The sequence below is a fragment of the Streptomyces sp. SAI-127 genome (assembly GCF_029894425.1).
Classification (GTDB): Bacteria; Actinomycetota; Actinomycetes; order Streptomycetales; family Streptomycetaceae; genus Streptomyces.
In genome coordinates this window covers 795335-851351 of the sequence record NZ_JARXYJ010000001.1, presented here as the reverse complement: position 1 = coordinate 851351, position 56017 = coordinate 795335, and the positions used below count along the sequence as shown (strand labels likewise).

At 70.9% G+C, this 56017-nt stretch carries 55 protein-coding genes and 2 pseudogenes (2 of these 57 cut by a window edge); 35 read left to right on the top strand and 22 right to left on the bottom strand.

Annotated elements, in window-relative coordinates; genetic code table 11:
* Window positions 1–701, top strand: partial view of an acyl-CoA dehydrogenase family protein gene (locus M2157_RS04135; RefSeq protein ID WP_280860423.1) — the 3' portion only. 451 nt of this gene lie to the left of the window's left edge; only the last 701 of its 1152 coding nucleotides appear in the window; the start codon falls outside the window, past its left edge; the stop codon is at window positions 699–701.
* Here M2157_RS04135 and M2157_RS04130 read toward each other — a convergent pair.
* The 6 genes from M2157_RS04130 to M2157_RS04105 all read right to left on the bottom strand — a co-directional run bounded on the left by M2157_RS04130 (window position 695) and on the right by M2157_RS04105 (window position 7612).
* Complete coding sequence (locus tag M2157_RS04130; RefSeq protein ID WP_280860422.1) at window positions 695–1216, bottom strand: PaaI family thioesterase; 522 nt, start codon at window positions 1214–1216, stop codon at window positions 695–697. The genes M2157_RS04135 and M2157_RS04130 overlap by 7 nt on opposite strands.
* Before the next feature lie 16 nt (window positions 1217–1232).
* A complete protein-coding gene (locus tag M2157_RS04125) occupies window positions 1233–2207 on the bottom strand; it encodes an LLM class flavin-dependent oxidoreductase (protein WP_280864454.1) in 975 nt (324 codons plus the stop codon).
* Entirely contained in the window at window positions 2204–4633 is a 2430-nt protein-coding gene (locus tag M2157_RS04120) for a GNAT family N-acetyltransferase (RefSeq protein ID WP_280864453.1), read from the bottom strand. Before M2157_RS04120 ends, M2157_RS04125 begins: the two co-directional genes overlap by 4 nt.
* Window positions 4634–4671: 38 nt before the next feature.
* The gene (locus M2157_RS04115; RefSeq protein WP_280860419.1) at window positions 4672–5751 is read right to left on the bottom strand and encodes an amidohydrolase family protein; all 1080 of its coding nucleotides are present in this window, start codon (window positions 5749–5751) and stop codon (window positions 4672–4674) included.
* 97 nt (window positions 5752–5848) lie between these two features.
* The gene (locus M2157_RS04110; protein ID WP_280864452.1) at window positions 5849–6811 is read right to left on the bottom strand and encodes an electron transfer flavoprotein subunit alpha/FixB family protein; all 963 of its coding nucleotides are present in this window, start codon (window positions 6809–6811) and stop codon (window positions 5849–5851) included.
* A 39-nt stretch (window positions 6812–6850) separates the two neighbouring features.
* Complete coding sequence (locus M2157_RS04105; protein WP_280868162.1) at window positions 6851–7612, bottom strand: electron transfer flavoprotein subunit beta/FixA family protein; 762 nt, start codon at window positions 7610–7612, stop codon at window positions 6851–6853.
* Window positions 7613–7773: 161 nt separating this feature from the next.
* Here M2157_RS04105 and M2157_RS04100 point away from each other — a divergent pair, with 161 nt between their 5' ends.
* The 9 genes and pseudogenes from M2157_RS04100 to M2157_RS04060 form a co-directional block, all read left to right on the top strand.
* The gene (locus M2157_RS04100; RefSeq protein WP_280860417.1) at window positions 7774–9096 is read left to right on the top strand and encodes a phenylacetate--CoA ligase family protein; all 1323 of its coding nucleotides are present in this window, start codon (window positions 7774–7776) and stop codon (window positions 9094–9096) included.
* Window positions 9096–9806, top strand: coding sequence for a hypothetical protein (locus M2157_RS04095; RefSeq protein ID WP_280864451.1), 711 nt, complete (start codon window positions 9096–9098; stop codon window positions 9804–9806). Before M2157_RS04100 ends, M2157_RS04095 begins: the two co-directional genes overlap by 1 nt.
* 23 nt (window positions 9807–9829) lie before the next feature.
* Window positions 9830–10741: an SDR family oxidoreductase gene (locus tag M2157_RS04090; protein WP_280864450.1), complete on the top strand. Its 912-nt coding sequence runs from the start codon at window positions 9830–9832 to the stop codon at window positions 10739–10741.
* 1 nt (window position 10742) lies between these two features.
* Entirely contained in the window at window positions 10743–11216 is a 474-nt protein-coding gene (locus M2157_RS04085) for an OB-fold domain-containing protein (protein WP_280860414.1), read from the top strand.
* Window positions 11213–12361 carry a thiolase family protein gene (locus tag M2157_RS04080; protein WP_280860412.1) on the top strand — a complete coding sequence of 383 codons (1149 nt, stop codon included), beginning with the start codon at window positions 11213–11215 and terminating at the stop codon, window positions 12359–12361. Before M2157_RS04085 ends, M2157_RS04080 begins: the two co-directional genes overlap by 4 nt.
* A 16-nt stretch (window positions 12362–12377) precedes the next feature.
* Window positions 12378–13625: an acyl-CoA dehydrogenase family protein gene (locus tag M2157_RS04075; protein ID WP_280864449.1), complete on the top strand. Its 1248-nt coding sequence runs from the start codon at window positions 12378–12380 to the stop codon at window positions 13623–13625.
* Window positions 13622–14737 (top strand): acyl-CoA dehydrogenase family protein, encoded by a 1116-nt coding sequence (locus M2157_RS04070; RefSeq protein ID WP_280864448.1) that lies wholly within the window; start codon window positions 13622–13624, stop codon window positions 14735–14737. The genes M2157_RS04075 and M2157_RS04070 overlap by 4 nt, the downstream gene beginning before the upstream one ends.
* Before the next feature lie 399 nt (window positions 14738–15136).
* Window positions 15137–15331 (top strand): annotated as a pseudogene (locus M2157_RS04065) (barstar family protein); the annotation flags it as partial.
* Between the two features lie 12 nt (window positions 15332–15343).
* Window positions 15344–15511: pseudogene (locus tag M2157_RS04060) on the top strand (IS701 family transposase); the annotation flags it as partial.
* Between the two features lie 123 nt (window positions 15512–15634).
* On the opposite strand, the gene M2157_RS04055 reads toward M2157_RS04060, so the two are convergent.
* Entirely contained in the window at window positions 15635–15868 is a 234-nt protein-coding gene (locus M2157_RS04055; RefSeq protein WP_280860407.1) for a hypothetical protein, read from the bottom strand.
* A gap of 705 nt (window positions 15869–16573) precedes the next feature.
* Here M2157_RS04055 and M2157_RS04050 point away from each other — a divergent pair.
* Window positions 16574–17713, top strand: a complete 1140-nt coding sequence (locus tag M2157_RS04050; RefSeq protein ID WP_280864447.1) for an ABC transporter substrate-binding protein — start codon at window positions 16574–16576, stop codon at window positions 17711–17713.
* Window positions 17714–18011: 298 nt separating this feature from the next.
* Here the strand turns inward: M2157_RS04050 and M2157_RS04045 are convergent, their stop codons facing one another.
* Genes M2157_RS04045 through M2157_RS04020 form a run of 6 tightly spaced genes read right to left on the bottom strand, consistent with a single transcriptional unit; the run spans window position 18012 to window position 23371 of the window.
* Window positions 18012–19169, bottom strand: coding sequence for an acyl-CoA dehydrogenase family protein (locus tag M2157_RS04045; RefSeq protein WP_280864446.1), 1158 nt, complete (start codon window positions 19167–19169; stop codon window positions 18012–18014).
* 30 nt (window positions 19170–19199) lie between these two features.
* Entirely contained in the window at window positions 19200–19712 is a 513-nt protein-coding gene (locus M2157_RS04040) for a DoxX family protein (RefSeq protein WP_280860404.1), read from the bottom strand.
* On the bottom strand, window positions 19709–20620 hold the full coding sequence (locus M2157_RS04035) for an SDR family NAD(P)-dependent oxidoreductase (protein ID WP_280864445.1): 912 nt from the start codon (window positions 20618–20620) through the stop codon (window positions 19709–19711). Before M2157_RS04035 ends, M2157_RS04040 begins: the two co-directional genes overlap by 4 nt.
* Before the next feature lie 23 nt (window positions 20621–20643).
* Entirely contained in the window at window positions 20644–21816 is a 1173-nt protein-coding gene (locus M2157_RS04030; protein WP_280864444.1) for a CoA transferase, read from the bottom strand.
* 18 nt (window positions 21817–21834) lie between these two features.
* Window positions 21835–22614: an enoyl-CoA hydratase/isomerase family protein gene (locus M2157_RS04025; RefSeq protein ID WP_280864443.1), complete on the bottom strand. Its 780-nt coding sequence runs from the start codon at window positions 22612–22614 to the stop codon at window positions 21835–21837.
* Window position 22615: 1 nt separating this feature from the next.
* Complete coding sequence (locus M2157_RS04020; RefSeq protein WP_280860400.1) at window positions 22616–23371, bottom strand: 3-oxoacyl-ACP reductase family protein; 756 nt, start codon at window positions 23369–23371, stop codon at window positions 22616–22618.
* A gap of 85 nt (window positions 23372–23456) precedes the next feature.
* On the opposite strand from M2157_RS04020, the gene M2157_RS04015 reads away from it, so the two are divergent.
* The 10 genes from M2157_RS04015 (at window position 23457) to M2157_RS03970 (ending at window position 34220) form a co-directional block, all read left to right on the top strand.
* Window positions 23457–24599 (top strand): acyl-CoA dehydrogenase family protein, encoded by a 1143-nt coding sequence (locus M2157_RS04015; RefSeq protein ID WP_280864442.1) that lies wholly within the window; start codon window positions 23457–23459, stop codon window positions 24597–24599.
* A 102-nt stretch (window positions 24600–24701) separates the two neighbouring features.
* Window positions 24702–26192 (top strand): aldehyde dehydrogenase family protein, encoded by a 1491-nt coding sequence (locus tag M2157_RS04010; protein ID WP_280860398.1) that lies wholly within the window; start codon window positions 24702–24704, stop codon window positions 26190–26192.
* A gap of 21 nt (window positions 26193–26213) precedes the next feature.
* Window positions 26214–27788 (top strand): AMP-binding protein, encoded by a 1575-nt coding sequence (locus M2157_RS04005; protein WP_280864441.1) that lies wholly within the window; start codon window positions 26214–26216, stop codon window positions 27786–27788.
* Between the two features lie 4 nt (window positions 27789–27792).
* The gene (locus M2157_RS04000; RefSeq protein WP_280864440.1) at window positions 27793–28944 is read left to right on the top strand and encodes a thiolase family protein; all 1152 of its coding nucleotides are present in this window, start codon (window positions 27793–27795) and stop codon (window positions 28942–28944) included.
* Complete coding sequence (locus tag M2157_RS03995; protein ID WP_280864439.1) at window positions 28941–29336, top strand: OB-fold domain-containing protein; 396 nt, start codon at window positions 28941–28943, stop codon at window positions 29334–29336. Before M2157_RS04000 ends, M2157_RS03995 begins: the two co-directional genes overlap by 4 nt.
* A gap of 239 nt (window positions 29337–29575) precedes the next feature.
* Window positions 29576–31936, top strand: coding sequence for a nitrate- and nitrite sensing domain-containing protein (locus M2157_RS03990; RefSeq protein WP_280860394.1), 2361 nt, complete (start codon window positions 29576–29578; stop codon window positions 31934–31936).
* A 2-nt stretch (window positions 31937–31938) separates the two neighbouring features.
* Window positions 31939–32373 carry a roadblock/LC7 domain-containing protein gene (locus M2157_RS03985; RefSeq protein WP_280860393.1) on the top strand — a complete coding sequence of 145 codons (435 nt, stop codon included), beginning with the start codon at window positions 31939–31941 and terminating at the stop codon, window positions 32371–32373.
* Window positions 32374–32381: 8 nt separating this feature from the next.
* Window positions 32382–32759, top strand: a complete 378-nt coding sequence (locus M2157_RS03980) for a DUF742 domain-containing protein (protein WP_266513216.1) — start codon at window positions 32382–32384, stop codon at window positions 32757–32759.
* Complete coding sequence (locus M2157_RS03975) at window positions 32740–33342, top strand: ATP/GTP-binding protein (RefSeq protein WP_280860392.1); 603 nt, start codon at window positions 32740–32742, stop codon at window positions 33340–33342. Before M2157_RS03980 ends, M2157_RS03975 begins: the two co-directional genes overlap by 20 nt.
* Before the next feature lie 86 nt (window positions 33343–33428).
* Window positions 33429–34220: an FCD domain-containing protein gene (locus M2157_RS03970; RefSeq protein WP_280864438.1), complete on the top strand. Its 792-nt coding sequence runs from the start codon at window positions 33429–33431 to the stop codon at window positions 34218–34220.
* A gap of 3 nt (window positions 34221–34223) precedes the next feature.
* Here M2157_RS03970 and M2157_RS03965 read toward each other — a convergent pair whose 3' ends face one another.
* The 3 genes from M2157_RS03965 to M2157_RS03955 are packed head-to-tail and all read right to left on the bottom strand — an operon-like array spanning window position 34224 to window position 37171.
* Window positions 34224–35249, bottom strand: coding sequence for a TIGR03617 family F420-dependent LLM class oxidoreductase (locus M2157_RS03965; RefSeq protein WP_280864437.1), 1026 nt, complete (start codon window positions 35247–35249; stop codon window positions 34224–34226).
* The gene (locus tag M2157_RS03960) at window positions 35246–36382 is read right to left on the bottom strand and encodes an acyl-CoA dehydrogenase family protein (protein ID WP_280864436.1); all 1137 of its coding nucleotides are present in this window, start codon (window positions 36380–36382) and stop codon (window positions 35246–35248) included. Before M2157_RS03960 ends, M2157_RS03965 begins: the two co-directional genes overlap by 4 nt.
* A 3-nt stretch (window positions 36383–36385) precedes the next feature.
* Window positions 36386–37171, bottom strand: coding sequence for an enoyl-CoA hydratase/isomerase family protein (locus M2157_RS03955; RefSeq protein ID WP_280864435.1), 786 nt, complete (start codon window positions 37169–37171; stop codon window positions 36386–36388).
* Between the two features lie 100 nt (window positions 37172–37271).
* Between M2157_RS03955 and M2157_RS03950 the strand changes: the two genes are divergently transcribed.
* From M2157_RS03950 to M2157_RS03940, 3 genes are all read left to right on the top strand, one after another.
* Complete coding sequence (locus M2157_RS03950) at window positions 37272–38165, top strand: crotonase/enoyl-CoA hydratase family protein (protein ID WP_280860386.1); 894 nt, start codon at window positions 37272–37274, stop codon at window positions 38163–38165.
* Entirely contained in the window at window positions 38162–39760 is a 1599-nt protein-coding gene (locus tag M2157_RS03945; RefSeq protein ID WP_280864434.1) for a GMC family oxidoreductase N-terminal domain-containing protein, read from the top strand. Before M2157_RS03950 ends, M2157_RS03945 begins: the two co-directional genes overlap by 4 nt.
* A gap of 114 nt (window positions 39761–39874) precedes the next feature.
* Window positions 39875–41290 carry a family 1 glycosylhydrolase gene (locus tag M2157_RS03940; protein ID WP_280864433.1) on the top strand — a complete coding sequence of 472 codons (1416 nt, stop codon included), beginning with the start codon at window positions 39875–39877 and terminating at the stop codon, window positions 41288–41290.
* 51 nt (window positions 41291–41341) lie between these two features.
* Here M2157_RS03940 and M2157_RS03935 read toward each other — a convergent pair whose 3' ends face one another.
* Together M2157_RS03935 and M2157_RS03930 are read right to left on the bottom strand one after the other, a co-directional pair.
* A complete protein-coding gene (locus M2157_RS03935) occupies window positions 41342–41842 on the bottom strand; it encodes a MaoC/PaaZ C-terminal domain-containing protein (RefSeq protein WP_280864432.1) in 501 nt (166 codons plus the stop codon).
* 27 nt (window positions 41843–41869) lie between these two features.
* Window positions 41870–42691, bottom strand: coding sequence for an enoyl-CoA hydratase/isomerase family protein (locus M2157_RS03930; RefSeq protein ID WP_280864431.1), 822 nt, complete (start codon window positions 42689–42691; stop codon window positions 41870–41872).
* 109 nt (window positions 42692–42800) lie between these two features.
* Here M2157_RS03930 and M2157_RS03925 point away from each other — a divergent pair, with 109 nt between their 5' ends.
* From M2157_RS03925 to M2157_RS03910, 4 genes are read left to right on the top strand one after another with little or no spacing between them, the layout of a single operon-like run.
* Entirely contained in the window at window positions 42801–43925 is a 1125-nt protein-coding gene (locus M2157_RS03925) for an acyl-CoA dehydrogenase family protein (RefSeq protein WP_280864430.1), read from the top strand.
* A 19-nt stretch (window positions 43926–43944) separates the two neighbouring features.
* On the top strand, window positions 43945–45123 hold the full coding sequence (locus M2157_RS03920) for an acyl-CoA dehydrogenase family protein (protein ID WP_280864429.1): 1179 nt from the start codon (window positions 43945–43947) through the stop codon (window positions 45121–45123).
* Window positions 45120–45632: a nuclear transport factor 2 family protein gene (locus M2157_RS03915; RefSeq protein ID WP_280860379.1), complete on the top strand. Its 513-nt coding sequence runs from the start codon at window positions 45120–45122 to the stop codon at window positions 45630–45632. The genes M2157_RS03920 and M2157_RS03915 overlap by 4 nt, the downstream gene beginning before the upstream one ends.
* Entirely contained in the window at window positions 45632–46387 is a 756-nt protein-coding gene (locus M2157_RS03910) for an SDR family oxidoreductase (protein ID WP_280860378.1), read from the top strand. The genes M2157_RS03915 and M2157_RS03910 overlap by 1 nt, the downstream gene beginning before the upstream one ends.
* A gap of 7 nt (window positions 46388–46394) precedes the next feature.
* Here the strand turns inward: M2157_RS03910 and M2157_RS03905 are convergent, their stop codons facing one another.
* Window positions 46395–47606 carry a CoA transferase gene (locus M2157_RS03905; protein ID WP_280864428.1) on the bottom strand — a complete coding sequence of 404 codons (1212 nt, stop codon included), beginning with the start codon at window positions 47604–47606 and terminating at the stop codon, window positions 46395–46397.
* Between the two features lie 145 nt (window positions 47607–47751).
* On the opposite strand from M2157_RS03905, the gene M2157_RS03900 reads away from it, so the two are divergent.
* The 6 genes from M2157_RS03900 to M2157_RS03875 are packed head-to-tail and all read left to right on the top strand — an operon-like array spanning window position 47752 to window position 52728.
* Window positions 47752–48243, top strand: coding sequence for a PaaI family thioesterase (locus M2157_RS03900; RefSeq protein WP_266513262.1), 492 nt, complete (start codon window positions 47752–47754; stop codon window positions 48241–48243).
* Window positions 48244–48247: 4 nt separating this feature from the next.
* Window positions 48248–49108: an enoyl-CoA hydratase-related protein gene (locus M2157_RS03895; RefSeq protein ID WP_280864427.1), complete on the top strand. Its 861-nt coding sequence runs from the start codon at window positions 48248–48250 to the stop codon at window positions 49106–49108.
* A gap of 31 nt (window positions 49109–49139) precedes the next feature.
* A complete protein-coding gene (locus tag M2157_RS03890; RefSeq protein ID WP_280864426.1) occupies window positions 49140–49592 on the top strand; it encodes a MaoC family dehydratase N-terminal domain-containing protein in 453 nt (150 codons plus the stop codon).
* On the top strand, window positions 49589–50011 hold the full coding sequence (locus M2157_RS03885) for a MaoC/PaaZ C-terminal domain-containing protein (RefSeq protein WP_280864425.1): 423 nt from the start codon (window positions 49589–49591) through the stop codon (window positions 50009–50011). The genes M2157_RS03890 and M2157_RS03885 overlap by 4 nt, the downstream gene beginning before the upstream one ends.
* A gap of 4 nt (window positions 50012–50015) precedes the next feature.
* Entirely contained in the window at window positions 50016–51488 is a 1473-nt protein-coding gene (locus tag M2157_RS03880; RefSeq protein WP_280864424.1) for a class I adenylate-forming enzyme family protein, read from the top strand.
* Entirely contained in the window at window positions 51478–52728 is a 1251-nt protein-coding gene (locus tag M2157_RS03875) for a serine hydrolase domain-containing protein (RefSeq protein WP_280864423.1), read from the top strand. The genes M2157_RS03880 and M2157_RS03875 overlap by 11 nt, the downstream gene beginning before the upstream one ends.
* A 292-nt stretch (window positions 52729–53020) precedes the next feature.
* Here M2157_RS03875 and M2157_RS03870 read toward each other — a convergent pair whose 3' ends face one another.
* The 3 genes from M2157_RS03870 to M2157_RS03860 all read right to left on the bottom strand — a co-directional run bounded on the left by M2157_RS03870 (window position 53021) and on the right by M2157_RS03860 (window position 55222).
* On the bottom strand, window positions 53021–53674 hold the full coding sequence (locus M2157_RS03870) for a class F sortase (protein ID WP_280864422.1): 654 nt from the start codon (window positions 53672–53674) through the stop codon (window positions 53021–53023).
* On the bottom strand, window positions 53667–54506 hold the full coding sequence (locus M2157_RS03865; protein ID WP_280864421.1) for a DUF4397 domain-containing protein: 840 nt from the start codon (window positions 54504–54506) through the stop codon (window positions 53667–53669). The genes M2157_RS03870 and M2157_RS03865 overlap by 8 nt, the downstream gene beginning before the upstream one ends.
* Window positions 54507–54613: 107 nt before the next feature.
* A complete protein-coding gene (locus M2157_RS03860) occupies window positions 54614–55222 on the bottom strand; it encodes a sigma-70 family RNA polymerase sigma factor (RefSeq protein ID WP_280860366.1) in 609 nt (202 codons plus the stop codon).
* Window positions 55223–55385: 163 nt separating this feature from the next.
* Between M2157_RS03860 and M2157_RS03855 the strand changes: the two genes are divergently transcribed.
* On the top strand, window positions 55386–56017 hold the 5' portion of the coding sequence (locus tag M2157_RS03855; protein ID WP_280864420.1) for a MerR family transcriptional regulator. 364 nt of this gene lie beyond the right edge of the window; only the first 632 of its 996 coding nucleotides appear in the window; the start codon lies at window positions 55386–55388; its stop codon lies off the right edge, out of view.

Genomic DNA, 56017 nt, shown 5'->3' with positions numbered 1-56017 from the left:
GTGGCCAGAAGGCCTGGTGCACGGGCGGCGGCCTGCCCGACACCACCATCGCCACTTACGTGCGGACCGGGCCCCGCGAACCCAAGCACGGCGGCATCAGCCTGCTGCTCGTCGATCCCGCGACCGAGGGCGTCGAGGTGCGCCGGACGCCGACACTGGCCCGGCACATCCTGGGCACCAACGAGGTCTTCTTCAACGACGCCCTGGTGCCGAAGGAGAACCTCGTCGGCCCGCGCGACGAGGGCTGGAAGGTGATGCTCTCCAACATCGAGCTGGAGAAGGTGATCATCAGCGGGGGCTATCTGGGCGCCGCGCAGGCCACGCTCGACGAGATGCTCGAATACGCCCGCAACCGGCACGCCTTCGGCCGGCCGATCGGCAACTTCCAGGCCCTCGCGCACGCCATGGCCGACCTGCAGACCGAGATCGACTCCGCCCGGCTGCTCGCCTACCGGGCGGCCTGGCTGCTCGCCCAGGGCAAGCCGTGCACACGGGAAGGGTCGATGGCGAAGCTGAAGGGCTCGGAGACGTACGTGGCGGCCGCCCGGCTCGGGATGCAGGTCTGCGCGGGCCACGGGTTCTCGACGGAGAGCGTGATGAGCTTCCGCTACCGGGAGTCGATCGTGGCCACGATCTCCGGAGGAACGAGCCAGATCCAGCGCAACGGCATAGCCCGCAGCATGGGGCTCAGGTCCTACTGAGCCCCGCCGTCCAGGTCCTGACCGGCCAGCCACTCCTGGTGCCGTGCGAAGTGGCCCTGGTCCCGGGTCACCCAGATCCCGGAGACCCGGGCCAACACGGCCCGCGTCGGCAGCAGCACCATCTCGCCCGCGATGTACCAGCGCCTGCCCTCCCGCTTCTCCACCCAGGCCCGGACCTCCAGCGGCCGTTCCACCGGCACCGGCTTCACGAAGCTCACCGTCAGTTCCGCCGTCACGCTCAACACCCGGTGCAGCAGTGGCAGATGGCCGAGGCAGTCGTCCAGTACGGCCGCGGTCCAGCCGCCGTGCGCGACCTCGGGCCCGCCCTCCTGGTCTCGCGGGCAGGACAGCTCGAACCGCGCCGACCCGTCCTCGTCGAGCCGCTCGTGCTCCACTCCCAGTCGGCAGGAACCGGCGGCGCGACACGCCCCGCACAGGGCCACCCCGCCAGGGGTCCGGGGCGGCTCCTGGAAGTCCGCCCCCGCCCACGGCCCCGTCGGTGACGACTCCGACATGCTGTGACTCCTCGTGTCAGACATCGGCAAGCAGCGGACGCAGCTTCCCGGCGATGAGCTGGACCTGCCGGGCCACCATCTCCTCGGGCATCCCGGCCAGCGAGGCCCACAGGAACACGCCCTCCACCGGCAACCCTGCCACGTACGCCCTGATGGCATCGGCGACGTCCTGCGGGGTGCCGTAGAGGAACTGACCGACGCCGGTCGCGCTGAGCCCCGTCTCCCGCCACTTCTCGGGGTCGATGGGGCGGGGGAGCGGCTGGTCGGTGCCCTCCACCATGTACCGGCGGTAGCTGTCCCACTGGTACGCCAGGTGCTTGCGTACGACCGGCCAGTCGCCGTCGGGGTCCTCGGTGACGAAGGTGGTGAACGAGCCCTGCATACGGGCCGCCGACAGGTCGTACCCGCTCTCGGCGAGCCCTTCCCGGTACGGCGTCAGCAGCGCGGGGTTGAGCGACAGCAGACCGGTGCCGAGCCGGCCGGCCCGTCGGGCGCCCTGCGGGCCCTGGTAGCCGAGCCAGATCGGCAGCGGATCCTGGACCGGGCCCGGGGTGACCAGGGACTCGGCCCACAGGCCGCGGATCTCCCGTACCCGCTGATCGGTCGTGGAGTAGCGCTTGGTGAGGTCGCCGCCGTACAGCCGGTACTCGGGCACCCGGTAGCCGGTGCCGAGCCCGAGGTCCAGGCGGCCGTCGCTGATGATGTCCACGAGCGCGGCCTGTTCGGCGATCTCGGGGGCCGCGTGCAGCGGTGCGGGGATGACCGCGGTGCCGAGGCGGACCCGACGGGTGCGGGCGGCGACCGCGGCCGCCATGGTGAGCGGCTGGGGGAGATAGCCGTCCTCGAAACCGTGGTGTTCCGAGAACCAGACCGAGTCGAGGCCGAGCCGGTCCGCCTCCTCGCACATCTCCAGGGCGAACCCGTACACGCGCGACCAACTCTGCTGCCACGGCGGCGGGTTGCGCAGGTCGAAGTAGATGCCCACCTTCATGAGGAGCCTCCTGCTGCTGTGTTGTCGGCAAGTCGGATCGTCGCGTGCGCGACGGCCACTCCGTCCCCGGGCGGCAGGAGCCGTACCGGGCGCAGTTCCAGCGCCTCGATCTCCGGGTGGTCCTCGACCATCGCCGAGATGCGCAGGACGGTCTCCTCAAGGGCCGCGAGGTCCACTCCCGGGCCCCCGGTCCGGCCGTCCAGCAGCGGGGCGGCCCGCAGTGAGCGGACCATCTCGCGGGCGTCGCGGTCGCTGAGCGGGGTGACGCGGTGGGCGACGTCCGCCATGAGGTCGGCGTAGTCCCCGGTGAGGCCGAAGGCGACCACCGGGCCGAAGACCGGGTCGGCTCGGACGGTGAGGAACGCGTCGGGTCCGGGGCCCGGTTCACCCCCGCGTACGGCGATTCCGTACGAGGCGAGCAGTTCTGCGGCGACCGCTGCGGGGACCGGGCCGGGGGCACAGGAGGCGATCAGCGACCGGGCCCGCTCGACGTCGACTCCCGCGAGGTCGGGTACGACGCCCGCCGGGGTGCTGCGCCAGGCCTGGTAGGCCGCCGCGTGTCCGAGCGAGGTGGCAGCCGCCTCGGGGAACGTGTACGTCGGTACCACCAGGTCGCCCCGGTGCAGAAGGTCGGCGACGCCCGCGCCGCCCAGGAAGCTGGCCAGCACGGGTTTGTCGGGCCGGGCCGCGGCCGCGTCGAGGATCGCCGACGCCACCTCGTCGGGCTTGTCCGCCAGCGGCGGCATGAACAGGACGACGGCCGCGTCGATGCCGTCGTCCGCCAGGGCGGCGTCCAGCGCCTGCCGGTAGTGGGTAGCCGTGGCGGTGGGCGTCAGGTCGATCGGGTTGGAGACGTCGGCGTGGGACGCGAGGGCCGGACGGAGCGTCTGCCGAATGCGCTCACCGAGCGCGGGCACGCACAGACCGCTCGCCACGCACGCGCCGACCGTCAGCGCGGCCGGGCCGCCCGCGTTGGTGATCACGGCGACCCGGTTGCCGGGCGGGGGAGGCTGGTGGGCGAGCAGCAGGGCGACGTCGAACAGCTCCTGGAGGCTGCGGGTGCGGATCACACCGGACTGGGCGAACAGCGAGCCCACCGCCGAATCCGCGTGGCCCGGATGGACGGCGACGATCGGTTTGCGCGGCGCGATCCGGCGGGCGACGCGGGCGAACCGGCGCGGATCGCCGAAGGTCTCGACGTGCAGCAGGATCACCGAGGTGCCCGGGTCCTCCTCCCACCACTGGAGCAGTTCGTCGGTGGAGACGTCGACGGCGTGGCCCACCGACACAAAGCCGGAGAAGCCGAGCCGCAGCCGCCGGGCGAAGTCGAGCACCGCGAGCCCGAGCGGCCCGGACTGGCTGGACATCGCCACCCGGCCGGGCGTCGGCAGGGCGGGCGAGAAGGTCGCGGCCAGTCGCGCCGCGGGGGTCGTGTTGACCACGCCCATACAGTTCGGGCCCACCAGCCGCATTCCGGAGGCGCGGGCGAAACGCGCCAGCTCCAGCTCGCCGGCTCGTCCGTCGGCTCCGGTCTCTCCGAAGCCCGTCGAGACGACGACCACCGCCTTGACCCCGGCCTCCGCGCACTCCCGTACGACACCGGGTACGGCCTCGGCGCGTACGGCCACCAGCGCCAGGTCCGGCGGCTCGGGCAGGTCCCGGACGCTTGCGTAGGCCCGCGCCCCGGCGATCTGCCCGGCGCGCGGGTTGACGGGGAACACACTGCCGGCGAAGCCGCCCCGCAGCAGGTTGGCCACGATCTCGTGGCCGATCGTCAGCGGATCCCGGTTCGCGCCGATCACGGCGACCGAGCGCGGTTCGAGCAGGGGCTTGAGCGAGCGCCGTACGGCCGTCTGTTCGCGGCGCTCGGCCCGCGCCACGGCCTGGGCCTGCGGATCGACGGCGATCTCGAAGTGGATGATCTGGCCGGGCGGGCCGGCTTCTATCCGGTAGCCGGAGCCGAGGAAGACGTTGATCATCCGGGCGTTGTCGGCGAGGACGTCGGCCTCCAGCACCCGGATGCCCCGTGCGCGCGCGGCGGCGGCGACGTGCTCCAGGAGCAGTCTGCCGAACCCCTCGCTCTGGTGGTCGTCCCGGATCGTGAACGTGACCTCGGCGTGTTCCGGTTCCTCCGGGTCGCGGACGTAGCGCACCAGCCCGGCGATCTCGTCACCGGCCAGGGCGACGAGCGCCAGCTCGTTGAGGTAGTCCACGTGGGCGCCGCGCCGGATGACGTCGTCGCGGGCGCGGACCACCGGGCCGAGGGAGCGGTAGGCCAGGGTGGCCCGGGACAGGGTGCCGACGAACGCGACCAGTCGGTCGGCGTCCTCGGGCCGGATGGGCCGGACGAAGGTCGACCGCCCGGTCCTGACGAGTCCGGGCCGTTCCAGGTCTTCGGGATACGAGGGGTACGGGGAAGTGGTCACAGGAGATGCGTCCGAAAGCCTCGCGCCGTCGGCGCCGCTCAGACGGCCGCCTCCTGGGGAGTCTGCTCCGGCAGGCGGAAGAGCTCGTTGAAGGTGCCGCGGGTGACGCGCTCGCGGATGTCGTCCGACACGCCGTCGAACAGGTCGTGGAGCGTGGACTGGGTGTGGCCGTAGGTGCCTTCCAGGTGGGGGTAGTCGTCGCCCCACATCACGTTGCGGTAGCCCGTCGACTCGACGATCTCCACCGAGCTCTTGTCGTGCTGGAAGGAGGCGTACACCTGCTGCCTGATGATCTCGCTGGGCAGCCGGCTCAGCTTCGGCCGGACGAACATGCCGTGCTGGCGGTAGGCCTCGTCCATGCGGTCGCCGATGGCCGGCACCCAGCCGGCGCCGCCCTCGGCGATGAGGATCCTCAGGTCCGGGTGACGGTCCAGGGCACCGCCCGCGACCATGTGGGAGACCACCCGCATGCCCGGGTAGGTCGTCTCCATGTAGTTGACCACCGCGCCGCCGGGCCCGCGGAAGACGACGTTCTGACCGCCCGTGCCGATGTGGAAGGCGAGCACCAGACCGGCCCGCTCGACCGCCGTCCACAGCGGCTCCCAGCGGTCGAGGGCGTACTCCTCGCCGTCCCGCGTGGAACACGGCAGGAAGACGGCCTTGAACCCCAGCTCCGCCACCCGTTCCACCTCGGCGACCGCGTCGTCGATGTCGGCGGTCGAGAGGCAGGCGGTGGTGATGACGCGCTTGTTCTTGCGGAGGATCTCCTCGTGCGCCCAGTCGTTCCACGCCCGTACGGTCTCCCGGGCCAGCTCCCGGTCGGTGATCGACACCAGCCAGAACCCCATGGAGGGGAAGGCCAGTTGGGACCACACACCCTCCTGGTCGAGGTCCTTGAGGCGGACCTTCAGGTCCCAGGCACCCGGCGGACGCATGGCGTCCATGAAGTCGCCGAGCTGGCGGTCGATGCGCTCCCCGTCGATGTAGAGCATCTCGTACTTCTCGCCGCGCTCGCTGCGCGGGGCGCGGGCGCCGAGCCGAGCGGGCAGCCTCTCGGTCCACACGTCGGCGGGTTCCATCACATGGGAGTCCCCGGAGTTGACCCAGATCTTCGTCATGACGCTCCTTCGGGTCAGGGCTGCAAGCTCAATGGATGCAATCAGTTAGCGATTTTAGTTGTATGGCTGGCTGAAGGGAAGGCCGGGCCTGGAAAGATCAGCTCCGGCGCCGCTCGATCTCGTCCACCAGCTGCGGCAGCACCGTGAAGAGGTCCCCGACCACGCCGTGGTCGGCGAGCTCGAAGATCGGGGCGTCGGCGTCCTTGTTGACGGCGACGATGGTCTTGGACGTCTGCATGCCCGCCCGGTGCTGGATCGCGCCGGAGATACCGGCGGCGAGATAGAGCTGGGGGGAGACCTGGGTGCCTGTCTGGCCGACCTGGTGGCTGTGCGGATACCAGCCCGCGTCCACGGCCGCGCGGGACGCCCCGACGGCCGCACCGAGCGCGTCGGCGACCCGTTCGATGAGGGCGAAGTTCTCGGCGCCGTTCACCCCGCGACCGCCGGAGACCACGATGTCGGCCTCGGTCAGCTCGGGCCGGTCGCCGCGCTCCCGCGGTGTGCGGGACAGGATCCGGACGGCGGCGGAGGCGGGGCCGAAGGTGACGTCCTGCTTCTCGATGACAGGTTCGGCGGGGGTGGCCTCGGGGGCGGCGGCGTTCGGCTTGACCGTGATCACCGGCACGCCCTGGGTGACGTGTGCGGTGACCTGGTACGTCGCGGCGAACGCCGACTGCTCGGTGACCGGCCCGTCGGGTCCTGCGGTGACATCGACGGCGTCGGTGATGAGTCCGGAGCCGAGCCGCAGCGCGACCCGTGCGGCGATCTCCTTGCCGTCCGGACCGGACGGCACCAGGATCACCGCCGGGCCGGTGCGCTCGGCGATCTGTGTGAGGGCGTCCACTGCCGGGGTGACGAGGTACTCGTCGACCTCGGGGGCGTCGACGACGTAGATCTTCTGGGCGCCGTACCGGCCGAGCACCTCGGTCGCGGCGTCCGCGCCCGGCCCCAGGAAGACGGCCGAGGGCTCGCCCAAGCGGCGGGCCAGGGTGAGCAGTTCGAGGGTCGGCTTGCGTACGGCACCGTCGACGTGGTCGACGAGGACGAGGATCTCGGCCACGGTGATGCAACTCCTTCAGGTATTCAAGGGCGGGCGCGGTCAGATGAACTTCTTCGTGGTGAGGTACGCGGCCAGTCCGACGCCGCCCGTCCCCTCGTCGGTGACGATCTCGCCCTTGGTGCGCGGCGGGCGCCTGGTCGCGGTGTCCACGGCGGACCGCGCCCCGGCCGGACCGACCTGTGCGGCCTCGATGCCGAGGTCGACGAGGCCGAGGGTCTCCACCGGCTTCTTCTTCGCGGCCATGATCCCCTTGAAGGAGGGGTAGCGGGCGTCCCCGGAACGGTCGGTCACGGAGATGACGGCCGGCAGGGTGCCCTCGATCCGTACGGTGGCGCCGTCGCCCTCGCGGCGGCCGGTCACGGTTCCGTCCTCGATCGCCAGGTCTTCGAGGTGGGTGACGGCCGGGACGCCGAGCCGCTCGGCCAGCAGCGCAGGCAGGACGCCCATGGTGCCGTCCGTCGAGGCCATCCCGCACAGCACGAGATCGAAGCCGTGCCGCTCGATCGCCTTGGCCAGCACCAGTGACGTGCCGAACGCGTCGCTGCCCTCGATGTCCTCGTCGCTGACATGGATCGCCGCGTCACCGCCCATGGCCAGTGCCTTGCGCAGGGCGTCGCGTGCGTCTTCGGGGCCGACGGTGAGATAGGTGATCTCGGCGTCGGGGTCCGATTCGGCCAGGCGCAGCGCCTGCTCGACGGCGTACTCGTCGAGTTCGGACAGCAGCGAGTCGACCGACGCGCGGTCGGTGGTGCCGTCCTCGGTGAAGGTGCGGTCCGCCGTGGCGTCGGGAACGTGCTTCACGCAGACAACGATCTTCACGGCAGCCCTCCTGTGGTTCAATGAGTGCTAATAGTTAACTATATAGATCGACGGAGCGCGAGCCTCGCGCTCAATCCGTCGAATTGGTTGACTGATTGCGCTGATAGCTGGAAGATCTGGGCACTGAGCCGCGAGGAGGCGCCATGGTCGGTGACAGGGACACCGCTGACAGGTACTTCGAGCCCCAGGTGGAGACCATGCCGCGCGAGGAACTGCGCGCGCGACAGGAGAAACAGCTCCTGGAGCTCGTCGAGTACGCCTACGCCAACTCGGCCTTCTACCGCGAGCTGTGGGACGAGCATGGGGTCCACCCGCGCGACATCCGGTCCCTGGAGGACTTCCGGGCACGCATCCCGTTCATCACCAAGGACATGATCCGCGCCTACCGGAGCCGCACCGGCGATGCCTTCGCCGGCCTGCTCTGCGTCCCGGTCGAGGAGCTGACCTCGGTCTCCTCCAGTTCCGGAACCACCGGCGACCCGGAGTTCTTCGCCGAGATCTGGCAGGACGCACCGCCCCTGGTGACCGCACAGGTACGTGACCTGTGGGAGCTGGGCCTGAGGCCCGGAGACCGGGTCCTGAGCCCGCCCGGCACCTTCCGCAACTTCATGGACGCCGGCTTCCAGGCGCTGGGCGCGGTGGTCATCGAGGTGGACACCTGGATGGGCAACATGCCCGAGGTCGTCGAGGCCCTGCGCACCTACCGCCCCGCCTACCTGCAGATGATGTATCCGCAGATGGTGGAGCTGGAGCACCTGGCCGAGAAGACCGACCTGAGGGAAGCCTTCTCCTCCCTCAAGGGCGCCTCCTGCGCCGGCCAGCCCCTCAGCCGGAAGATGCGCGAGCGGATCCGCGACGACTGGGGCATCGACGTCTACGAGTACACCAGCGCCGCCGACACCGGCACCGCCTGGGAGTGCCGCGAGCACGACGGCTTCCACATCTGGGAGGACACCGTCTTCGCCGAGTGCGTCGAGGTCGACGAGCACGGCTGGCACGACGTCCCCGAGAGCGACCTGGGCGAACTGGTCGCCACCGACCTGGACAACCGGGCCGCGCCGCTGATCCGTTACCGCAGCGAGGACCTCGTCCGCCTGTCCCGCGACACGTGCGGCTGCGGCCGTACCCACGCCCGCATGTGGGTGGCCGGGCGGCGCGGCGACGAGACGGTGGTCCAGGGCCGCTCTGTCGTCCTGCGGGACGTCTGGCAGGCGGTGGAGGACCAGCCGGAGACCGTCGCGGGGGTCTTCCAGATCGTCCGGGACCGGCGCGAGGTCGACGAACTGCGGCTGCGCGTCGGCTACGACCCCCATCTCACCGGCGACGTCGACGCCCTGGCCGGACGCCTGAGCGAGGCCGTGCGCGAGCGGACCGGAGTCAAGCCGGTGCTCGACATGCGCACCGAGGAGGACCTGTTGAAGACCATGACCAGCGTCGCCAAGTTCCCCCGGGTGGTGAAGACCTGATGGCCCGCGCCGACACCCTGGCCCGCGCCAGGACGCTCGACCGCCCCGAACTCGCCTATCTCATGCGCTTCCCGACCGCCGACGGCGTCCGGGACCTGGAGCTGACCTGGGCGGAACTCGCCCGGGACACCGAGTGGGCCACCGCACGCCTGCGGGAGCACGGCCTCGCCGCCGGGCAACGGGCCCTGCTGACCGCCTCCGGCTTCGAGGGCTTCTGGGGACACGCGGTGATCGGCGCCCTGCGCACGCTCAAAGTGCCGTACGGCATCGCCGAGGCGATGGGCTGGGACCATCGCCGCACCGCGGTCTTCCACCGCGAGCTCACCCCGCACGCGGTGATCGGCCTGTCGGCGGAGACGCTGGAAGGACTCGCCGGCATGGCCGACATCGGCGAGATGTTCCGGTCCACCCCTGTCGTGCTGGCCCGGCCCGCCGCCATACCCGTCCTGCGCGGAGTGGGGGTGACCGCCTCCGTGATCTCGGCGGTGGGACCGGCTCTCGCGCTGGAGTGCCCCGAGCGGAGCGGCGCACATGTCAACGCCGCCGAATGGCGGTTCGGCGAGCGGGACGGACAGCTGACCGTGGCATCGGGAGAGGGGCGCACCTCGCCCCTGCCCGAGACACCGCTCGGCATCACCGGCCGCGTCGTCACCGGCCGGTGCGGCTGCGGCAGCGACACCCCGCGAGTCCTGCTCGCCGAGGCCAACTGACCTTTCCGATGGAGGAATTGAGCATGTCTGAAGGAGTGGTCGAAGGCCGGATCGCGGTCGTCACCGGCGCCGGCAACGGGATCGGCCGGGCGCACGCCCTGGCGTTCGCCGCACACGGGGCGAAGGTCGTCGTCAACGACCTGGGCGGCGGACGGGACGGCGGGGGCGCCTCCGCCGGGCCCGCGCAGAGCGTGGTCGACGAGATCGTCGCGGCCGGTGGCGAGGCGGTGGCCAACACGGACGACATCTCCACCTGGGAGGGCGCCGGCCGGCTCGTCCGGCAGGCCGTGGACACCTACGGTGGCCTGGACGTGCTGGTCAACAACGCCGGCATCCTGCGCGACCGGATGATCGTGTCGATGACCGAGCGGGACTGGGACAGTGTGATCGCCGTCCACCTCAAGGGCAGCTTCGCCACACTGCACCACGCGGCCGCGTACTGGCGCGAGCGCGCCAAGGCCGGCCAGTCCAACGACGCCCGGGTGATCAACACGACCTCCCCGTCCGGCATCTTCGGCAACCCCGGCCAGTCCAACTACGGCTCCGCGAAGGCCGGCACCGCCAGCCTCACGATCATCGCCGCCGCCGAACTCGCCCGCTACGGCGTGACGGTGAACGCCATCGCGCCCACCGCGCTGACCCGGCTGACCGAGGACATCGAGATGATGAAGCAGGCCGCCGAGAGTCAGGACCTGACCCCCGAGGCCATCTCGCCCCTGGTGGTGTGGCTGGGCTCGGCAGCCTCGCGCGAGGTCACCGGCAGGGTGTTCGGCGTCGTCGGCAACCGCATCACCGTGCTGGAGGGCTGGGTCAACGGCCCCGCCGCGAGCGCCGACACCCGCTGGACCCCGGAGGAGCTGTCCTCCGTCGTCCCGAACCTGGTGGCCAAGGCGGCTCCGAACGCCGACGCCCTCGGCAGCCGGAACGGAGCCTGAGATGACGACGACACAACGCCCCGTCGCCGAGGGCCTGTTCACCTGGCCGCCCGCCGCCGCGCCCCTCCGGCTGATCGGTTCCGAGTGCCGGGTGTGCGGCCTGGTGAGCTTCCCGGCCGCCGCGACCTGCGTCCGGTGCGCGAGCGACGAGTCGAAGGAACGGCTCCTGGCGGACCGCGGCACGCTCTGGACGTACACGACCCAGGACTTCCGCCCGCCGTCCCCGCCGTACGACGGCCCCCAGACCTTCGAGCCCTACGCCGTCGGATACATCGAACTCCCCGGCGAGCTGCTGGTCGAGGCCCGCCTCACCGAACCCGACCCGGAGAAGCTGCGGATCGGGCAGGACATGCGGCTGACGCTCGTGCCCTACACCGTGCAGGACGACGGCACCGAGGTCGTCACCTTCGCGTTCGCCCCGGTCGAAGAGGCCACCCGGATCGAAGAGTCCGCCCGGATCGAGGAGGCGTCATGACCGAGGCCGTCATCATCGGGGTGGGCCTCCACCCCTTCGGCCGCTTCCCCGGCAAGCCCGCGCTGGACATGGGCGCGGACGCGGTACGGCTGGCGCTCGCCGACGCGGGCGTGAACTGGCCGCAGATCCAGGGCGGTTACATCGGCAGCTACGAGGTCGCCAACCCGGACGCGATCGTCGGCCGGCTCGGCCTGACCGGCATACCGATGCGCGGTGTCTTCAACGGCTGCGCGACGGCCGGTACGGCGGTGGCGCTGGCCGCCCGCGCGATCGAGACCGGTGAGCACGACCTGACCATCGCGATCGGCCTGGACAAGCACCCGCGCGGCGCGTTCGCCGCCGACCCGTCCGTGGCCGGCATCCCCTCCTGGTACGGGCAGACCGGGCTCTTCCTCACGACCCACTTCTTCGGCATGAAGATCAACCGCTATATGCACGAGCACGGCATCTCCCACGAGACGCTGGCTCGCGTGGCCTCGAAGAACTTCCGCAACGCGGCCGGCAACGAGAAGGCCTGGCGGCGTACGCCCCTGTCGCCCGAGGAGGTCCTCGCCTCCCCGGTCCTCAACTACCCCCTGCGCCAGTTCATGTACTGCGGCCCGAACGAGGGCGCCGCGGCCGTCGTGATGTGCCGGGCCGACCAGGCCCACAAGTACACCTCCACCCCCGTACGGGTCCGTGCCACCTCCCTGCGCAGCCGCAGGCTCGGCGCGTTCGAGGTGCAGAGCCCGTCGTTCCCGGTGGGGGAGCCCGTGGACAGCCCGAGCGTGGAGGCGTCCCGGGAGGCGTACGAACGCGCGGGCATCGGCCCCGAGGACGTCGACGTCGCCCAGCTCCAGGACACCGACGCCGGTTCGGAGGTCATCCACATGGCGGAGAACGGCCTCTGCAAGGACGGCGAGCAGGAACGCCTCATCGCCGAGGGCGCCACCGAGATCGGCGGCCGGCTCCCGGTCAACACCGACGGCGGACTGCTCGGCAACGGCGAACCGATCGGCGCGTCAGGGCTGCGCCAGATCCACGAGATCGTCCTCCAGCTGCGCGGTACGGCGGGCACGCGCCAGATCCCCGGCACACCGCGCGTCGGCTACACCCACCTGTACGGCGCGCCCGGCGCGTCGGCGGTGACGATCCTCTCGACCTGACAGCGGAGCGAACGCGATGGAATCCGACGACATGCGGGACTTCGCCGCCGAGGCGCGCCGCTTCCTCGACGCGCACGTGGCGAAGGCCCCCGACCGCACCACCGTCACCTGGGGCGAGGGCGACGACTCGATGGCGTACTTCAGCAGCCTCCCGCCCGAGGAGGAGCGGGAGTTCGTGCAACGCGCCCGGGAGTGGCAGCGGATCCGCCACGAGAACGGCTTCGGTTGGATCACCGGACCGGTGGAGTACGGCGGCCGGGGACTGACCCCGGTCCACGACCTCCTCTACGACGCCGTCGAGTCGGAGTACGACGTCGCCGACACCGGTGTGCTCAGTGTGATCGGCCTGGGCATGATCGGGCCGACGATCCTGGCCCACGCCCAGCCCCACATCAAGGACCGCTGGCTGCCGGCGATGTACCGCGGTGACGCCATCGCCTGCCAGTTGTTCAGTGAGCCGGGCGCGGGATCCGACCTGGCGAGCGTGGCGACCCGGGCCGTCCGCGAGGGCGGGGACTGGGTGCTGAACGGGCAGAAGGTGTGGACGTCGGTCGCCCAGCACAGCCAGATCGGACTCGCGCTCACCCGCACGAACCCCGACGCGCCCAAGCACCGCGGCATCACGGCCTTCCTGGTCCCCATGGACACGCCAGGCGTCGAGGTCCGGCCGCTCAGGCAGATGACCGGCGGCGCGGACTTCAACGAGGTGTTCCTCACCGACGTCCGCATCCCCGACGACCACCGGCTCGGTGAGGTCGACGGCGGCTGGACGGTCGCCCTGACCACCCTGATGAACGAGCGCGCGACGGTCGGCAGCGAGGGCGTGGGCCCGGTGGGCGCTGCCTTGTCCCCGGACCACCTCTCGGCGCTGATGCGGGCCACCTGGACCTGGGACGACCGCGCCCTGCGCGCGCGCCTCGGTGAACTCCTCGTGGACGTCATGGCGACCGAGCACCTCAACGCACGCGCCCTGCGCAAACTGCGCGGCGGGGTAGCACCGGGCCCCGAGATGTCCGTCTCGAAGCTGATGTACGGCCAGAACCTGACCCGAGCCGCACACTTCGTGTCCGACGTGCTCGGCCCCCGGATCATCGCGGACACCGGCCAGTGGGGCACCTACGCCTGGACCGAACTGCTCCTGGCCACCCCTGCCTTGCGCATCCTCGGCGGCACCGAGGAGATCATGAAGAACATCCTCGCGGAACGCGTCCTCGGCCTGCCCAAGGAACCGGTGACCACCGCTGCCAAGGAGGTGCGGCCGTGACCGCCGACGAGAGCGAGCTGCGGGAACTGCGGGCGTCCGTAAGGGAGTTTCTGGAGGCCAAGTCGCCCGAGGAAGCGGTGCGCAAGCTCATGGAGAGCGAGCCGCGCTTCGACCCGGCGGTGTGGTCCCAGGCGGCCGACCAACTCCGCCTGCCCGGCCTGGCGATCCCGGAGGAGTACGGCGGTGACGGCTTCGGCCTCGTCGAACTCGGCGTCGTCCTGGAGGAGATGGGCCGCGCACTGTTCTGCGCGCCCTTCTTCGCCACCGTGCTCCTGGCCGCCCAGGCCCTGCTGGCCTCGGGCGACAAGGAGGCCTGTGCGCGCCTCCTGCCCGGCATCGCCTCCGGACGGACCACGGCCACCCTCGCGGTCGCCGAAGAACACGGTTCCTGGGACCCGGCCATGGTCTCGGCGCGTGCCATGCCGGACGGGAACGGCGGCTGGACGCTGGGCGGACGCAAATGCTTCGTCATCGACGGTACGACGGCCGACCTGATCCTCGTCGTCGCCCGTACCGTGGCCGGCCCCACGCTCTTCGCGGTGGAGCGGGACGCCCCGGGACTCGTGGCGGAACCGATGGAGACGCTGGACGGCACCCGGGCCATGGCCCGGCTGACCTTCGACGCCGTGCCCGCGACGCGGGTCGGGGCGGAGGGAGCGGGCGGACGCGTCATGGCCAAGGTCCTCGACATCGCCTCGGTGGGGCTGGCCGCCGAGCAGGCGGGCGGGGCGCGCCGGTGCCTGGAGACGAGCGCGGACTACGCCCGCGTCCGGCATCAGTTCGGCCGGCCTATCGGCTCCTTTCAGGCGGTCAAGCACAAGTGCGCCGACATGCTCGTCCAGGTGGAACTGGCCGAGGCCTCCTCCCGTGAGGCGGCGCGGCTGGCCGACGAGGACTCCCCGGACTTCCCGGTCGCCGCGGCCGTGGCCCACGCCTGCTGTTCACGGGCGTACATGGCCGCCGCCATGGAGAACATCCAGGTCCACGGCGGCATCGGGTTCACCTGGGAGCACCCGGCCCATCTGTACTTCCGACGGGCCAAGTCCTCCCAGCTGCTGTTCGGCGGCCCGGCGGTGTATCACGAGCGGTTGTTGGACCGGCTCGGAATCTGACCGTCCCTAGGGCGGGCCACACCGTACGAGCCGGGCGACACCGCGCGGAGCGAGTACGGGATCGGCAGATGGGAGTCCCCGAAGGGCAGCCGGTACCGAGCGCGTACGGGTACTGGACTCTCTGATGGGCTGTTGCCGTCAAGGCCGGGTGGGCTAGGTTCCGGTTTCCGTCTCGCGTTGGGGTGCGCCCCCGCCGTAATGCGAGTCGACGACGAGTGGATCCAGGGTGGCGACCGTCCGGAACGTCGGATGCAGGTACACCAGTACCAGGCTCCCGCCCGGCTCCAGCGCCATGGTCGCGCCGCGCATCCAGGCGCGCCCCTGGAGAGCCTGTCTCTTTGATCGGTGAGTGACTGTGGTGAGGCTGGTTGGGCTGCTGCGCTGACGGACAGCGAGCTGATGGTGACCTGCGCGATCGGCTGATCGAGACACTCGACGACTTCTGAGACGTGGTGAGCAAGCCGTACGGCCTGCCGGAGTGGTTCGGCCGGAACCTGGACACGTGGTCGGACACGATCGTGCCCCGGGGGCATCTCTGAGGTGATAGACAGCCACGACCTTCTGACCGTGCACGTCGACCAGCGGGGTCTCTTCAAAGGTGACCGTCTCGCCCGCCGCAGCGTCAGCAGGCCCGATCAGATCTCCTACTACATCGCCTACTGCCCCGCCGACACCACGCTGGACGAGCTGATCCGCATCGCGGGCAGCCGCCGGGCCGTTGAGGAAAGCTTCCAGAGTGCGAAGCAGGAGTGCGGCCTGGACGACGTCCGGGTCGGCTCGTTGAAGTCGTGAGCGGAGACACGGCGGATGAGGAACGACAGGAGCGTGCGACCGCTCACTCCGGGATGGTCTCCCTCCAGCCCGAAGAGGTCCCGCTCGATAACGCGATTCCACTGCTCAACGGACAGTTCGACGTCCCCGCAGTTGCGCCGTGTCGGTGACGACGCAGGTCACGGCGAGTTGCGTGTGGTGTGAGCGCAGTGCAGTCAGCGCCGGGGCCACGATCTGGGCGACGGTCGACGGCAACGCGGCGAGGGTGGCAGTGGCTCCGACCGTGCCTTTGACCGCCGCGAAGGCGCTCTCGGCCTCCCGCACGGCGGCCAGGATCCGGTCGGCGTGGTCGAGGAGCACCCGAGGCCACGAGCGCGGCCGCCGTCGAGGCCCGCGCTGCCGCCGTGCTCGACTTCCTGCTGCTCTTCCTCGACACGTCTTGATGCCCCGCCTGGATACGGCCGAGACCGCCACGGCGGAGACCACCATGAGTACGGCTGCCTGGACACCACCAGTCTGCCCGGTGCTCCGCAGGATCTCTCCCAACTCCGCCCGGACCTCCACCGGCGCCCTATGCACTTCACGCCACGGCACCACCCACCCGGCCAACGGTGGCCGCAACAGCAGACCCAGTGCGACTCGCATCACACCGGGTGCCCCCATGTCCACAACATCTGACGTGTCAGATACCGTCTCGTCAGATGAATGGTCGCCTCCAGCGGGCCCCATCCTCGACGGAACAGCGAAGAGTCCTGATGAGCACACTCGAATTCACCGGCCTCGATCCGGACTTTCCGGTCGCCAGCAAGAACAGGACCGCCACCCTCGTCAACAGTGAGCAGGAGGGCGCTGCCGACCGACGCCGGCCTCACCCTCGCCGACGGTCGCCGACGGCCACCGGCTCGCCTCCGACATCCTCGACTCCGGCAAGCTCACCGCCGGTCTGAGGCGCAGTCCGTACGAGACCACCGGCTTCGCTGCTTCCGCTCCCGCCCTCCCGGCCGAGGCGGTTAGCCGCCCGTACACCGGGCCCACCCCTGCCCCCACGCAGAAAGGGTTACCCCAGTGACCAGCATTCCCAGTCGACGACGACTCCTGGCTACCGGAGCGGGCGCCGCGCTCGGCCTCAGCACGCTCGGCGCCACGGCGTCCCCTGCCGCGGCAGCCCCCACCACAGCCGCGCGCGGCGCCGGCGCCGAGGAGACCAGGACCCTCGACGAGCTGTACCAGGCCGCCATCGCCGAAGGCGGCAAGCTCGTGATCTACGCGGGCGGCGACCTCGCCAACTCGGGCAGCGGCGCCGCCGCCCGAACCGCTTTCCGCCAGCGATTCCCGCAGATCGACCTCAACCTCATCGTGGACTACAGCAAGTACCACGACGTCCGCGTGGACAACCAGTTCGCGACCGACACCCTGGTCCCCGACGTGGTGCAGTTGCAGACGCTCCAGGACTTCACCCGCTGGAAGCGCCAGGGCCGGCTACTGCACTACAAGCCCGCCGGCTTCAGCAAGCTGTACAAGAAGTTCCGGGACGCGGACGGTGCCTGGGTGGCCGGCATGGTCATCGCCTTCAGCTACCTGTACGACGTGGCGGCGGCCGGGACCGACGCGCCGCAGACGCCACTGGACCTGATCGACCCGCACTGGAAGGGCGCCATCGCCTCCTCCTACCCGCACGACGACGACGCCGTGCTCTACCTCTTCGCCCTCTACGCCGAGACCTACGGCTGGGACTGGGTGGCCGACTTCGCCGCCCAGCAGCCGCAGTTCGCCCGCGGCACCTTCTCCCCCGGCACCGCGGTCACCAACAAGGAGAAGATCATCGGCGTCGGCGCGGGTGGCAACCCGCTCGCCACCAGCCCGAACCGCTGGATGATGACCGACGGGCACCCGTTCATGGCGTGGGGACAGCGAATCGCGATCCTGAAACAGGCCGCCAACCCCACGGCGGCCAAGCTCTACCTCAACTGGCAGCTGTCCACCGAGCGCCAGACCTCCAACAGCTGGTCCGTGCGCACGGACATCGCGCCGCCCACCGGCCTCAAGCCGATCTGGGAGTATCCGAACGCCAACGTGGACGGGTTCCCTCGCTTCATGGAGGACCGGGCCCAGGTCGAGCGGCTGAAGCAGACCTTCGCCCTCTACTTCGGCGAGGTCAAGGGTGACCCGACACCCGGCTGGCCCGGTCTGCACCCGGGCGCCTGACCCTCCATCAGGCCCCGTACGTGGCGGGTTCGACGGCCTCGGGTTGTCACACGGCGTGGTCGGACTACAGCCGGCGGCGACGCGGGTGCGCCGTACGCCGGCTATCGCTCGCGCTCACCACGTGCGGGGTCCTGGTTCCAGCGACCCCCGCCGGCCATCGACGAGTCAATCGCCGACGCCCCGCCCCTGCCGGTGCGCACCCGGGGAGGAGCGCACCGCGTGAGCCAGCACCAGGCGCGCATCGCCTCCAGGGTGTCGGCGGTGTCCGTGTGGCCGGGGTCCGGGATGACAGGCGGGTTCAGCCGCGCGCCGCCTCGCCCAGCAGCGCCTTCGCGATGATGACCTGCTGGATCTGGCTGGTGCCCTCGTAGATGCGGAACAGCCGGGCGTCGCGGTAGAAGCGCTCGACGGCGACCCCGCGCATGTAGCCCGCGCCGCCGTGGATCTGCACCGCGCGGTCCGCGACCCGCCACACCATCTCGCTGGCGAAGTACTTCGTGCAGGACGGCCCGATCTTGGTGTCCGTGCCGGCGTCGAAGGCGCGGGCGGCCTCCAGGACGGTGGCGCGTCCGGCGTAGTAGTCGGTCTGTGAGTCGGCGATCAGGCCCTGGACGAGCTGGAAGGAGCCGATGAGCTTCCCTGACTGCTTGCGGGTGCTCGCGTAGCCGACCGACTCGTCGACCAGGCGCTCGGCCATACCCACCATCAGCGCGGAGATGTGCACCCGCCCGTGGGCGATGCAGCCCATCGCCGTGGAGAAGCCCCGGTTCAGACCCTCCGCGCCGCCGACGAGCGCGGAAGCCGGAACGCGGACGTCGTCGAAGAACACGTCCGCTGTCCAGGCGCCGAACTGGCCCATCTTGTGGTCCTTGGGGGCCACGGTGAGGCCCGGGGTACCGGCCGGGACCAGGAAGGTGGAGATGCCGCGGGTGCGCGGGGCGTCGGGGTCGGTGCGGGCGAAGACCATGAAGACGTCGGCGAGCGGGGCGTTGGTGATGTAGCGCTTGGCGCCGTTGATCACCCATTCGTCGCCGTCGAGATGTGCCTTCGTGGTCAGCGTCGAGGGATCGGAACCCGCCTCGGGCTCGGTGAGCGCGAACGACGCCAGAACGTCACCCGAGGCGATCCTCGGCAGCCAGTGAGCCTTCTGTTCCTCCGTCCCGCCGACCATGAGGACATGACCCGCGATGCCGTTGTTCGTGCCGAACATCGAACGCAGCGACGGGGTCGTGTAGCCCAGCTCGAACATCAACTGGGCCTCCTCGAGCATCGACAGTCCCAGTCCGCCGTACTCCTCGGGCAGCGCGAAGCCGAACAGGCCCATCTTCTTGGCCGCCTCGCGGATGTCCGCGGGCATCTCGTCCTTCTCGTCGATCTCCGCCTCGAGCGGCACGACGCGGTCCCTGACGAAACGCCGGACCTCGGACAGCACCGCGCTGAAGTCAGCCGCGTCCATGTCGACTCTCCCTTGTTGCCCTCATCGGTCTCATTGATCTGTCTCGTCGGGCTTCTTCTCGGGCCGGTAGCACAGTGCCAGCAGTGCCGCCGCGCTCGCCGTGCCGACTCCGGCCGCCAGCAACGCGTGCCGGGTGCCCGTGCGTTGGTGGCCCAGCAGGCCGTCGAGCGAGTACCGGCCGTTGCCCAGCGCGGCCAGTGCGACGGCCGCGCCGCCCACGACACCGGCGTACTCCCAGCCGCCCTTGAAGACGAAGAAGCCCTTGCCGCGGTGGTCGGTCCGCGCGGCCACGGTCATCAGGCCGACGGCCGCCGCCGCGGGGAGCGGGTTGGCGGCGCCGAGCGCGATACCGACGCCCGCGGCCATCTCGGTGCCGGCCGCCATCCGGGCGTGCACCTCGGCCGGTTTGAGGCCCAGCGCCTCGAACCAGCCCGTGGTGCCCTTGAGCCCGCCCGGTCCGGCGACCTTGTTCCAGCCGTGCGCGAAGAGCATCGGGCCGAGGCTCGCGCGCAGCACGAGGGCGGCGGCGTCGTGGCCCTTCACTGGCCGACGCCCGTCGCCCGTCCCGCGGGGACGGCGCCGTACAACTGCGGTACCGCGTCGACGAGTTCGTCGTAGGTCAGAGCCTGTCCGGACCGGCTGGGGTGGACGGCGGCGACGGTCCAGCCCTGCAGGCGGTTCAGCCGGTTGCCCTCGATGCGCAGGACCTGGCCGGTCAGCCAGGCCGCGCTGTCGGAGGCCAGGTAGACGACGACGCCGGAGGCGTTGGCGGGATCGCGCGGGTCGAAGCCCTCGGTGGCCTGGAGCGACTCGCCCACGGCCAGGCCGTCCGTCATCCGCGTGGCCGCGATCGGCGAGATGGCGTTCGCGGTGACGCCGTAGCGGCGCATCTCCAGGGCGGTGAGGACGGTGAGCCCGGCGATCCCGGCCTTCGCCGCCCCGTAGTTGGACTGGCCCTGGTTGCCGAACAGGCCGGTCCCGGACGTCGTGTTGATCACGCGGCCGGCGACCCGCTCGCCCCGCTTCGACGCCTCGCGCCAGTACGCGCACGCATGCCGGGTGAGCGCGAAGGTGCCCTTCAGGTGCACCGCGATGACGGTGTCGAACTCGGCCTCCGTCATCGAGAACAGCATGCGGTCGCGCACGATCCCCGCGTTGTTCACGACGATGTCGAGGCGGCCGAACTCCGCGACGGTGTCCGCGACCATGGTCTCGGTCGCCGCCCAGTCGGTCACCGAGGAGTGGTTGGCGATCGCCCGACCGCCGAGCTTGGTGATCTCGGCGACGACCTCGTCGGCGGGGGAGTCGCCGGTCTGCTCGCCGTGTATGCCCGAGCCGAGGTCGTTCACCACCACGGTCGCGCCGGCCTCGGCGAGCGCCAGACAGTGCGCCCGTCCGAGGCCTCTTCCGCCGCCGGTGACGATGGCGACCTTGTCGTCGAGGATGCCCACGCCGTACCTCCAGATATATGAGTTCAGTTGAGTTCGCGGAGCACTTCGTCGGTGTGCTCGCCGAGCGTCGGCGCGCCGCCGCGCGGCTTCTCGTCGACGCCCCAGAAGGCGACGGGCGTGGCCACCGTCCGCAGCGGCGGCGCGTCCCCCATGCCCGGCTGTTCGACGAACGCCCCGACCGCATCCGCCTGCGGATCGGCCGCGACCTCCGCCAGGGTCTGCACGGGCGCCCACCACACGCCCTCGGCGTCGAAGCGCTCGGCCCACTCGTCCAGCGGACGCTTGGCGAACTCCTCGTCGAACACGGCGATCAGCTCACGTACGTGGCCGCGCCGGGCCTTGCCGGTCGCGAACCGCTCGTCCGTCTCCAGGTCCTCGCGGCCGAGTGCCTTGACGACACCGGGCCAGTGCCGGTTGCCCTCCAGACCGACCAGCCAGAACCAGCGGTCGTCGGCGGCCCGGTAGGAGTTGTAGAGCGGCGACTCGTGCTCGGTGCGGTGGCGGGTACGGCCGCGCTTGCCGAAGAAGTTCTGCAGCGCGAGGTCGTTGCCGTTTGCGTAGGTCCCGGATCGCAGCAGCGACACGTCGACCACCCCGCCCTCGCCGGTGCGTTCGCGTCGCAGCAGCGCGGCCAGCACCCCGGCGACCAGGTTGGCGGCGGCCGTACGGTCGCCGAGGCCGGGCCGGATGCCGGGCGGTGGCTCCCCGGCCGGGTTGAGCATGGCGGCGATGCCGGGCCGGGCCCAGAACGCGGAGACGTCGTACCCGGCACGGTCGCGCTCGGCGCCCGTCCAGCCGTAGCCCGTCAACGTGCCGACGACCAGGCGGGGATGGCGGGCCCGCAGCTCGTCCGGCGCGAGACCCAGCCGCTCCAGGGCGCCCGGGCGGAGGTTGGTGACGAACACGTCGGCGCGTTCCAGCAGCCGCTCCAGTACGTCCTTGCCCTCCTGCGAGCGCAGGTCGAGGACGATCCCGCGTTTGCCGCGGTTGTCGGTCTCGAACGGGGGAGCGCTGTCGATGTCCTGCCCGACGTGCTTGAGCGTGTACCGGTTGGGGTCGCCCGTCGGCGCCTCCACCTTCACCACGTCCGCGCCCCAGTCGGCGAGCATGGTGGCCGCGGCCGGAGCCGCCACCCACATGCCCAGCTCGACCACGGAATAGCCCTCCAGTGGCCGCACGGCCCACCTCCAGATCATCGGGCGCTTGTACGCCTGCTACACGCCGCGGAAGTCGCCCGGTCGGCGTTCCCGGAAGGCCTTGAGTCCCTCGGCCCGGTCCTCGGTGGAGAACAGCACCGCGACGGTTTCGCGCTCGTACGCGATCGCCGCCTCCAGGTCCATGCCGAGCCCGTAGTCGATCAGCCGCTTGCCTGCCGCGAGCGCGAGCGGGGCCCCGGCGGTCAGCTTCGCGGCCAGGGCTTCGGCGGTCTTGAGCGCGCCGCCGGGCTCGGCGAGTTCGTTGACGAGCCCGAGCGCGTGAGCCCGCTCCGCGTCGACCGGCTCGCCGGTGAGGATCATCTGCTTGGCGATCGCCGACGGCAGGAGGCGGGGCAGCCGCTGGGTGCCGCCCGCGCCCGGCAGCACGCCGAGCTTCATCTCGGGCAGGCCCAGCCGGGTGCCGCGTTCGGCCACCCGCAGGTCGCAGGCGAGGGCCAGCTCCAGACCGCCGCCGAAGGCGAACCCGTGGACGGCGGCGACCGACGGCTTGGGGAAGTCCTCCAGGAGCGCGAACGCCTCGGTCAGGCGCCCCACGAAGGCACGGAACTGCCCGGGTGCCGTGAACGACTCGATCTCACCGAGGTCGGCACCGGCCGAGAAGGCGCGTCCCGCACCGGTGATGACCAGGGCGCGTACGTCGTCGTTGTCGCGCACATCGGCGAGAGCCTGTTTCAGCTGGTCGGCGGTCTCGGAGCCGATGGCGTTGAGCTGCCCCGGCCGGTCGAGGGTCAGCACGGCGATTCGGTCGCGGAGTTCGGTACGCAGCACGGTGTTCACCTCAGACCATCGTGAGGCCGCCGCTGACCGAGAGCGTCTGCCCGGTCATGTAGGCGGCGTCGTCGGACGCGAGGAAGGCCACCACACCGGCGATCTCGTCGGGCTGGGCGACGCGGCGCAGCGGGATGGCCCGCACGGTCGCGTCGTACATCTTCTGGCTGTAGTCGGCGACCTGTCCGAGCAGCGCGGTGTCGGTCGGACCGGGGCAGACGCTGTTGACGGTGATGCCGTGCCTGGCGACCTCGCGGGCCAGCGCCTTGCCGAAGGCGATGACCCCGCCCTTCGTCGCGGAGTACACCACCTCGCCGGACGAGCCGACCCGGCCGGCGTCCGAGGCGATGTGCACGATCCGGCCGCCACCGCTTTGGATCATCGAGTCCAGTACGGCCCGGGTCACCGTGATCGTGCCGCGCAGATTGACGTCGATGATCCGGTCCCAGGTGTCCGCGGTGCTGTCGACGAAGCGGCCGATGACGTCGACGGCCGCGTTGTTGACCAGGACGTCGACCGGACCGAGCTCGACGGTCACCCGCTCCACGGCCGCGTGCACGGCCGCGCTGTCGGAGATGTCCGCGCCGACCCCCGTCGCCCGCACTCCGTATCGCTCGACGAGTCGGCCCGCGACCTTGGCGGCGGCCTCCGGGTCCAGGTCGCAGACGGCGACCGCGGCTCCCTGGGCGGCGAGCCGGTCGGCGATCGCCTCGCCGATCCCGCGTCCCGCTCCGGTGACGAGTGCCACCTTGTCCCGTACGCTCACGCGCCCTCCCTCGCCCAGGTCCCGATACAGCGCTATCGTATAACTACTTCAGCTAAATAAGCGAGATGCGTGAGTGGAGTCGAGCATGCGCCGAACGATCTTCACCGAGGAACACGAGCTGTTCCGCGAGACCGCCCGCACCTTCTACCTGCGCGAATGCGCCCCGTACGCCGAGCAGTGGGAGCGCGACGGCCAGGTGAGCCGGGCCGCGTGGGCGGCGGCGGGCAAGGCCGGACTCATCGGCTGGCAGTTCCCGGAGGAGTACGGCGGCCAGGACATCCGCGACTTCCGCTACAACGCCATCATGGCGGAGGAGATGGCGGCGACCAGCGCGGTCGGTATCGGACTCGGGCTGCAGAACGACGTCCTCCCGCCCTACCTGATGCACCTCACCACCCCGGAGCAGAAGGCCCGCTGGCTGCCCGGGGTGATCAGCGGCGAGACGATCTGCGCGCTCGCGCTGTCGGAGCCGTCCGCCGGGTCCGACCTCAAGGCCATCCGCACCACCGCCCGCCGGGACGGCGACGAGTGGGTGATCGACGGCTCCAAGACCTTCATCACCAACGGCATCCTGGCCGACCTGGTCATCGTCGCCTGCAAGACCGACCCGGAGGCGGGCCACAAAGGCATCAGTCTGATCGTCGTCGAGCGCGGCACCGAGGGCTTCGAGCGCGGACGCAAGCTCGACAAGGTCGGCATGAAGGCCCAGGACACCGCCGAGCTCTTCTTCCATGAGGTCCGGGTCCCGGCCGAGAACCTCATCGGAGAGGAGGGTCGCGGTTTCTACCACATGATGGGCAACCTCCCCACGGAACGTCTCGCCATCGCCGTCTCCTCGCTGGCGGCGGCCGAGCGGGCCTACGTGCTGGCGCTGGACTACGCCAAGACCCGTACGGCCTTCGGACAGCCCATCGGGGAGTTCCAGGCCAACCGGTTCGCGCTCGCCGACATCAGGGCCAAGCTGAACGCCGCCCGGGTCTACGTCGACGGCTGCATCATGGCCCTGGTCCACGGTGAGCTGACGGCCGACGAGGCCGCGGCCGCCAAGTACTGGACCTCGGAGACCGGCTGGCAGGTCATCGACCGCTGCATGCAGCTCTTCGGTGGCTACGGCTACGTCAACGAGTACGAGATCGCGCGCATCTGGCGGGACAGCCGGGTGCAGCGGGTCTTCGGCGGCACCTCGGAGATCATGCTGGAGATCATCGGGCGGTCGCTGGGCCTGTAGTCCACGGCCTGGAGTGTCCTGAACTTATTGACTACCTTGGCTTAATAGGTTAGCTATTTAGCCTGGATGTGCGCAGTGTTGCGCGGTCTCTAGGAGGTACCCGTGGTCACGGTCGATGTGAAGCTGCACCAGGACAGAGCCGAGCACGACCTGCCGCAACCACGGCTGGTCATCGGCGGCAAGGACGTCACCGACACCAGCGGCGGACTCTACGAGCACCGCAACCCGGCGACCGGCCTGATCCAGGCGCACATCCCGCTCGCCGGGCCCACCGAGGTGGACCAGGCAGTGGCGGCCGCCCGCCAGGCCTTCGAGGTGTGGGGCACCATGCGCCCCGCCGAACGCCGCCGGCTGCTCACCCGCTTCGCCGGACTGCTGCGCGACCACATCCCCGACTTCGCGGCGATCTGCCCGCTGGAGAACGGCGTGTGCATCGGCGGCTGGGCGGACAACGTCGGACCGCACGTCGCCGAGTGGACCGAGTACTACGCCGGCTGGGCCGACAAGATCGAGGGCATGGTCGGCGCGGCCTACAGCCCGCACGAGAACGTCGAGTACACGATCGCCGAGCCGTACGGCGTCATCGGCCACATCATCACCTGGAACTCGCCCGCCCTGTCACTGGCGATGAAGGTCCCGCCGTCGCTCGCCGCCGGCAACACCGTGGTCATCAAACCGGCCGAGTCCACGCCGTTCTCCGCGCTGCTCTTCGCCGACCTGGCCCGCGAGGCCGGCATCCCCGAGGGCGTCATCAACGTCGTCACCGGGCTCGGCGACGCGGGATCGGCCCTGGTGACCCACCCCGGCGTCGACAAGATCTCCTTCACCGGCGGCCCCGCCACCGCGCGCCGCATCATGGCCGACGCGGCACTGAGCCTCAAGCCGGTCGTGTTCGAGCTCGGCGGCAAGTCCGCCAACCTGCTCTTCGCCGACACCGACCTGGACACCGTCGTCCCGTACTGCGCCGCCTTCGCCATGAGCAACACCGGGCAGGGCTGCGCACTGCCCACCCGGCTCCTGGTGGAGCGCCCGATCTACGACGAGGTCATCGCGCGGGTCACCGGGGTGATCGCCCACCTGCCGGTCGGCGACCCGCTCGACCCGACGACGTACATCGGACCCCTCATCAACGAAGCCGCCCGCGAACGCGTCCAGGGCATGATCGACAAGGCGGTCGAGGACGGTGCCGGCCGACTCGTGTACGGCGGCGAACGCATCGCATCCGACGGCTACTTCGTGACCCCGACCGTCTTCGCGGACGTCGACAACCGCAGCGACCTCGCCCAGCAGGAGGTCTTCGGCCCGGTCCTGGCCATCACCCCGTTCGACACCGAGGACCAGGCCGTCGCCCTCGCCAACGACAGCGAGTACGGCCTGTCCGCCTACATCCAGTCCCGTGACATCGCGCGCGTCAACCGCCTGGTGCCGCGCCTGAAGGCCGGGACGGTCTACGTCAACCCCGGCCCGAATCCGATCACTTCGCCTGCCACGCCGTTCGGTGGGGTCGGCATGAGCGGGTTCGGGCGGGAAGGCGGCAAGGCCGGTCTGGACGAGTTCATCAACGTGAAGGGCGTCGGCATCGGCCGCGTCTGATCGACCATGGGGAGCAACAACGTGAATCCCGCCCGCCGCCTGACGTTCGGCGACATCATCCGTGAGCACCGAAGGTCCTTCCCCGACGGAGTCGCCCTCGTCGACGGCGACGTCCGGCTGACCTGGCCCCAGTTGGACGAGCGCACCAACCGACTCGCAGGCGCCCTCACCGACGCGGGCGTCGGCTCCGGCGACCGCGTCCTGTGGCTGGGCCAGAACTCCTTCCGGATCTGGGAGCTGCTCGGCGCCGCCGCGAAGATCGGCGCCATGGTCTGCCCCGGCTACTGGCGCTGGGCCGCCCCCGAGATGGCCTTCGCCGTCGAGGACTTCGACCCCAAGGTCGTCGTCTGGCAGGACGAGGAGATCGGCGACACGGTCGCCAAGGCGCGGGCCGAACTCGGCAGCGACCACCGGGCGTTGTGGCTTCGCCACGACTCCGAAGGCGCCGACTCCTACGAGTCCTTCCTGGCCGCCGGCTCGCCCGAGGACCCCGTCGCCGAGGTCGACCCCGACGCGGCGCTCCTTGTCATCTACACGGCGGCGATCTCCGGCCGGCAGTCCGGCTCGATGCTCTCGCACCGCAACCTGCTCGCCATGGGCGCGAGCGCCGCCTGGATGGGGGACATCGGCACGGAGACCGCCTTCCTCGGCGCCGGTCCCATGTTCCACATCGGCAACTACCAGTTCTGGGGCGTCCCGGCCTTCGTCCACGGCGGCAAGAACGTGGTCGTCCGCCGCGTGGTCGCCGAGGAACTGCTCCCGCTCTTGGCGGCGGAGCAGTGCACCCATGCCTACCTGATGCCCCCGACCATCGCGCAACTCGTCGCCCTGAACCGCGAGGCCGGCCACGACCTCTCCCACCTGCGCGCGAGCGTCGCCGCGCAACTCTGGGAGGGCACCGTCCCCACCGATCAGAGCCGCTTCACCCGCAACGGCGGCGGCATGGGCCGCGGTTACGGGCAGACCGAGGTGACCGGCTTCGCCGTCACCGGCGCCTACGGCGGCTCGGGCACCGGCAACGCGGGACGCCCCGGCCCCTTCACCGCCGTACGCATCCTGGACGTGAGCGGCCAGGAGTGTGCGGTCGGCGAGGCCGGCGAGATCTGTGTCCGCGGCGACCTCGTGCACCTCGGCTACTGGAACCGGCCCGAGATCAACGAGGAACGCTTCCGGTTCGGCTGGTGGCACACCACCGACCTCGGCAGGCGCGAGGACGACGGCACGATCAGCTTCCTCGGGACGACGACCCGCATGCTCAAGTCGGCGGCCGAGAACATCTTTCCGGCCGAGGTGGAGAACTGCATCGAGTCCCACCCAGCCGTGAAGGAGGCGGCCGTGATCGGCGTGCCCAACGAGCGCTGGGCCCAGGACGTCAAGGCCGTGGTCGTGCTCCAGCCGGGCGCCGAGCCGCTCACGGCAGCGGAGGTCATCGAGCACTGCCGGGCGCGGATCGCCTCGTACAAGAAGCCGAAAACGGTCGAGTTCGTCGACGCCCTGCCGCGCACCAAGGACTACGCCAAGGACTACGAGGTGCTCGACGAGCGCTTCGGCGGGGGCGGCTATCCCGGCGGCGACACCCTCGGCGCGGGACGGTGACCTCGTGAACGGCCGCCAACCCGTCATCGTCGGCGTGCACGCCACCGAGCAGGCGCTGATGCTGCCCGACCGTGACGCCATGGACCTCGCCCTCGAAGCGGTACGCGGCGCGATCGCGGACGCCGGACTGACCCCGGCGGACGTCGACGGCGCGCAGGTCGACTGGCCCGGTCCGGGAGGCGTACCCGGCGAGGGTAGCTCCTGGGCGCGGATGCTCGGCCGCGACCTGCGCTGGACCAGCGACTCGATGCTCGACAACGCCGGCTCGCGGGGCCTGCTGAAGGCGGCCGCCGCGGTCAGCGCCGGATACGCGGACACCGTCGTCGTCGGCGGCTGCAAGCTGGTCTCGCGCGGAGCCGGTCCCGTCGGAGCCGGTGTGCCGCTGGAGTTCGCCGACGTGTGGGGCAGCTATGTCGTCGCCCAGTTCGCGCTGGTGGCGGCACGGCACATGCACGAGTACGGGACGACGTCCCGTCAGCTCGCCGAGGTCGCCGCCACGATCCGCAACAACGGCACCACCAACCCGGAGGCGATGATGTACGGCCGCGGCCCGTACACCGCCGACGACGTCCTCGCCTCCCGGATGGTGGCCACCCCCTTCCACCTGCTGGACTGCTGCATCGTCGGCGAGGGCGGCGCCGCCATGGTGGTGACCACCGCCGAGCGGGCCCGCGATCTGCCGCATCCTGCGGTCGCCGTCCTCGGTGGCGGCATGGAGTACCACCAGGCCGCGTACGCCAACCCGGCGCTGTACCGGGAAGTCGGGCAGCTCGGCCGGGATGCCGCCACCCGCGCCTACGCCATGGCGGGCGTCGGCCCGCACGACGTGGACGTCTTCTCCCTGTACGACCCCAACTCCTTCGAAGTCATAAGGCAGTTGGAGGTACTCGGCCTGTGCGGCGAGGGCGAGGGCGGACCCCTGGCGGCCAGTGGGGCCATCGCCGTGGGCGGCAAGCACCCCGTCAATCCCGACGGCGGCTGTCTGTCGTACGCCTGGAACGGGACACAGCAGATGACGCTCAAAGTCGTCGAGGCAGTACGGCAGTTGCGCGGTACCGCCGTGCACCAGGTCGAGGGCGCCGAGCTGGCGGTCGTCGGGAACGCCGGATCCGGGGCGCAGCACTACGAGATGAGCGTCCTGGGGAGGAACCGATGAGCCGGCCCGTACCCGTCCCCACCGAACTGTCCGAACCGTTCTGGGACGCGGCCCGGCGCGGCGACCTGGTCGTCCCCTACTGCCCGAGCTGCAACCTGCGCTTCTTCGTCCCAGAGCCCGCCTGCCCCGGGTGCATGGCGCCGGACTGGCACTTCGCGCCGAGCGTGGGCCGGGGGACCGTCTACTCGGTGACCGTCGTGTACCGCGCCCCCGGCCCCGGCTTCGACACGCCCTTCGCGCTCGCCGTGATCGACCTCGACGACGGCGGCACCCTGCTCTCGCACGTCGACGCCAGCGATCCGGAGGCCGTGGGCATCGGCATGCGCGTACGCGTCGACTTCCGGCCCCTCACGGACGAGATCACGCTGCCCTGTTTCGTGCCGGAGCCTTGATTGAATCGGTTGAAACCGATGATGGTGAAAGTTTGGTGCTCTAAGTGTATTTAGATAGCGGTATCCATGGATAACATCGGCGCGTCATCGTGCGGGCCCATCGGAGCGGCCTGACACTTGGAGCATCGCTGGGGACCTCAGTGGCAGTGCACGCACGTGCGTCGAAGAGACAAGGCCCAAGGGGCAGCGGAGCCCGGCGACAGCCGTCACTCCGAACGGTCCTGCTCATCCTGGCCCTGGTGCCCAGTGTGACCCTCGTGGCCCTGTGGCTGGCGAGTTCCGCGCAGCTCTACACGGACTGGCAGAAGCAGAAGGACCGCAACGCGGCCTCCAATGCGGCGGCACGTCCGATCATGGCGGCCTTCTTCGACCTCCAGGAGGAACGCCGGCTCAGCGGCGCGGAGCTCGCCGATCGCGCGGGCTACCAGAAGGCGTTGCGCGCGCAGCGCATCCGCACCGACGCCGACGTCACGACCGTCCAGGAACTGCCCGACAGCGACTGGAGCGCCCCGGACGACATCCGCGCCAACGTCGTCCAGGTGGGCAGGAACCTTCGGAAACTGGCCGACTACCGGGCCGGGGTGGACCAGCGAACCGCCTCGCAGCAGCAGACGTTCGACCGCTATACGAACCTGATCTCCGGCCAGTTGAACCTGTTCACCACCCTGAGCCACGTCGGTCTGCCCAACATCGACTACCTCGCCCGGCCGGCCATCGACTCGGTCTGGGGCATGGAGATGATCTCGCGGGAGAACGCGCTGTTCACCCGCGGCTCGGTGACCGGACGGCTCTCCGCCACCGAACGCGGGCAGCTCGCCGGATGGATCGGCTCCCAGCACTTCCTCTACGACAACAAAATCGTGCCCCTCGTCCCCGACGACCAGGCCGCGCTGTACCGGAAACTGATGGCGGGCAGCGCCTGGAAGCAGAAGACGACGGCCGAGCAGGACGTGCTGGCCGGCTCCGCCTCCGGGACCGACCCGGACAAGTTCTCCAAGGAACTCGGCACGACGTGGAGCGGCAGCGTCGGGCCGGTCGCTACCCAGCTCCAGGAGCTCAACACCGCCTACTCCGTGACCCTGACGGCGGCCACCGAGAAGGAACTGCACGCCATGGTGGTGCGGTTGATCTTCACCAGCGTGCTGGGCGCGGCGGCGGTGCTCGTGGTCGTGCTCATCAGCGCACTGCTCACCCGGTCGCTGCGCCGCCGGATCTCCGCACTGCGCGCCGCCGCCCTGGACCTGCAGACCCGGATGCCGGACGTGGTCGAACGCCTGCGCGGAGGAGAAGTCGTCGACCTCGATGCCGAACTGCCCGCGATCCAGCACGGCGACGACGAACTGGGCCAGCTGGGCCAGGCGCTGAACCTCGCACGCCACAGCGCCCTGGACACGACGATGGCGCAGGTGTCGCAGTTCCGCGGGTTCGAAAAGCTCCTCCAGCGCATCGCCCGGCGTACCCAGCTGCTCATCGGTCTCCAGATGAAGAAGCTCAGTGAGCTGGAGCGCCGGCACGAGGATCCCGAGGTACTGGAGGGCCTGTTCGACCTCGACCATCTGACCGCCAGACTGCGGCGCTACGAGGAGAACCTGGTGATCCTCGGGGGCGGCCAGCCTCAGCGCCGCTGGCGCAAACCGGTCCTGCTGCTGGATGTGCTGCGCTCCGCACAGAGCGAGGTGCAGGACTACCGGCGGATCCAGATCGACGTCGAGGAACGCGTGTGGCTGGCCGAGCGCGCGGTCGGTCTGGTCATCCACGTGCTGGCCGAACTCATGGAGAACGCGGTCGGCTTCTCCAAGCCGCCGACGCCGGTGGAGGTGTACGCCGCCCGCGTGGGGCGCGGCCTCGCGGTGGAGATCGAGGACCGCGGCGTGGGCATGGACGACGACCAGTACGACGCGGCCAACCGGCTGATGACCGAACCGCCCCGCATGGACGTCATGTCCCGGGCGGACGACGTCAGGCTCGGCCTCTATGTGGTCGCCCGGCTGGCGCGTGGCCTGGGCATCCAGGTGGAGCTGCGGCCCTCCTCGTTCGGCGGCACCAGGGTGGTCGTCCTCATCCCCGACGAACTCGTCGTCGACGCCCCCGGACGGACCGGCCCCACAGCCGCGGAAGTCGACCCCGCCTGGCCGCCGGTGCATCAAGCGGCCGTGACGGACGTGCCCGGGACGGAACATGCCACGACGCTGGACGTGGACACGCTGGTGACCGCCCGTGTCGGCCCGTACGGCGCCGCGCCGCCCGCCGACGATGTCTGGACCCGGCCGCCGGGCCCCCACGGAGTGCCGCAGATGGCGGGCGCACCGCGGGCGGCGGCCGAGACACCCCGTGCGAATACCGCGCCGGACGTGCGACCACTGCCCAAACGGGTCCGCCTGGCCAGTCTCGCCGACGAACTGCGCGACCCGAACGCGGACTTGCGGGCGCCCTCGCCCGACGAGCAGGAACTGGCCCGCCGGTCCGCGCCCGCCCGCTCCGGCGCGACGATCGGCGCCTTCCAACGCCAGTCCCGGATGGTCCGGCGCGATGCTCCCCCGACCGACCACGAACCCACCGACGTGCTGCCGCAACGTAGACGGATCCCGACGGAAGACTGACCATGACAATGCGAACGACCGCCACCCATCCGGACCTCGACTGGTTGCTGGACGGGCTGGTCGAACAGGTTCCCGGCACGCACCACGCCATCGTGCTGTCCGACGACGGGCTGGTGGTCAGCCAGTCCCGCACCATCGTCCGCGGCGACGCCGAACGCCTCGCCGCCATCGCCACCGGCCAGCAGAGCCTGGCCCGCGGGGTCGGGCAGCTGTTCGGCGGCGGTTCGGTGCACCAGGTCATCGTCGAGCTGACCGACCTGTGGCTGTTCATCTCCGCCGCGGGCCGGGGCACGCATCTGGCAGTCGTGGCATCCCAGGAAGTGGACGCCGAACTGATGGCCGTGGCCATGCACACCCTCATGCAGCAAGTGGGCCAGCGCATGAGCACCGAGGCACGCTTCGGTGCGCCCGCCGACGAGGTCGGTGTACGTGAGTGAGCCACTGGATGGACGGCCTGGAAGCGGGAGACGCTGAAGAGCTGTCGGTCAGGCCTTACACGATCACCCAGGGCCGGACAGCACCCGCGCGTGACGACCTCACTCTGATCACCCTCGTGACAACCGTCGAACCGGCGCCCGGCCGGGCCGGTCTGCGAGGCCTGCAACCCGAGCACCGCTCGATCCTCCAGCAGTGCCGCACACCCGCCGCGGTGGCGGAGATCGCCGCGGAACTGAACCTGCCCGTGGCGGTGACGAAAATCCTGATCGACGACCTGGTCGCGCTGGGCAGGGCCACCACCCGTCCACCGATCGCTGTAGCAGTAGGAAGCGCAATGGATATGACACTTCTTCGGGCGGTGAGGGATGGCCTTCGCAGACTCTGACCCCGCGGGCCGGGCCTACGACGGCTCGGCCCCCGCGGCGGTCAAGATCCTTGTCGCCGGTGGCTTCGGCGTCGGCAAGACGACCCTGGTCGGGGCGGTGAGCGAGGTGGCGCCGCTGCGCACCGAGGAGTACCTGACCGTCGCGAGCGTGGGCGTCGACGACGTCGAGGGCGTCGAGCGGAAGTCCACCACCACGGTGGCCATGGACTTCGGTCGCATCATGGTCAACCCGCGCCTGGTGGTCTACCTCTTCGGGACACCTGGTCAGGAGCGCTTCTGGTTCATGTGGAACGACCTCGTGCACGGCGCGCTGGGCGCGGTGGTCGTCGCCGACACCCGACGGCTGGAGTCCAGCTTCGCGTCCATCGACTTCTTCGAGAGCCGCGGCATCCCGTTCGTGATCGGCGTCAACTGCTTCCACGGCCGCCAGGAACGCGACGAGCGGGAGATCCGCGAAGCGCTGGACCTGGACCCGGAAGTCCCCTTGGTGATCGGGGACATGCGGCAGCGGTCGGTCGGCCGCGATCTGCTGCTCGCGCTGGCCGAACATCTCATCGCCGCGAACTCGAACTCGGTAACCTAGTTCAATCAGTTATCTAGTAGAGTGAACCGTCTACCCGGTGCTCGGGCTGTGTCCCCGCACCTGTGGGTCGGACGGAGGTGGGCCCGGTGACGAGTACGACGGGGCGGCAGGGCGGTGGCGGTGGGGGCGTGAACGGTGTCAAGGTCCGCGTCCCCAAGATGGCCGAGCTGGTGGCGGCACAGCTGCGCCGCAAGATCGTGCGCGGAGAACTGACCGAGGGCGAGGCGCTGCCGGCCGAGTCGGCGCTGATGGCGGAGTTCGCCGTCTCCCGGCCGACGCTGCGTGAGGCGTTCCGGGTGCTGGAGTCGGAGTCGCTGATCAGCGTGCGCCGGGGCGCCCGGGGCGGGGCACGGGTGCAGACCCCGGAAGGCACGGTCGCGGCCCGGTACGCCGGCGTGGTCCTCGAATACCGGGGCACGACCCTCAAGGACGTCTACGACGCCCGTACGGTCATCGAGGCACCGTGCGCCGGACTGCTGGCCGAGGGACGCACGGACGAGGACCTGGAGCGGCTGCGAGCCGCCGTCGCCGAGGCGGAGACCCTGATGGACGACCCGTCGGCCTTCATCCGCGCCCACATGCAGTTCCACGCGCTGGTCGTCGAACTGGCGGGCAACGAGACGCTCAGCGTCCTCAACGGCATGGTCCGGCACATCATCGACCAGGCGAACTGGTCCCACGTCGACCTCGACGCGGGCAGCCCCGAGAACGTACGCGCCAACCGCCGGGGCTTCCGCGCCCACGGCGCCCTCGTCGAGCTCGTCGCCGCGCGCCAGACCGAGGCCGCCGAGGAACTGTGGCGCCTCCACCTCCAGGAGGCCGAGGACTACCTGCTGCAGAACAGGTCCATGACCACCGTCCTGGACCTGCTCGGCTGACCGTCACTCGGGTGTGCGCAGCTCCTGCACGATGGGCTCCCACACCTCGGCGTCGATCTCGTACGCCGTGTAGAACGACACCCGGTCCACCAGTGCCCCGTACCGGCGCCGGATCTCACCCGCCACCCGCTCCGGTTCCGCCACGACCGCGAACGTGTGCAGCACCTCGTCGTCGACGAGGCGGCTCATCGCCTCCCACTTGTCCTCGCGCCGGGACGTCGACAATGTGTGCAGTTCGTCGCCGAGTTCGCCCCAGCCGTGCAGCTCCAGCACCCCGCGGTAGGCGGGTGTGCTGCCGTAGAAGGCGATCTGGGCGCGGGTGCCGTCGATCGCACGGGTCATCTCCTCCTCCGTCCGGCCGGTCGCGGTCAGCAGCAGATGGGAGACGGCGAAGTCGGCCCGCGTACGTCCGGACGCGGCGAGCCCCGTCTCCACGGTCGGCAGGGTCACCTCCCGCAGGTACCGCTCGGTGGTGAAGCCGTGCGCGAGGAGCCCGTCGGCGACCTCGCCCGCCACCTTGGTCATGGCCTGGCCGACCGCGGCCACGAACACCTTGGGCGCGCCGCCGGGAGCGGGCGGGGGAGAGAAGAAAGGCGACATCAGGGTGTGCGAGTAGAAGTCGCCGCGGAAGTCGAGCTTCTCGCCCTCGTTCCAGGCCGACCAGATCGCGTGCAGCGCGCTCACGTACTCCCGCATGCGGGCCGCGGGCCGGCTCCACGGCATGTCGAAACGCCGCTCGATGTGCGGCTTGATCTGGCTGCCGAGACCGAGCGAGAACCGTCCGCCCGCGTAGGTCTGCAGGTCGTGCGCGGTGTACGCGAGCTGCATGGGGGAGCGGGCGAAGGCCACCGCGATGGCCGTCCCCACCTCGAGGCGGTCGGTGTGCTCGGCCGCCAGCACCAGCGGCAGGAAGGGGTCGTGCTTGGACTCCGACGCCCACAGGCCGTCGTAGCCGGCCTTCTCGTGGTGCCTGGCCTCCTCCACGACCTCCGTGGTGCTCCACACGTTGAGCTTGCCGTCGACCTTCATGCCGCTCCCTTGTCCGTTTCCATGCCGATTCTCCGTGCGAGCAGCTCCCGGTGGTACGCCGGATCCCCGAACAGCAGCTGTGACGTCTTGGCCCGCTTCAGATAGAGGTGGGCCGGGTGCTCCCAGGTGAAGCCGATGCCGCCGTGCACCTGGATGTTCTCCTCGGTCGCCTGTACACACGCGTCGGAGCAGAACGCCTTGGCCAGGCTGGCCACGGCGGGCAGCTCCGGGTCCTCGTTCTCCGACGCGAGCAGGGCGTAGTGGGCGGCGGCGCGCGCCGACTCCACCTCGAGGAGGACGTCGGCGAGCAGATGCTTGACGGCCTGGAAGGAGCCGATGGGCCGCCCGAACTGGTGGCGCACCTTGGCGTACTCCACCGCCATGTCGAGTGCGCGGGAGGCCACCCCTACCTGCTCGGCGGCCAGCGCCACCGCGGCCCGGTCGAGCACCTCCGACACCAGGTCCCATCCGTCGCCGTGTGCACGCAGCCGGGTCGCCGGTACGTCCTGGTAGTCGAGGCGGGCCTGGCGGCGGGTCGGGTCCATCGTGGGCAGCGGTGCACGGGTCAGGCCGGTCGCGTCGCCGTCCACGCAGAAGACCCCGATGCCGTCGCCGGTGCGGGCCACGGTGAGGACGACATCGGCGGTGGCACCGTCCAGGACGAACATCTTGTGCCCGTTCAGCAGCCAACTCCCGTTGCTTTCCCGGGCGGTGAGCCGGACCCCCGCCGCGTCCCAGCGGGCGGCGTCCTCGGTCAGGGCGAGTGTCCCGACCAGTTCACCGGAGGCCAGGCCCGGCAACAGGCGTTTGCGGGCGTCCTCGTCGGCGCAGCGCAGCAGCGTGGTCGTCGCCAGTACGGCCGAGGACAGGAACGGCGCACACAGCAGCGCACGGCCCATCTCCTCCATCACCACGCCCACTTCGACCGGCCCGCACCCGGCACCGCCGTACTCCTCCGGTACGGCCAGCCCTTGCAGCCCGAGCTCCGAACCCATCCGGCGCCACAGCGCCCGGTCGAAGCCCTCGGGCGTCTCCATCAGGCGCCGTGTCTCGGTCTCGGGCGAGGTGTGGGTCAGGAACGCCCGTACGGTGCGCCCCAGTTCCTCTTGCTCGTCGCTGAACGCGAAGTCCATCCCTCAGCCCTCTCCGGCGGTCCGGCGACGGGCGCGGGACGCGATGATCTTCTCGACGACGGCGATGTGGTCCGGCGAGTGCATGGTCTCCTGTTCGGCGAGCAGTGCGGGTTCGAGCACGGTGGCGAGCGCCTGCTCCAGGTGCAGGTTCACCGCGCGCTTGGTCTCGCGCAGCGCCTGCGCGGGCAGGGCGGCCAGCCGTCCGGCGAGGTCCATCGCCTCGTCCAGGAGCTTGTCCTTGGGCACGGCACGGTTGGCGATGCCCAGCCGGACCGCGTCCTCGGCGCCGACCCGGTCGCCGAGGAACAGCAGTCCCTTCGCGCGGGCCAGGCCGACGAGCAGCGGGAGGACGAGTGCGCCGCCGTCGCCGGCGACGAGTCCGACCTGTACGTGGGGGTCCGCGACATAGGCGTCGTCGGCGATCAGTACCAGGTCGCTCAGCAGGGCCAGGCTGCATCCCAGGCCCACCGCGGGCCCGTTGACCGCCGCGATCACCGGCAGCGGGCAGCGCACCATGCCGGTGATGATCCGCCGCGCCTCGTCGACGTTCCGCTCCCGGAAGGCGCGGTCGCGCTGGACCCGGGTCATGATGTCGAAGTTGCCACCGGCGCTGAACGCCCGGCCGCGTCCGGTGAGGACGACCACCCGGGCCTGAGGGTCGTCGGCGAGCGAGTCCCACAGCGACGCGAGACCCGCGTGCAGCTCCTCGCTCATCGCGTTGAGCTGGTCCGGCCGGTTCAGCTCGATCAGCCGGATCGGCCCGACGGCCGTCACCAAGAGGTCCGTCATCTCCACCGCCATCAGTCATCATCGAACGAGTCAGTAGAGTTGAATGCTATAACTAATTAAGCTTTCTGGAAACGGCTCACTGGAGTGACGGAGGACGCGTATGCCGGAGCAGGAGTACGACACCGTGCGGGCCGAGGTGGCGGACCGGATCCTCACCGTCACGCTGAACCGGCCCGAGAAACTCAACGCCTTCAACCCCCGGATGATGGCCGACCTGCTCGACGTCCTGGACGCGGCCGACGCCGACGACGACGTGCGCGTGGTCGTGGTGACCGGCGCCGGACGGGGCTTCTGCGCGGGCGCCGACGTCAGCTCCGGCGGCTCCTCCTTCGACCACCGCAAGGCGGGCGCCTGGCACCGGGACACCGGCGGCCGGGTCGCGCTGCGGCTCTTCTCCAGCACCAAGCCGGTGATCGCGGCGATCAACGGCCCGGCGGCGGGCGTCGGAGCCAGCATGACCCTGCCCATGGACATCCGGCTGGCGTCGACCTCGGCGAAGTTCGGCTTCGTCTTCGCCCGCCGCGGCATCGTGCCGGAATCGGCGGCGAGCTGGTTCCTGCCCCGGGCCGTCGGCATGCAGCGGGCCATGGAATGGGTGGCCACGGGCCGCGTCTTCGGCCCGGACGAGGCACTCGCTGCCGGGCTGGTCCGTTCCGTGCACCCACCGGAGGAGCTGCTGCCTGCGGCGTACGCACTCGCCCGGGAGATCGCCGAGAACACCTCCGCGATCTCGGTCGCCCTCTCCCGCCAGATGATGTGGCGGATGCTGGGCGAGCCGCACCCGATGGCCGCCCACCGGCTCGACTCCCGGATCATGAGCCAGATCGGTGGCGGCCCGGACCCCGTGGAGGGCGTCCAGTCGTTCCTCGCCAAACGGCCGCCCGAGTTCCCGGGCCGGGTCAGCAAGGACATGCCACCCCTCTACCCCTGGTGGCAGGAGGAGGAGTTCCGCCCCCTTGAGGAGCCGGGCCCGGCGCCGGAGGGTCAGCGATGACGTACGACTACATCGTGGTCGGCGCGGGCTCCGCGGGCTGCGTGCTCGCGAACCGGCTCTCCGAGGACCCGAAGACGTCCGTGCTCCTGATCGAGGCCGGCGGCCGGGACGCCACACCCCTGATCAGGATGCCCAAGGGATTCGGCAAGTTGCTGGGTGATCCCCGGTTCGCCTGGCACTACCCGGTCGAGCCGGTGGGCCCCGGCCGCCGCGTCGAGCACTGGGTCCGGGGCCGGACGCTCGGCGGATCCAGCTCGGTCAACGGCATGGTCTACAACCGCGGTGACCGCGCCGACTACGACGAGCTGGAGCGCCTCGGCAACCCCGGCTGGGGCTGGGACACCATGCTGCCGGTCTTCCAGCGGATCGAGGACAACGCGCTCGGCGCCTCCCGGGCCCGGGGCGCGGGCGGCCCGCTCCACATCTCCACCGCACCGCAGACGGAGCCGCTCTGCGAGGAGGCGATCGCCGCCGGCACCGGACTCGGCTGGCGCCGCACCGACGACCTCAACGCGAGCGACGACGAACGCATCGGCTACGCCATGGCCACCATCAAGAAGGGACAGCGGTTCAGCGCCGCCCGCGCCTTCCTGCACCCCGTCGCGGACCGCCCGAACCTGACCGTGGCGGTGGACACCGTCGTGACGCGCGTTCTCGCCGAGCACGGCAGAGCCGTCGGCGTGCACGCCCGCGGCAACGGCCGGGAGACCGACTTCCGGGCTCGGCGCGAGGTGATCCTCTCCGCCGGCAGCATCGCCACGCCCAAGATCCTCCAGCTGTCCGGCATCGGCCCGGCCGAGACGCTGAAATCGGCGGGCGTCGACGTCCTGGTCGACAGCCCGCACATGGGCGGCCGGATGCGCGAGCACCGTTGTTTCGTCGTCCAGTACCGGCTGAAGGACGACCTCGGCTACAACAAGGCCCTGAGCACACCGCTGCGGCAGGCCCTGTCGGGGGCGAGATACCTGGCCACCCGCCGTGGACCGCTGGCCGCGCCCGCCTTCGACGTCATCGCCTTCTTCAAGACCCGCCCCGAACTCGCCCGGCCGGACGCGCAGTTGCTCATCGCGCCGGTGTCCCTGCTGCCCGACGTCCCCGGCAAGGAGACCGGCGTGGAACGCGAGCCCGGGGTGATGGGCCTCGGCTACATCCTGCGCCCCACCGCCGAGGGCGGCCTGCACATCACGTCGGCCGACCCCGACGCCCCTCTCACGATCACGCCGAACTACTACGGCTCCGACCACGACCGCACGGTCGGGGCCGCCCTCTTCCGGCGCATGCGGGACCTCTTCGAGACCGAGCCGATCGCCGGCCGGATCACGGCCGAGACGCTGCCGGGCCCCGGGGTCCGCGACGACCAGGACATCATCGACGCCGGTCTCGACCAGGGGCGCTGCGGCTACCACGCCATCGGCACCTGCGCCATGGGCCCGGCCGACGACGACGTCGTCGACGGCCGGCTGCGGGTACGCGGCATCGAGGGCCTGCGGGTCGTCGACTGCTCGGTCATGCCGACCATGGTGTCCGGAAATCTGAACGCACCGATCATGGCCATGGCCTGGAGGGCGGCGGACCTCATCCTGGACACGGTCTGATCCCGTATCGGGAGATCTGGCCGAAACATTGTCGTAGTTTGTTTGACCTGTTAGCGTCCGGTCGGCGGACATTCAGTTGAATGCGCTAAACCATTCACCGCCTGGACGGTAACCATGAGCGATGGTTTCCTGCACGAATCCCTTCGCTGTGTCGACTGGGGGGTCGCCACAGCGGACACCATCGCGGCGCCACTGCCGCCCCCGCCGGAACGCGGCGGACACTTCCGGCAGTGGACCGAAGACCTCCGGCAGCTGACCGGCGTCGTCGCGGACACCCACCGCATGGTCGCCGGATGGCCGCAGCTCCAGCCCGACGGCCCCGGCAGCTGGGCCCAGGACGCCCTGGACCGCTGTGACCGGGCGCTCGACGCACTGCTCGCGCAGGGCACCCGACCCGCTCTCACCCTGCTCGACCGCGCACTGCCGCCGTGGCTGGACGCGGCCGGCGGCTGGCTTGCCCGCGACACCGCCGAGCACTTCGCCGTCTACGTCGCCGAGCTGGGCCGCCGTTTCGGCGACCGGGTGGAACGCTGGATCACCTCCACCGACCTCGCCGGCCCCACGCTCGCCGACCACGTGGCCGGAATGTACCCCCCGAACCGGGGTGCGGGGCGGGCCGGACTGCCCGCGGTCCACCACATCCTGCTCGGCAACGGGCTCGCCACCCAGGCCCTGCGGGCTGCCGGCGCACGAGGCCGGATCGGCACCACGGTCACCCTCGTGGGCGGCTACCCGGCCACCGAGGACCCCTACGACCGTCTCGCCCTGGAACGCCTGGAGAGCTGGACCAACCGTCTCTTCCTCGACCCCTTGCTGCTCGGTGAGCACATGGTGACCGAGGACGGCGACTCGCCGGTCGAGGACACCGGCTGCGTGCGCCCCGGAGACCTGGAGACCATCACCACCGAGCAGGACCTGCTGGGCCTGTCCTGGCACACCCCGTTCCGTGTCACCGCGCCGGAAAACCTGCCCCGCGTGCTGCCGACGAGGACGTGCCAGAGCGCCCTCAACGAGGTGAACCGCCTGCTCGTGGGCCTGGGCTTCGCGATCGTCCCGTTCGACGACGTCGAGACCACCGCCTACGGCTGGCCGATCATCCCCGAAGGACTCGCCGACGCCGTCGCCGGGCTGTACGAGCTGTACGGCGATGTGCTGCCGCCGCTGTCCGTCATCGACAACGGCATGGGCGACCTGGACCTGGTCGACGACACGGGACACAGCGACGACGACCGGCGCCGCGCCCTCCTCCGCGCCCGGCTCACCTGGCTGGCCGGACTCACCGCGGCCGGTGTGGAGGTGTGCGGCTACGAGTACTGGTCGGTCCTGGACAACCTGGAGGCCAAGTTCCGCTACACCCGCCTGTACGCGATGGCGGTCCCGGACCACGAGGCCCCGCCGCGTCCCTCGATGCCCTCCGACTGGCTGCACCGGGGCGCCTTCGCCGAGCCCGCTGTGCCCGAGGCGGGGCGCGCCGCCGGTCTGAGTCTGGTGCCGGCCGCGCCCCGGACTCGGGGCGGCAAAACCTCGTAGTCCCTGCTCCGGGCTCAGGATGCGGGAGCCCTCGTCATCCCGGCCCCGGCCTCAGGATGCCGGAGCCTCGTAGTCCCTGCCGCGGATCAGTCGCACCGGCGTGTAGACGAGGACGTCCTCGTCCCGCTGGTTGCGTACCGTGATCCGGCTGGTCACCACGCCCCGGCCGGGCTTGCTGGAGGGCCGGCAGTTCGTGGTCTCCACGACGGCGTACACGGTGTCGCCGACGTACACCGGACCTTGCACGGTGAGATCCATGTGCAGGAAGGCGAGGCCGGTGCCGTGCAGCACGTTCGTCTGCAGGACGAGCCCTTCGGCGATGCAGTACGTCAGTCCTCCCGGGACCAGTCGCCCCGTGTAGCCGCCGTCCGCTGCGTGCGAGGCGTCCCAGAAGAGGGGCTCGGTGAAGCCGCCCCAAGTGACGAAGTTGACCAGATCGGTCTCCGTGATGGTGCGGCGGGCGGTCCGGAAGACCTGCCCGACCGGCATCTCCTCATAGGTCAGTCCCTTGACCAGAAGGGGGACGTCGGTGCTGGTCGGCTGCGGTGCCATGATCGATCGGTTCCTCTCGTACGGTGGTCACAGGTCGAGCGGGTGCTTGCCGCTGACGCCCTCGAAGTCCGCGGGCCGCTTCTCGCGGTGCGCGGCGAGTCCCTCGACCACCTCGTGCCCGCCGAACCCGAAGAACTCCAGCCCGAGCGAGGCCTCGAAGATCGGCTGGGCCGTGCGGTACCAGTGGTTGAGGGACCGCTTGGTCCAGCTGATCGCGCTGGCCGGCCCGGCCGCCAGCGCGGTCGCCACCCGCAGGGCCTCGGTGTGCACGTCCGCGTCGTCCACGCACTTCGACACCAGCCCGATCCGCTCGGCCTCCTCGCCGGTGAGGGTCTCGCACGTGAGGAGGTAGTACTTTGCCTTCGCCATGCCGCACAGCAGCGGCCAGCAGATGGCGGCGTGGTCACCGGCCGCGACGCCGAGCCGCGTGTGCCCGTCGACGATCTTCGCCGTGCGGGCGACGACGGAGATGTCCGCCAGCATGCCGATGACCAGCCCCGCCCCGACCGCCGGTCCGTGGATCGCGGAGACCACCGGCTTGGAGCAGTTGAGGACGCCGTAGACCATGTCCCGCGCCTCCCGCATCACCCGGGCGCGCACGGCGTAGTCCTCGGTCATGGCGTCGATGGAGTCGAAGGTCCCGCCTGCCGAGAACGCCCTGCCCGCCCCCTGGACGAGCACCGCTCGGGTCTCCTCGTCGCGGTCCACGACGGACCAGATGTCGGCGAGTTCGCCGTGCATGCGCGGATCCACGGCGTTGAGGTTCGGGGCGTCGAGCACGATCCGGAGCACGCCGGGCGCGGGCCGCTCGAAGGTCAGGCTCGTGAACGGGGCGTAGGGATCGGTCACGTCGCGCTCCTGGTGTATTCAGTGTGGATACTATAATTATCTAACTGTATCGAACGGTGGGCGGCAAGCGGGCCGCACGTGACGTTGCACGGAGGACGGGAAGCTCGGCATGGATCTCACCTTCACCGAGGAACAGGACGAACTGCGCAAGGTCGTCCGCTCGTTCCTCGCCAAGCACTCCGACGAGGCGAACGTACGCCGCCTGGCCGCCGACCCCCAGGGTCACGACCCCGTCGTCTGGGGGCGGATGGCCGGCGAACTCGGCCTTCAGGGGCTCGCCGTCCCGGAGGAGTACGGCGGCTCCGGCTTCGGCCACGTCGATCTCGGCATCGTCTTCGAGGAGACGGGCCGCGCGCTGCTCGGCGGCCCGTACTTCGCCACCGTCGCCCTGGCCGCCGAGGCACTGCTGCGCTGCGCCGACGAGCAGGCGCGACACGGCCTCCTGCCGGGCATCGCGTCCGGCGAGACGGTGGCCACGCTGGCGCTCACCGAGGACAGTGGCCGCTGGGACGAGCAGGGCGTCCGGCTCACCGCCGCCCACGACGAAACCGGCGGCTGGCGCCTGACCGGCGTGAAGACCTACGTCCCGGACGGACACCTCGCCGACCTGCTCCTGGTCGCCGCTCGCACGCCCGGTGGCGTCAGCCTCCTGGCTGTCGAGACCTCAGACGCCCCTGGCCTCACCCGCACCCCCCTCCCCGCCCTCGACCAGACCCGCAAGCAAGCCCGGCTCGAGTTCACGGACACCCCCGCCCGCCTCCTGGGCCCGGAGGGCGCGGCATGGCCAGCCCTGGAGCGCACCCTCGCCACCGCCGCCGTACTCCTGTCCGCCGAACAGGTCGGGGGAGCCGCGGCCGCCCTGGACGCCGCCGTGGCGTACGCCAAGATCCGCGAGCAGTACGGCCGGCCCATCGGCTCGTTCCAGGGAATCAAGCACAAGTGCGCCGACATGCTCATGGAGATCGAGTCCGCCCGCTCGGCCGCGTACGGCGGGCTGTGGGCGCTGGACGCGGGCGACGAGACGGAGATCGCGATGGCGGCCGCCCTCGCGCAGGCCGTCTGCTCGGAGGCCTTCACCAAGGTCGCCGCCGACAACATCCAGGTCCACGGCGGAATCGGCTTCACCTGGGAGCACCCCGCACACCTGTACTTCAAGCGGGCCAAGAGCTCCGAGGTACTGCTCGGCACACCGTCGTACCACCGGGAACTGCTCGCCACCCGGCTCGGTATCTGAACCTCAGGGAGAAGCAGACATGGAGCTGGACTTCGGGCCCGCCGTACGCGACTTCCGCGACGAGGTGCGGGACTGGCTGGCGGACCACCTGGTGGGGGAGTTCGCCGAGCACCGGGGCGTGGGCGGCCCCACCGACGGCGCGGCCTGGGAGGTCCGCCTCGCCTGGGACCGCGAACTGTCCGCAGGCGGCTGGCTGGGCGTCGGCTGGCCCGAGGAGTACGGCGGACGGGGGCTCGGGCTGCTGGAGGAGATCGTCTTCGAGTACGAGTACGCCCGGGTGAACGCCCCGTACCGGGCTACCGTCAACGCCCTCGACCTGCTCGGTCCGATGCTCCTCGCGATGGGCAGCGAGGCGCAGAAGAAGCGCTTCCTGCCGCAGATCCTCGCCGTCGAGGAACTGTGGGGCCAGGGCTTCAGCGAACCCGGAGCCGGCTCCGACCTGGCGTCCGTGCGCACCCGGGCGGAACGCGACGGCGACGAGTGGGTGGTCAGCGGACAGAAGGTGTGGACGTCATTCGGCATCCACGCCGACTGGCTCTACGTCCTGACCCGCACCGACCCCCAGTCCGCGCGGCACAAGGGCCTGAGCCTGCTGCTGGTGCCCACCGACCAGCCCGGCGTCGAGATCCGCCCCATCCGCAACCTCGCCGGCCAGGACGAGTTCGCCGAGGTGTTCCTCTCCGACGCCCGTACCGGCGCCGACATGGTCGTCGGCGAGGTCGGCCAGGGCTGGCGCACCGCGATGGCCACGCTCGGCATCGAGCGCGGCACCACGCTCCTGCCCCAGCAGCTCACCTTCGAGCGCGAGGCCGAGGCACTGATCGACCTGGCCCGCGAGCGGGGCGCGCTCGACGATCCGATGCTGCGCCGCCGCATCGTCGACGCCTGGATCTCCGTACGCATCATGCGCACCACCAACCTGCGGACCATCGCCGAACTGACCGCCGGCCGCACTCCGGGCGCGCAGGCCACCACCGCGAAGCTGTACGCGTCGACGCGGCACCAGCAACTCGGCCAGCTGGCCACGGAGCTGGCGGGACCCGCCGGGCAGATCGTCGGCGAGGACTACGGCCTGGACACCCGGCAGCGCTCCTTCCTGCTGTCCCTCGCGGAGACGATCTACGGCGGGTCGAGCGAGATCCAGCGCAACATCATCGGGGAGCAGGTCCTCGGCCTGCCGAAGGAGCCGCGCCCGTGACGTCGATCGAGGACCGTGTCGACCGCATCGAGTCGCAGCTCGCCATCCAGCAGCTGCCCATCCGCTATGCCCTCGCCGTGGACGGCCGCGACCTGGACGCCTGGGTCGGCTGCTTCCGCCCCGACGTGGACATGGGGCGCCACGGCCGCGGGCGGGCTGTCCTACGGCAGCACATCGAGCCCCAAGTGCGCGGCTTTTACCGGTCGGTCCACCAGATCTGCGGCCACCGCGTCGAGTTCACCGGCCGCGACACCGCGACCGGCGCGGTGTACTGCCGGGCCGAGCACGAGGTGGAGGACCGGTGGATCGTGATGGCGATCTGCTACTGGGACGACTACGCCCGCGTGGACGGCGAGTGGTACTTCTCCCGGCGCCGTGAGCGGCACTGGTACGCGGCCGACGTGACCGAACGCCCCCAAGCGGTGGGCTTCAGCGGCTGGGAGGGCGCCGGAGAGCCGGCGCTGCCCGACGCCTTCCCCTCCTGGGCGACTTTCTGGAAGGAGACGTGATGGCACGGTTGTCAGGGAAGACGGCGCTGGTCACCGGTGGAGGACAGGGCGTGGGTCGCGGCATAGCGCTCGCGCTGGCTGCCGAGGGGGCCGCCGTGGTGATCACCGGTCGCACCGAGAGCAAACTGAAGGACACGGCCGGGGAGATCGTCGAGCGCGGGGCGCGGGCGTACACCGTCGTCGGGGACGTGGGGGAGCGGGACGACGTCGACCGCATGGTGGCCGAGACGGTACGGGAGTTCGGCGGCCTCGACGTGCTCGTCAACAACGCGCAGTCCTCGGTGCAGCGCAGACTGGCGGAGACGTCGTACGACGACGTGGAACTCACCTACCGCAGCGGACCGTTGGCCACCTTCCACGCGATGCGGGCCGCCCTGCCCCATCTCAAGGAGAGCCGTGGCAGCGTGGTGAACCTCGGTTCCTCGGCCGCCGTTCAGGGTGAGGCGACCTTCGCGGCGTACGCGATGGCCAAGGAGGCGATCCGCGGCCTGAGCCGGGTCGCCGCGCGGGAGTGGGGTGCGTACGGGATCCGCGTGAACGTCATCTGTCCGGCCGCGCTCAGCCCGGCAGCGGAGGACTACCTCGCCGCGCACCCGCAGAAGGCGGACGAGCTCGCGCGGCAGATCCCGCTCGGCCGGCTCGGGGACCCGGAGGCCGACATCGGCCGGGCGGTGGCCGCGCTCGTCAGTGACGACATGGCCTACCTGACGGGCGCGACGCTGATGCTGGAGGGCGGCCGGACCCTGATCGGGTAGACGGCCGCTACACGACGCCCCTGGACCGCAGCCCTGCAAGCTGGTCCTCCGTCAACCCCGCAAGACCGGTGAGTACTTCGGCGGTGTGCTCGCCCAGCGCCGGCGGCGGGGCGTACTCCTCGACCGGCGTGGCCGTGAACCGGATCGGGTTGGCGAGCATCGGCAGGTGCCCGGAGGTGGGGTCCTCGACCTCGACCAGCATCCCCCGGTGCTGGATCTGCGGGTCGGCGAAGACGTCGGGCATCTCGTTGTACGGGCCCGCCGGAACGTCGTGTTCGTCGAGTACGGCCAGCCACTCGTCCCGGGTGCGGGTGCGCATGATCGCCTCCAGCACCGGCAGGATCTCCTGGCGGTGGGCGATCCGGGCGGAGGTGGTGGCGAACCGTTCGTCCTGGAGGAGGTCGGTGCGGTCGGCCGCGGCGCAGAACGCGGCGAACTGCTTGTCGTTGCCCGCGACCAGGAAGATCGGCTTGTCCTTGCAGGGGAAGGCCTGTGAGGGGATCCCGCCGTACCCGCCGTTGCCGCGCCGCTGCGGAACCTCGCCGGAGACCAGGTAGTTCATCGCGAAGTGGGACAGCGAGGCCAGGCCGCAGTCCAGCAGGGACAGGTCGATGAACTGGCCCTCGCCGGTGGCGTCCCGGTGGCGCAGGGCCGCGAGGACGGCCGTGGAGGCGTAGAGCCCCGTGAGGATGTCGATCATGCTGACGCCGACCTTCATCGGCTCCTCGGGGTGCCCGGAGACGCTCATCATCCCGGACATGGCCTGGAAGATGCCGTCGTAGCCGGGGCGGTCGGCGTACGGGCCGGTCTGGCCGAAGCCGGTGACCGAGAGGTAGACGAGGCGGGGGTTGAGTGCGCGCAGGCTCTCGTGGTCGAGGCCGTACTTCGCCAGCGTGCCCGTCCGGAAGTTCTCGACCAGCACGTCCGACCGGGCGGCGAGTGCGCGGATCAGCTCCTGACCCTCGGTGGAGGCGTGGTTGACGGTGACCGACCGCTTGTTGCGGTTGCAGGAGAGGTAGAAGGCGGCGGTGTCGGTCCGGTCGCCCTCGGGCCCGGGCGCGAAGGGCGGGCCGTACGTCCGGGAGTCGTCCCCCGATCCGGGCCGCTCGACCTTGATCACCTCGGCGCCCAGGTCGGCCAGCATCTGGGTGGCCAGCGGCGCGGCGAGGATGCGGGACAGATCGAGCACGCGGATCCCGGCCAGCGCGGTCGACGGCATCTGGGTCTCCCTCTGTTCACGGACGGCTAATCAGTTATATAAATAATACATCTAGCGCCCGGCTGTGGCCCGCGCGATTGCCTCATCTATTGAATTCATGTAACTATATGGATCGGCCGCCAGGCCGGGACCGGAGGGCGGGCTGATGACCGTCGCGGCGAGGACCCTCACCGATCAGGAACAGCGCGAACGCCGGGCCTGGTTCCGGGCCCGCTGGGAGCGCGGGGTCGCCTTCAACCGGCGCTGCCGCATCCGGGTGACGCGCTGGGAACCGGACGGGGTCGAGATCGTGCTCCCCTACGCCGAGTCCCTCTCCGCCCACGAAGACGTCTTCCACGGCGGAGTCATCTCCGCGCTCATCGACACCGCCGGCGCCGGAGCCGTGATCGCCGGTCACGACTTCACCAAGGGCAGCCGGCTCAGCACCGTGTCGATGTCGGTGCAGTACCTCGCACCCGCCCGCGGCCGTGAGGCGGTCGCATACGCGCGCTGTGTGCGGCGGGGTGGCCGGGTGCACTTCGCCGACGTCGACGTGAGGGCCGACGGACGCATCTGCGCCCGCGGACAGGTGGTGGTGACCATCTCCGGGGAGCGGCCCGGCGTAGGCGACCCGATCGAACCGCTGGACGAGGAGTGACGTGATGCCCGAGGAAACCGTGGTGGCCCCAGAGGACCTGGACCTGGTCCTCTACGAGGTGGACGAGGACGGCGTCGCCACCGTCACCCTCAACCGGCCCGAGCGCAAGAACGCGTGGAGCCTGCCGATGGAGCGCCGCTTCTTCGCGCTCCTCGACCAGGCCGCACAGGACCCCGCCGTCAGAGTGGTGATCATCACCGGGGCGGGCAGGGCCTTCTGCCCCGGGATGGACATGCAGCGTCTGGAGCAGAACTCGCAGCCGGGCGAGTCCCTCAACCTCCAGGCCCGCGTCCCCATGTACAGCAGGCGGAACATGCCCAAGCCGATGATCGCCGCCGTCAACGGCGCCTGCGCGGGCATCGGCCTGGTCCAGGCACTCATCTGCGACGTCCGCTTCGCCGCCCGCGGGGCCCGCTTCACCACCGCCTTCACCCGCCGCGGCCTGGCCGGCGAGTACAACCTGCCCTACGTGCTGCCGCGCGTCATCGGTCTGGAGAACGCGCTCGACCTCCTGCTGTCCGGCCGTGTCTTCGACGCCGACGAGGCGAAGAGCCTCGGCCTGGTCAGCCGCGTCGTCGAACCCGAGGACCTGCTCGACGCGGCCCGCGCCTACGCCCGGGACATCGCCCGCAACTGCTCGCCGCGTGCCATGGCCGTCCTGCGTCACCAGGTGTACGGCGACCTCGACCGCACCTTCACCGACGCCCTCGCCCGCTCCTACTCCGCCATGGAGTTCTTCGCGGGCTCACCCGACTTCCGGGAGGGCGTGTCGAGCTTCGTGGAGAAACGGGAGCCGAAGTTCGAGGGACTCCCGCCGGACTTCGACCCGGACGAGGCCACGCGCGACGCGTTTCTGCCGTACTGATCTGCCGAACTGATTCGAGGAGCACACGCAGATGACAGGGCTACCGTTCCCCGTCGAGGCCGGGCACATCCTGATGTTCGCCCGCGCCATCGGCGACGAGAACCCGGCGTACCAGGGCGAGTCCGCGCTCGCACCGCCCACCTTCACCATGGCGAGCGCCCACTACGACCCCGACTCCCACCTGCGTCCCAAGCCGGACGAGGAGTGGTTCGGGTCGGGGCGTGACGCCGGTGTCATGGCCGAGGGCGGTGGCGGGCTCCACGCCGAGCAGCACTTCGAGTACCACCGCCCGGTGCGCGCAGGCGAGACCCTTTACGCACACAACAGCACCGGACGCAGTTGGGAGAAGCAGGGCCGCACCGGCCGGCTGCTCTTCAGCGAGCGCGTCACCGAGTACCGGGACGCCGACGGCGAACCGGTCGTCAGCGCCGTGACCGTGGCCGTCGTCCCCGAGGGCCCGGCAACCCCGAAGGACGCCCGATGAGCCTGAGCCCGGACGACATCAAGGTCGGTGAGACCCGCGAGAGCGTCCTCGTCGACGACCTCAAGCGCACCCGGATCGTGCAGTACGCGGGCGCCTCCGGCGACTTCAACCCGCTGCACACCGACGAGCGGTTCGCGGTCGAGGCCGCGGGCTATCCCGGCGTGTTCGCCCACGGCATGCTGACGATGGGCATGACCGGGCGGGTCCTGACGGACTGGGTCGGCACCGAGGCACTACTGCGGTACGGCGTGCGCTTCAAGGCCCAGGTCTGGCCCGGCGACACCCTGACGGCCACGGTCACCGTCGAATCTATCGAGGACACACCTACCGGCCCGGTCGCCCACTTCACCCTGCGCACGGTCAACCAGGACGGCGCCGAGGTGGTCACCGGCACCGCGGCGGCCCGCCTGGAGCCCTGAGCCGATGGCCGCCGCGCAGGAAGGCGTGCAGGCGGCCACCTGGACCGCCATGGTGAGCCGCGCCTACGACCATGCCCGCCCCGCCGTCCGGTTCGGCGACCTGACCTGGACCGGACGCGAACTCCTCGACCGCGCGGCAGGTGCGGCCGACTGGCTGGACACCCTCGGCCTGGAGCCCGGCGAACCGGTGCCCGCGCTGGTCGCGACCTCCGCCGACGCCCTCGCGCTGGTGATCGGCGGCGCCGGATCCGGCCACCCGCTCGCACCGCTGGGCGTGCGGATGACGGCGTACGAGATCGCTGCCGTGGTCAAGGGAACGCGGACCCAAGTCCTGCTGGCGCAGCCCGAGTTCGCCGACCTCGGCAGACAGGTCGCCGAGCTGTCCGGCCGGCGGATCGCCGTCGTGCCCGAACTGCTCCCCGGTAAACGGGAGTTGACTGCCGGACCCGACGACCTCGCCGCCGTCCTGCACACCTCCGGAACGACGGGCCTGCCCAAGCCCGTCCCCATGAGCCAACGGCGCCTGGCCGCCCGAGCCCGCGTGAACGGACGGCTGTGCGGGCTCGACCCCGAAAGCTTCTACGGCGGCAGCGCACCCTTCCACCACATCGCGGGCCTGGGCAACATCGCCGTCGCGCTCGCCGCGGGCGCGCTGATCACCGGCCTGCCCCGTTTCACCGTCGAGGGCTGGGCCCTGCTGCGGGACCTCGGCACCACACACACCAGCATGGTCCCCGCGATGCTGGAGACCCTGCTGGCGGCCGGACAGGCCCGCCACGAGACGCTGCGGACCCTCCAGTACGGCGGCGCGCCCGTCCGCCCCGGCACCCTGCGCCGGACGTACGAGGCGATGCCCGGCGTCCGCATGCTCAACATGTTCGGCCAGACCGAGGGCTCGCCGATCAGCGTGCTCACCCCGGAGGACCACCGCGAGGCAGTGGCCGGACGGACCGAGCTGCTGCGGTCGGTGGGGCGGCCCGCCCCCGGTGTCGAGGTCAAAGTCCACGACCCCGGCCCGGACGGCATCGGAGAGATCCACGCCCGCGCCGACCACCTCTTCAAGATCGACACCGAAGGCTGGCTGCACAGCGGCGATCTGGGCCGCGTGGCCCAGGACGGGTATCTCTACCTGCTCGGCCGACGCACCGACATGATCATCCGGGGTGGTGAGAACGTCCACCCGATGGAGGTGGAGACGGTCCTGTCCGCGCACCCCGGGGTGGCGGACGTCGCGGTCACCGGCGTCCTGGACGAGCGGCTCGGCCAGACCGTCGTCGCCTTCGTAGTCCCCGCCGATCCCGACGCCCCACCGCAGCCCGCGGCACTCAGAAGCCACACCCGCGCCCGGCTGTCCGGGTTCAAGGTCCCCGTCCGCTGGTGGTTCGTGGACGACCTGCCGCGCAACGCGAACGGCAAGGTCGTACGCCGAAGCCTTCGGGAGCCGACCCCGCTCGAAGGAGAGACACATGACGCTTGACCACGCGGTCGTCGCCCCGGAGACCGTCGGCGTCGACCCGCACCGGCTGGACGTGCTCCTGCGCCGGATCCGTCTGGAGGTCGAGCACGGACCGCTGCCGTCCGCGCAGGTCGCCGTGGCGAGAGGCGGAAGGCTGGTCGCCTTCGAGACCTGGGGGGACGCCGAACCGTCCACGCGATACGTCCTGCAGTCCGTCGGGCGGTCGATCGTCGCGGGCGCGGTCTGGAAGCTGATCGGCGAGGGACTGCTGGATGTGGGCGAGCAAGTCGCCGCGATCATCCCTGAGTTCGCGCCCAACGGGAAGGAGGAGGTGACGGTCGAGCAGGTGCTCACCCACACCGCCGGCTTCCCCTTCGCACCGCTCGGGTACCCGAAGATGCTCGACCGCGAGCAGCGCCTCGCCGCCTTCGGCCGCTGGCGGCTCGACTACGTGCCGGGCAGCCGCTTCCAGTTCCACCTCACCTCGGCGGCCTGGCTGATCGCCGAGATCGTGGAGCGGCGTACGGGGCTGGCGTTCGCCGACTACCTGCGCGACCGGATCGCCGTACCGCTCGGCCTGTCCTCGCTCGAACTCGGCGTCCCGGTGGACCGCCAGGCAGGCACCGTCGCCCCGATGACCGCCACCGACCGCACGAGCGACGAGCAGGAGCCCGACCCCTGGGGCCCCTGGTACCTGGCCGACCCGCGGGTGCTGGCGGCCGGGGAGCCCAGCCACGCCCTGGTTGCCACGGCCGCCGACGTCGCCCTGTACTTCCAGGCGCTGGAACACTCGGGCCTGTGGAAGCCGGAGGCCGTGGCGGAGGGCACCCGGATCCGGCTGACGGACCACCCGCACGGGGAGCAGATCTACGGGGGCGGCTCAAGCCCGCCGTACCAGCATGGGCCTGTTCGTCACCGTGGCCGGCCCGGACGCGGGCAGCAACCTGCCGTCCACCGGCTCACCCGTCCTCTTCGGCAGCGCCGGAGCCGCCTACCAACTCGGCTTCATGGACCCGGAAACCGGCCTGTCCTTCACCTGCCTGAGCAACGGCTACCCGCTTGCGGGCTACGACCACTCCCGGCGCGGCACGGCACTGCTCACCAACATCGCGAACCTGGCGGCGGACCTCACGGACTAGTGCTGTCAGGGGGCTTGACGGCCCCGGCTCCACCAGCGGACGAAGGCGATGCCTGCGAGAAGGCCGAGAGCGTAACGGAGCGTCCGGCCGTGGGGGTTCGTGGAGCGGCGGGTGCGATGTGACTCGGCCGAGGCCATGGAAAGGCCGTGAGTCTTCTCCGTTGCGGACAACTCCTGTGTGATGTGCTGCCACACCCGCTCTGGAGGGGCGGCCGGGAGGTCTGACTCCTCCACGCCACGGGCGGAGACGACGACCCGTGTGATCAGGCTCAGTTCCTCCCGGCAGCGGTCGCATGCGGCGATGTGCCGCAGGGCGCCGGCGTCGTCGCTCGAGATGTCGTTTCCCAGCGCCAGTTCCATCAGGTGTGCGGGCTCGACATGTGGCACCGTCACCCTCCTGTTCCTGTGCTGCGCCTCAGGCCGCGAGTGGTTCGGCGGTGACGATCAGGTTGGCCTGGTAACCGCCCTTCTCGGGGACGAACGGAGGCGCACACGTGACGAGGGTGAGGACCGGGGGGCCGCTCCGGCGGAACGTGGCGGACGGGAGGTCGCCCTTCGGTACCGTCGAACGCGCGGTGACGCGGTAGAGAGCCGGCTCGGCGTGGGCGCGTCGCACCTCGACCGTGTCTCCGGGCTCCACGTCGTAGAGCGCCGCGAACTCGCCGAGGGCTCCCGTGTTGCTGTCCACGTGTCCGACCAGTACGGACGACCCGTGCGAGCTTCCGGGAGCCGCTCCGAAGCGATACCAGCCCGCGACGGCCGGATCGGCCGGGATGGACATGGCGCCCGCTTCCGTCACGCCCACTGGCCGGACACGGGCGTCCAGGCCCACGTCGCGCACCAGAACGCGCTGGGGAAGGTGCCGGAGTTGAGCCTGGGGCGGGGGACTCGTCCGTGCCTCGGTGGCGGGGGAGAGCGTGCCGGTTGCGGCGGCCCGTGCCGTAGCGGGAGTGCCGAAATCGTCTGGGGGAGAGGCATGTTCCGACGGGGCGGCCCCCAGAGTGAGGACCGCCGCCAGGGCGGCGGTCGCCACTGTGAGGCCGGTGAGCCGTCGTGTCGTGTCACCCACGCCGGCCTGCGGCCCGGCGGGTCACCAGGACGGCCGCCAGGGTGACCACCCCGGTCGCGGCGGCCCAACCCAGCCACTGGTCCGAGGAGTTCGCACTCACGGCGGCGCCACTGCCGCCCGCGTGGACGGCGTTCGGCGCGGATTCCATGCCGCTGAGCGTCTGGGTCGCCAGCTCGAGATTCTTGTCGGTCGCGCTGCCCCAGGCGTAGACGATGCTGCTGGTGCCCTCCTTGAGGTTCAGGTCGGCCGGACCGATCGCCACGGTGTCCGTGCCGGCGAGCACGACATCGGCCGAAACGGTGCCGGCGTCGACGACCGCGGTGTCCTGCTTCGGGTTCTCCAGTCCCTTGAAGACCGGCTGTCCGCCCGCTCGGACGTCCACGGCCGGGGCGGCGGCGACATGCCGCACGGTCAGCCGGGCGTTGCCCGCGTCGACCTGAGCGACGTCGTTGACGAACGCCGTCAGCTGGGGCTTGCCGTCGGCGGAGAGGTGGGCCGCGATCGTGGCGTTCGCTCCGGCCGGCACCTTGATCTCCTTCTCGATGGCCGGTGTGCCGTCGGGGCTCTTCCCGGCTTCGAAGACCTGGATGTCGTAGGTGCCGGCATCGAGGGACTGCGGGTCGGTCACGGTGCCGGGCTCGAAGTCGCTGAGCAGTTCGCTGCCGTTGGCGTAGACGTCGACGGTCAGTCCGGGGACGCCGTGGAAGACGGACACCATGGCCGGGTCGGCACTTCCGGCGGCGGGGGCCGCCATGACGGGGGCGGAGACGCCGAGAGCCAGGGCGCATGCGCCGGCCGAGGCGGCGAGGACGAGGGGGGTCCGGGAGGTCATGAGGATCAACACCTTCGGTGAGAGGTTCCGCCGGATGCGGAGTCTCGTGGCTGTTTCGTGCGCGGCCGCCGCCCTGGATGCGCGCGGCGGCGGGTTCCGGTCCGTACCTACGCGGTGTTCTCGGCGGCGCGGCCTCGTTCGATCCCCTCACGCAGCCGAAGCAGGCCACGTCGGGTGTGGCTCTTCACGGTGCCCAGGGGGATGCCGGTGTGCTCGGCGATCTGGGCCTGGGTCAGGTCCTCGTAGAACGCCATGCACAGCACCTCGCGCTGATGGCGCGGGAGCCGGGACAGGGCGTCGACCAGGAGCACCCGGTCCAGGACGTCGTCCGGGGCGCCCGCCTCGTGGCGGTGCACGTCGGCGTCGGACACCATCGAGTCGATCAGCGTGAGACGCCTCGTCCTGGCCGCCAGTGCGTCGATGATCTTCCGGCGCGTGATGCCGACCAGCCAGGCGCCGAGCGGGCCCCGCTCCGGACGGTAGCCGTCCCGTCCGCGCCAGGCGCCGAGGAACACCTGCTGGGTCACGTCCTCGGCCTCATGGGCGTCGCCGAGCGAGCGGGTGGCCATGGTGTGGACGAGTGAGCCCCAACGCCGGTAGACGGCCGCGAACGCGGTCTCGTCCGCGGCGCACAGGCCGCGGGCCAGTTCTTCCTCGCACGGCGTCTCCTCCGCGGCCGGGGTGCGGACACCGGCGGATCGCGTGTTCGTGGTCATGGGCTTGTTCCTCCTGCCGTGCGTCCCGTGCGGGGGCCGGAAGGCCGCCTGCCGAACCGGTCCGGCCGGCAGACGCCGTAGCGACCGAGCGCCTGCGTGCCAGTCTCGTGAGCTGAAACGACGCAGACAACATGCGTCGTTTATGCGTCGTACAGTGGGGAGTATGAGCCTGGACAGAGATGACGGTGGCGAGGACGCGCCGCGTGGCGGCGGGCTGACCACCGGGGAGGTGGCGAGGCGTCTGGGGGTGGCACCGACCACGGTCCGTTCCTGGGACCGCCGCTACGGTCTCGGCCCCACGGCGCACACCGGTGGCCGGCATCGTCGCTGGACCGCCGTGGACGTGGCGCGGCTGGAGCGGATGTGCGCGCTGACGGCGACCGGGTTGCCGCCTGCCGAGGCCGCCCGTCTGGCACTGGACGAGGCGGGTCCGGAGACGCCCGCCCCCCAGGTGGGCTCCGTTCGGTCCCCATTGCCCGCGGCCCGCGGCCGGAGCCGGGCCGGCACCGGTCTTCGCCTGGGCGACGTGCGTCAGGAGTGCAAGGGAGTCGCCCGTGCGGCCCTGCGTCTCGACGCCGTCGCGCTCGACGGATTGCTCAACGCCGCGATCGAGGAACACGGCCTGGTCGCGGCGTGGTCGGAGGTGATCATGCCGACTCTTCAGGCGGTCGGCCGCAAATGGGAGAGCTCGGGCGAGAGGTACGTCGAGGTCGAGCACTTCCTGTCCTGGCACGTGTCCGGCGTGCTGCGGCGCCACGCCCCGCCCGCGGTCCCCGACCGGCCCGGCGCCACGAC

What these genes read in the sequence shown, in the direction of transcription:
- M2157_RS04130 (WP_280860422.1), bottom strand. Translation starts at nt 1,216, where the DNA reads ATGTCGGAGTCGTCACCGACGGGGCCGTGGGCGGGGGCGGACTTCCAG.
- M2157_RS04125 (WP_280864454.1), bottom strand. Translation starts at nt 2,207, where the DNA reads ATGAAGGTGGGCATCTACTTCGACCTGCGCAACCCGCCGCCGTGGCAG.
- M2157_RS04115 (WP_280860419.1), bottom strand. Translation starts at nt 5,751, where the DNA reads ATGACGAAGATCTGGGTCAACTCCGGGGACTCCCATGTGATGGAACCC.
- M2157_RS04100 (WP_280860417.1), top strand. Translation starts at nt 7,774, where the DNA reads ATGGTCGGTGACAGGGACACCGCTGACAGGTACTTCGAGCCCCAGGTG.
- M2157_RS04095 (WP_280864451.1), top strand. Translation starts at nt 9,096, where the DNA reads ATGGCCCGCGCCGACACCCTGGCCCGCGCCAGGACGCTCGACCGCCCC.
- M2157_RS04090 (WP_280864450.1), top strand. Translation starts at nt 9,830, where the DNA reads ATGTCTGAAGGAGTGGTCGAAGGCCGGATCGCGGTCGTCACCGGCGCC.
- M2157_RS04085 (WP_280860414.1), top strand. Translation starts at nt 10,743, where the DNA reads ATGACGACGACACAACGCCCCGTCGCCGAGGGCCTGTTCACCTGGCCG.
- M2157_RS04080 (WP_280860412.1), top strand. Translation starts at nt 11,213, where the DNA reads ATGACCGAGGCCGTCATCATCGGGGTGGGCCTCCACCCCTTCGGCCGC.
- M2157_RS04075 (WP_280864449.1), top strand. Translation starts at nt 12,378, where the DNA reads ATGGAATCCGACGACATGCGGGACTTCGCCGCCGAGGCGCGCCGCTTC.
- M2157_RS04045 (WP_280864446.1), bottom strand. Translation starts at nt 19,169, where the DNA reads ATGGACGCGGCTGACTTCAGCGCGGTGCTGTCCGAGGTCCGGCGTTTC.
- M2157_RS04030 (WP_280864444.1), bottom strand. Translation starts at nt 21,816, where the DNA reads ATGATCTGGAGGTGGGCCGTGCGGCCACTGGAGGGCTATTCCGTGGTC.
- M2157_RS04015 (WP_280864442.1), top strand. Translation starts at nt 23,457, where the DNA reads ATGCGCCGAACGATCTTCACCGAGGAACACGAGCTGTTCCGCGAGACC.
- M2157_RS03995 (WP_280864439.1), top strand. Translation starts at nt 28,941, where the DNA reads ATGAGCCGGCCCGTACCCGTCCCCACCGAACTGTCCGAACCGTTCTGG.
- M2157_RS03985 (WP_280860393.1), top strand. Translation starts at nt 31,939, where the DNA reads ATGACAATGCGAACGACCGCCACCCATCCGGACCTCGACTGGTTGCTG.
- M2157_RS03980 (WP_266513216.1), top strand. Translation starts at nt 32,382, where the DNA reads ATGGACGGCCTGGAAGCGGGAGACGCTGAAGAGCTGTCGGTCAGGCCT.
- M2157_RS03975 (WP_280860392.1), top strand. Translation starts at nt 32,740, where the DNA reads ATGGCCTTCGCAGACTCTGACCCCGCGGGCCGGGCCTACGACGGCTCG.
- M2157_RS03965 (WP_280864437.1), bottom strand. Translation starts at nt 35,249, where the DNA reads ATGAAGGTCGACGGCAAGCTCAACGTGTGGAGCACCACGGAGGTCGTG.
- M2157_RS03960 (WP_280864436.1), bottom strand. Translation starts at nt 36,382, where the DNA reads ATGGACTTCGCGTTCAGCGACGAGCAAGAGGAACTGGGGCGCACCGTA.
- M2157_RS03955 (WP_280864435.1), bottom strand. Translation starts at nt 37,171, where the DNA reads ATGACGGACCTCTTGGTGACGGCCGTCGGGCCGATCCGGCTGATCGAG.
- M2157_RS03950 (WP_280860386.1), top strand. Translation starts at nt 37,272, where the DNA reads ATGCCGGAGCAGGAGTACGACACCGTGCGGGCCGAGGTGGCGGACCGG.
- M2157_RS03945 (WP_280864434.1), top strand. Translation starts at nt 38,162, where the DNA reads ATGACGTACGACTACATCGTGGTCGGCGCGGGCTCCGCGGGCTGCGTG.
- M2157_RS03940 (WP_280864433.1), top strand. Translation starts at nt 39,875, where the DNA reads ATGAGCGATGGTTTCCTGCACGAATCCCTTCGCTGTGTCGACTGGGGG.
- M2157_RS03935 (WP_280864432.1), bottom strand. Translation starts at nt 41,842, where the DNA reads ATGGCACCGCAGCCGACCAGCACCGACGTCCCCCTTCTGGTCAAGGGA.
- M2157_RS03925 (WP_280864430.1), top strand. Translation starts at nt 42,801, where the DNA reads ATGGATCTCACCTTCACCGAGGAACAGGACGAACTGCGCAAGGTCGTC.
- M2157_RS03920 (WP_280864429.1), top strand. Translation starts at nt 43,945, where the DNA reads ATGGAGCTGGACTTCGGGCCCGCCGTACGCGACTTCCGCGACGAGGTG.
- M2157_RS03910 (WP_280860378.1), top strand. Translation starts at nt 45,632, where the DNA reads ATGGCACGGTTGTCAGGGAAGACGGCGCTGGTCACCGGTGGAGGACAG.
- M2157_RS03905 (WP_280864428.1), bottom strand. Translation starts at nt 47,606, where the DNA reads ATGCCGTCGACCGCGCTGGCCGGGATCCGCGTGCTCGATCTGTCCCGC.
- M2157_RS03900 (WP_266513262.1), top strand. Translation starts at nt 47,752, where the DNA reads ATGACCGTCGCGGCGAGGACCCTCACCGATCAGGAACAGCGCGAACGC.
- M2157_RS03895 (WP_280864427.1), top strand. Translation starts at nt 48,248, where the DNA reads ATGCCCGAGGAAACCGTGGTGGCCCCAGAGGACCTGGACCTGGTCCTC.
- M2157_RS03890 (WP_280864426.1), top strand. Translation starts at nt 49,140, where the DNA reads ATGACAGGGCTACCGTTCCCCGTCGAGGCCGGGCACATCCTGATGTTC.
- M2157_RS03885 (WP_280864425.1), top strand. Translation starts at nt 49,589, where the DNA reads ATGAGCCTGAGCCCGGACGACATCAAGGTCGGTGAGACCCGCGAGAGC.
- M2157_RS03880 (WP_280864424.1), top strand. Translation starts at nt 50,016, where the DNA reads ATGGCCGCCGCGCAGGAAGGCGTGCAGGCGGCCACCTGGACCGCCATG.
- M2157_RS03875 (WP_280864423.1), top strand. Translation starts at nt 51,478, where the DNA reads ATGACGCTTGACCACGCGGTCGTCGCCCCGGAGACCGTCGGCGTCGAC.
- M2157_RS03865 (WP_280864421.1), bottom strand. Translation starts at nt 54,506, where the DNA reads ATGACCTCCCGGACCCCCCTCGTCCTCGCCGCCTCGGCCGGCGCATGC.
- M2157_RS03860 (WP_280860366.1), bottom strand. Translation starts at nt 55,222, where the DNA reads ATGACCACGAACACGCGATCCGCCGGTGTCCGCACCCCGGCCGCGGAG.